Origin of the sequence: Pseudomonas sp. NyZ480 (assembly GCF_029537255.1) — a bacterium.
GTDB lineage: Bacteria > Pseudomonadota > Gammaproteobacteria > Pseudomonadales > Pseudomonadaceae > Aquipseudomonas > Aquipseudomonas taiwanensis.
On the sequence record NZ_CP120626.1, the window covers coordinates 2556973 to 2614643 of the forward strand.

46 protein-coding genes (1 of these 46 running past the window's edge) are annotated in these 57671 nt (G+C 62.2%); 25 read left to right on the forward strand and 21 right to left on the reverse strand.

The features are described 5' to 3' along the window. Positions 1 to 197 precede the first annotated feature (197 nt). Positions 198 to 1073, forward strand: a complete 876-nt coding sequence (locus tag P3R38_RS11725; RefSeq protein WP_277687163.1) for an AEC family transporter — start codon at positions 198 to 200, stop codon at positions 1071 to 1073. 95 nt (positions 1074 to 1168) lie between these two features. Here the strand turns inward: P3R38_RS11725 and P3R38_RS11730 are convergent, their stop codons facing one another. Next, the gene (locus P3R38_RS11730) at positions 1169 to 1801 is read right to left on the reverse strand and encodes a hypothetical protein (protein ID WP_277687164.1); all 633 of its coding nucleotides are present in this window, start codon (positions 1799 to 1801) and stop codon (positions 1169 to 1171) included. 288 nt (positions 1802 to 2089) lie between these two features. Here P3R38_RS11730 and P3R38_RS11735 point away from each other — a divergent pair, with 288 nt between their 5' ends. From P3R38_RS11735 to P3R38_RS11750, 4 genes are all read left to right on the forward strand, one after another. Further along, positions 2090 to 3265, forward strand: coding sequence for a M20 aminoacylase family protein (locus P3R38_RS11735; RefSeq protein ID WP_023380428.1), 1176 nt, complete (start codon positions 2090 to 2092; stop codon positions 3263 to 3265). A gap of 91 nt (positions 3266 to 3356) precedes the next feature. Beyond that, positions 3357 to 4667, forward strand: a complete 1311-nt coding sequence (locus P3R38_RS11740; protein WP_104881819.1) for a citrate-proton symporter — start codon at positions 3357 to 3359, stop codon at positions 4665 to 4667. Then, complete coding sequence (locus P3R38_RS11745) at positions 4664 to 6121, forward strand: amidase (RefSeq protein ID WP_027907778.1); 1458 nt, start codon at positions 4664 to 4666, stop codon at positions 6119 to 6121. Before P3R38_RS11740 ends, P3R38_RS11745 begins: the two co-directional genes overlap by 4 nt. 69 nt (positions 6122 to 6190) lie before the next feature. Next, a complete protein-coding gene (locus P3R38_RS11750) occupies positions 6191 to 6964 on the forward strand; it encodes a helix-turn-helix domain-containing protein (protein ID WP_023380431.1) in 774 nt (257 codons plus the stop codon). A gap of 167 nt (positions 6965 to 7131) precedes the next feature. On the opposite strand, the gene P3R38_RS11755 is transcribed toward P3R38_RS11750, so the two are convergent. Further along, positions 7132 to 8010 carry a helix-turn-helix domain-containing protein gene (locus P3R38_RS11755; RefSeq protein WP_027907780.1) on the reverse strand — a complete coding sequence of 293 codons (879 nt, stop codon included), beginning with the start codon at positions 8008 to 8010 and terminating at the stop codon, positions 7132 to 7134. Positions 8011 to 8188: 178 nt separating this feature from the next. Between P3R38_RS11755 and P3R38_RS11760 the strand changes: the two genes are divergently transcribed. The 4 genes from P3R38_RS11760 to P3R38_RS11775 all read left to right on the forward strand — a co-directional run bounded on the left by P3R38_RS11760 (position 8189) and on the right by P3R38_RS11775 (position 12487). Beyond that, entirely contained in the window at positions 8189 to 9016 is an 828-nt protein-coding gene (locus tag P3R38_RS11760; RefSeq protein ID WP_104881817.1) for an SDR family oxidoreductase, read from the forward strand. After that, complete coding sequence (locus tag P3R38_RS11765; RefSeq protein WP_277687165.1) at positions 9013 to 10734, forward strand: FAD-dependent oxidoreductase; 1722 nt, start codon at positions 9013 to 9015, stop codon at positions 10732 to 10734. The genes P3R38_RS11760 and P3R38_RS11765 overlap by 4 nt, the downstream gene beginning before the upstream one ends. Continuing rightward, positions 10734 to 11066 (forward strand): NIPSNAP family protein, encoded by a 333-nt coding sequence (locus P3R38_RS11770; protein ID WP_023380435.1) that lies wholly within the window; start codon positions 10734 to 10736, stop codon positions 11064 to 11066. Before P3R38_RS11765 ends, P3R38_RS11770 begins: the two co-directional genes overlap by 1 nt. A gap of 71 nt (positions 11067 to 11137) precedes the next feature. Next, positions 11138 to 12487 carry an aromatic acid/H+ symport family MFS transporter gene (locus tag P3R38_RS11775; protein WP_277687166.1) on the forward strand — a complete coding sequence of 450 codons (1350 nt, stop codon included), beginning with the start codon at positions 11138 to 11140 and terminating at the stop codon, positions 12485 to 12487. A gap of 24 nt (positions 12488 to 12511) precedes the next feature. Here P3R38_RS11775 and P3R38_RS11780 read toward each other — a convergent pair whose 3' ends face one another. After that, on the reverse strand, positions 12512 to 12859 hold the full coding sequence (locus P3R38_RS11780; RefSeq protein WP_023380437.1) for a hypothetical protein: 348 nt from the start codon (positions 12857 to 12859) through the stop codon (positions 12512 to 12514). Positions 12860 to 12945: 86 nt separating this feature from the next. Further along, positions 12946 to 15309, reverse strand: a complete 2364-nt coding sequence (gene bamA / locus P3R38_RS11785; RefSeq protein ID WP_277687167.1) for an outer membrane protein assembly factor BamA — start codon at positions 15307 to 15309, stop codon at positions 12946 to 12948. Between the two features lie 191 nt (positions 15310 to 15500). Here bamA and P3R38_RS11790 point away from each other — a divergent pair, with 191 nt between their 5' ends. After that, positions 15501 to 16193, forward strand: a complete 693-nt coding sequence (locus P3R38_RS11790; protein WP_023380439.1) for a response regulator transcription factor — start codon at positions 15501 to 15503, stop codon at positions 16191 to 16193. Beyond that, on the forward strand, positions 16190 to 17491 hold the full coding sequence (locus P3R38_RS11795; protein WP_277687168.1) for an ATP-binding protein: 1302 nt from the start codon (positions 16190 to 16192) through the stop codon (positions 17489 to 17491). Before P3R38_RS11790 ends, P3R38_RS11795 begins: the two co-directional genes overlap by 4 nt. Positions 17492 to 17589: 98 nt before the next feature. Here the strand turns inward: P3R38_RS11795 and P3R38_RS11800 are convergent, their stop codons facing one another. The 5 genes from P3R38_RS11800 to P3R38_RS11820 all read right to left on the reverse strand — a co-directional run bounded on the left by P3R38_RS11800 (position 17590) and on the right by P3R38_RS11820 (position 23558). Beyond that, a complete protein-coding gene (locus P3R38_RS11800) occupies positions 17590 to 18555 on the reverse strand; it encodes a 2-oxoglutarate and iron-dependent oxygenase domain-containing protein (protein ID WP_023380441.1) in 966 nt (321 codons plus the stop codon). Positions 18556 to 18677: 122 nt separating this feature from the next. After that, positions 18678 to 19760 (reverse strand): BMP family ABC transporter substrate-binding protein, encoded by a 1083-nt coding sequence (locus P3R38_RS11805; RefSeq protein ID WP_023380442.1) that lies wholly within the window; start codon positions 19758 to 19760, stop codon positions 18678 to 18680. Between the two features lie 201 nt (positions 19761 to 19961). After that, positions 19962 to 20888 carry an ABC transporter permease gene (locus tag P3R38_RS11810; protein ID WP_023380443.1) on the reverse strand — a complete coding sequence of 309 codons (927 nt, stop codon included), beginning with the start codon at positions 20886 to 20888 and terminating at the stop codon, positions 19962 to 19964. Positions 20889 to 20899: 11 nt separating this feature from the next. Then, entirely contained in the window at positions 20900 to 22003 is a 1104-nt protein-coding gene (locus P3R38_RS11815; protein WP_104883972.1) for an ABC transporter permease, read from the reverse strand. 10 nt (positions 22004 to 22013) lie between these two features. Then, entirely contained in the window at positions 22014 to 23558 is a 1545-nt protein-coding gene (locus P3R38_RS11820; RefSeq protein WP_177429869.1) for an ABC transporter ATP-binding protein, read from the reverse strand. A 333-nt stretch (positions 23559 to 23891) separates the two neighbouring features. On the opposite strand from P3R38_RS11820, the gene P3R38_RS11825 reads away from it, so the two are divergent. After that, entirely contained in the window at positions 23892 to 24407 is a 516-nt protein-coding gene (locus P3R38_RS11825; protein ID WP_023380446.1) for a peroxiredoxin, read from the forward strand. A gap of 22 nt (positions 24408 to 24429) precedes the next feature. On the opposite strand, the gene P3R38_RS11830 is transcribed toward P3R38_RS11825, so the two are convergent. The 5 genes from P3R38_RS11830 to wecB all read right to left on the reverse strand — a co-directional run bounded on the left by P3R38_RS11830 (position 24430) and on the right by wecB (position 32752). After that, positions 24430 to 25521, reverse strand: coding sequence for a GGDEF domain-containing protein (locus P3R38_RS11830; protein WP_023380447.1), 1092 nt, complete (start codon positions 25519 to 25521; stop codon positions 24430 to 24432). A gap of 70 nt (positions 25522 to 25591) precedes the next feature. After that, a complete protein-coding gene (locus P3R38_RS11835; protein ID WP_023380448.1) occupies positions 25592 to 26431 on the reverse strand; it encodes a DUF4434 family protein in 840 nt (279 codons plus the stop codon). After that, positions 26431 to 29430 carry a phage receptor gene (locus tag P3R38_RS11840; protein WP_277687169.1) on the reverse strand — a complete coding sequence of 1000 codons (3000 nt, stop codon included), beginning with the start codon at positions 29428 to 29430 and terminating at the stop codon, positions 26431 to 26433. The genes P3R38_RS11835 and P3R38_RS11840 overlap by 1 nt, the downstream gene beginning before the upstream one ends. Then, positions 29427 to 31601: a cyclic di-3',5'-guanylate-activated glycosyltransferase NrfB gene (gene nrfB / locus P3R38_RS11845; protein WP_023380450.1), complete on the reverse strand. Its 2175-nt coding sequence runs from the start codon at positions 31599 to 31601 to the stop codon at positions 29427 to 29429. The genes P3R38_RS11840 and nrfB overlap by 4 nt, the downstream gene beginning before the upstream one ends. Continuing rightward, entirely contained in the window at positions 31598 to 32752 is a 1155-nt protein-coding gene (wecB, locus tag P3R38_RS11850) for a UDP-N-acetylglucosamine 2-epimerase (non-hydrolyzing) (protein ID WP_023380451.1), read from the reverse strand. Before wecB ends, nrfB begins: the two co-directional genes overlap by 4 nt. A gap of 178 nt (positions 32753 to 32930) precedes the next feature. On the opposite strand from wecB, the gene P3R38_RS11855 reads away from it, so the two are divergent. Both P3R38_RS11855 and ilvA read left to right on the forward strand, forming a co-directional pair. Continuing rightward, on the forward strand, positions 32931 to 33362 hold the full coding sequence (locus tag P3R38_RS11855) for a PACE efflux transporter (protein ID WP_023380452.1): 432 nt from the start codon (positions 32931 to 32933) through the stop codon (positions 33360 to 33362). A gap of 180 nt (positions 33363 to 33542) precedes the next feature. Further along, positions 33543 to 35105: a threonine ammonia-lyase, biosynthetic gene (ilvA, locus tag P3R38_RS11860; protein ID WP_027907586.1), complete on the forward strand. Its 1563-nt coding sequence runs from the start codon at positions 33543 to 33545 to the stop codon at positions 35103 to 35105. 317 nt (positions 35106 to 35422) lie between these two features. Here the strand turns inward: ilvA and P3R38_RS11865 are convergent, their stop codons facing one another. From P3R38_RS11865 to P3R38_RS11875, 3 genes are all read right to left on the reverse strand, one after another. Beyond that, positions 35423 to 36598 (reverse strand): hypothetical protein, encoded by a 1176-nt coding sequence (locus tag P3R38_RS11865; RefSeq protein ID WP_027907585.1) that lies wholly within the window; start codon positions 36596 to 36598, stop codon positions 35423 to 35425. Positions 36599 to 36682: 84 nt separating this feature from the next. Continuing rightward, complete coding sequence (locus P3R38_RS11870; RefSeq protein ID WP_023380455.1) at positions 36683 to 37150, reverse strand: VOC family protein; 468 nt, start codon at positions 37148 to 37150, stop codon at positions 36683 to 36685. 163 nt (positions 37151 to 37313) lie between these two features. Then, on the reverse strand, positions 37314 to 38933 hold the full coding sequence (locus P3R38_RS11875; RefSeq protein WP_104881811.1) for an NADP-dependent glyceraldehyde-3-phosphate dehydrogenase: 1620 nt from the start codon (positions 38931 to 38933) through the stop codon (positions 37314 to 37316). A gap of 140 nt (positions 38934 to 39073) precedes the next feature. On the opposite strand from P3R38_RS11875, the gene P3R38_RS11880 reads away from it, so the two are divergent. Continuing rightward, on the forward strand, positions 39074 to 41317 hold the full coding sequence (locus P3R38_RS11880; protein ID WP_023380457.1) for an EAL domain-containing protein: 2244 nt from the start codon (positions 39074 to 39076) through the stop codon (positions 41315 to 41317). A gap of 29 nt (positions 41318 to 41346) precedes the next feature. On the opposite strand, the gene P3R38_RS11885 is transcribed toward P3R38_RS11880, so the two are convergent. Then, entirely contained in the window at positions 41347 to 41520 is a 174-nt protein-coding gene (locus P3R38_RS11885; RefSeq protein WP_189673033.1) for a hypothetical protein, read from the reverse strand. A gap of 457 nt (positions 41521 to 41977) precedes the next feature. On the opposite strand from P3R38_RS11885, the gene P3R38_RS11890 reads away from it, so the two are divergent. From P3R38_RS11890 to P3R38_RS11920, 7 genes are all read left to right on the forward strand, one after another. Continuing rightward, positions 41978 to 43126: a hypothetical protein gene (locus P3R38_RS11890; RefSeq protein ID WP_277687210.1), complete on the forward strand. Its 1149-nt coding sequence runs from the start codon at positions 41978 to 41980 to the stop codon at positions 43124 to 43126. 69 nt (positions 43127 to 43195) lie between these two features. Further along, positions 43196 to 44305 (forward strand): glycosyltransferase family 61 protein, encoded by a 1110-nt coding sequence (locus tag P3R38_RS11895; protein ID WP_277687170.1) that lies wholly within the window; start codon positions 43196 to 43198, stop codon positions 44303 to 44305. Positions 44306 to 44855: 550 nt separating this feature from the next. Beyond that, entirely contained in the window at positions 44856 to 45032 is a 177-nt protein-coding gene (locus P3R38_RS11900) for a hypothetical protein (RefSeq protein ID WP_023380460.1), read from the forward strand. A gap of 267 nt (positions 45033 to 45299) precedes the next feature. Next, on the forward strand, positions 45300 to 45857 hold the full coding sequence (locus tag P3R38_RS11905) for a polysaccharide biosynthesis/export family protein (protein ID WP_023380461.1): 558 nt from the start codon (positions 45300 to 45302) through the stop codon (positions 45855 to 45857). Positions 45858 to 45883: 26 nt separating this feature from the next. Beyond that, positions 45884 to 46999: a hypothetical protein gene (locus tag P3R38_RS11910; protein ID WP_027907581.1), complete on the forward strand. Its 1116-nt coding sequence runs from the start codon at positions 45884 to 45886 to the stop codon at positions 46997 to 46999. 20 nt (positions 47000 to 47019) lie between these two features. Next, the gene (locus P3R38_RS11915) at positions 47020 to 48582 is read left to right on the forward strand and encodes a Wzz/FepE/Etk N-terminal domain-containing protein (RefSeq protein WP_104881810.1); all 1563 of its coding nucleotides are present in this window, start codon (positions 47020 to 47022) and stop codon (positions 48580 to 48582) included. 12 nt (positions 48583 to 48594) lie between these two features. Continuing rightward, entirely contained in the window at positions 48595 to 49395 is an 801-nt protein-coding gene (locus P3R38_RS11920; protein WP_023380464.1) for a CpsD/CapB family tyrosine-protein kinase, read from the forward strand. A gap of 28 nt (positions 49396 to 49423) precedes the next feature. Here the strand turns inward: P3R38_RS11920 and galE are convergent, their stop codons facing one another. From galE to P3R38_RS11935, 3 genes are all read right to left on the reverse strand, one after another. Then, positions 49424 to 50386: a UDP-glucose 4-epimerase GalE gene (gene galE, locus P3R38_RS11925; RefSeq protein WP_027907579.1), complete on the reverse strand. Its 963-nt coding sequence runs from the start codon at positions 50384 to 50386 to the stop codon at positions 49424 to 49426. A 76-nt stretch (positions 50387 to 50462) separates the two neighbouring features. After that, positions 50463 to 53060 (reverse strand): cellulase family glycosylhydrolase, encoded by a 2598-nt coding sequence (locus P3R38_RS11930; RefSeq protein ID WP_277687171.1) that lies wholly within the window; start codon positions 53058 to 53060, stop codon positions 50463 to 50465. A 5-nt stretch (positions 53061 to 53065) separates the two neighbouring features. Next, the gene (locus P3R38_RS11935; protein ID WP_027907577.1) at positions 53066 to 54592 is read right to left on the reverse strand and encodes an O-antigen ligase family protein; all 1527 of its coding nucleotides are present in this window, start codon (positions 54590 to 54592) and stop codon (positions 53066 to 53068) included. A 429-nt stretch (positions 54593 to 55021) separates the two neighbouring features. Here P3R38_RS11935 and P3R38_RS11940 point away from each other — a divergent pair, with 429 nt between their 5' ends. The 3 genes from P3R38_RS11940 to P3R38_RS11950 form a co-directional block, all read left to right on the forward strand. Beyond that, positions 55022 to 56488, forward strand: coding sequence for a GMC family oxidoreductase (locus P3R38_RS11940; RefSeq protein ID WP_104883965.1), 1467 nt, complete (start codon positions 55022 to 55024; stop codon positions 56486 to 56488). Positions 56489 to 56631: 143 nt separating this feature from the next. Continuing rightward, positions 56632 to 57249, forward strand: a complete 618-nt coding sequence (locus tag P3R38_RS11945; protein WP_027907576.1) for an acyltransferase — start codon at positions 56632 to 56634, stop codon at positions 57247 to 57249. Further along, positions 57242 to 57671, forward strand: the start of a protein-coding gene (locus P3R38_RS11950) for a glycosyltransferase family 2 protein (protein ID WP_023380470.1). The gene runs 527 nt beyond the window's last position; 430 of the gene's 957 nt are visible here — the first part of the coding sequence; it begins with the start codon at positions 57242 to 57244; its stop codon lies beyond the right edge, outside the window. Before P3R38_RS11945 ends, P3R38_RS11950 begins: the two co-directional genes overlap by 8 nt.

Consider the following 57671-nt stretch of genomic DNA (forward strand, 5'->3'; position numbering starts at 1 on the left):
CTGCCGGTTGCCACCGTTCAAGGCGACGGGCGAAAAGGAGGCGCGATTCTAAGGCCTTGGAAGGTTTTGCCCAAGAGCCTGCAGCCTGCGGCATAATGCCGCTTTTTGCCCTTTGGGATGTCGCGCGCCGGGGCTGGATCGGTCAACGCTCGTCACGCCTTCACGTGCACAGGGCAGCTCCATGGAGGGCTTGGTAGATGTTCGCTTCGTTGTTCGCCGTACTGGCGCCGGTGTTTATCGTCGCCGGTATCGGTTACGCCTGGGCCCGCAAGGGCTTGAGCTACCCCACTGAGTTCATTGCCAGCCTGGTGATGACCATTGGCACGCCGTCGTTGGTGTTGTCGACGCTGAGCCGCACCGAACTGAACCCGACGGCTTTCGCCAGCATGGCTCTGGGCTGCCTGCTTTGCCTACTCGGCATGGTCGTGGTCGGCTTGCTGGTATGCCGCATCTTCGACCAGCACTGGCGGGTGCTGCTGCCAGCGTTTCTGTTTCCCAACACGGGCAACATGGGCCTGCCGATCAGTCTGTATGCCTTTGGCGAGCATGGCCTTGCGCTGGCGGTGGCGTTTTTCCTGACGCTGTCGATATTCCAGTTCACCGTCGGCATGGCCATCTCCGGTACCGCGGCGTCACCCAAGGCGCTGTTGCGCAACCCCATCGTCATCAGCCTGGCCGGTGCGATGCCGATCATTTTCCTGGACGTCGAATTGCCCCGCTGGCTGGCCAACACGGTAGACCTGCTGGGCGGCATGACCATTCCGTTGATGTTGTTGACCCTCGGGGTATCGCTGGCCAGCATTCGTCTGCGGCACATTGGCAGCGGCATGCTGCTGGGTGGCCTGCGCATCGTGCTGGGGGCTGCGGTGGGCTGGGCGGTCGGTGCCCTGCTGGGTATGGAAACCCTGGAGCGGGCGGTGCTGATGGTGCAGTCGGCAATGCCGGTGGCGGTGTTCAACTACCTGATGGCGGTACGGGCCAACCGCTCACCAGAGCAGGTAGCGAACCTGGTGATGTGTTCGACGGTGCTGTCCTTTGTCTGGCTACCGGTGGTGTTGGCGTGGTGGTTGTGAACCTGCTCCGGCCTTATCGCCCGCAGACTCCCAAAGGGACCACGCAGATCCTGCAGGAGCCGGCTTGGCGGCGATAGGGCCCGTACAGGCAAACATCACTTATCGAACAACCGCTCGTGTACCCAACCCTGTTCTGTCAGCACCATCAGGCGCTTTTCCCGCACGGGGGCGTCGTGGGTCGCCACCGCCCGATCCAGGTCTTGAATGCTGGACCTGACGTTGTCATTCGCTGCCCAGGCCGGCAATCCGGTGATCTTGTAGGTATAGGTCACGTCGGAAACCGTGTGCCCCATCTTCTCGCCAGGTTCGCTGAACTGTTCAATGGCCATGACCTGTGCCGTGCCGAAGCACAGCCCGCCGCGGGTCTTGCCGTTGACCGTCCGTTGTGCATCGGCCTTGTAGTACTTGCGACCTTCTTCGGTGAGGTCGTAGGCGTAGTAGATATCCGTGCGGGCTGGTTGCCACAGACGTTCGGGAACCTGCGTGCGCGAGATTTCCTTCTCGCTGACCACTCCGACCTGGGCCAGGGCGTGCAGGGCCTTGTTGGTGCCGTTGACGTCGAAGTCCTTGGTTTTGGTCGGGAACGAGCTGACCACGAAACAGTGGGGGTATTGAGTGTCGAGATAGGCTTGGGCGGCCTTGTGAAAACTGGCCTCAGTGGCCTCAGGCGTGTCGGAGCAGCCAGCCAGGGTTGCCAGCAGCGCCAGCGGTACGATCTTCCTGTACATGATGAAGCGTCCTTGGATTGCGAAGATAAAACCGGTGGGTCGGAATTAGAACCCACGCGCTAGAGCGGGTGCAATCATGGCAGGACGGCATCTCGACGGAGGTCTCAAAACTGGCGGGGCGAATGATCGCCCCGGACAGCACCAAGCGTGTTCCACTCCTCGGAACCACATTCGATTGTGCTTGCGCACTACACGCGTTTATCTGTCGCCAAGCACGACCTGCCTTACCTGTCGTGATCTCGAAGCGAACAACAAGAACGGGAACCCACCCGCGCGAGGAGATTTCACATGTCCCGACATCAACACATCCTGGCCTGGCTCGACGATGTGGCCAGTGACCTGCATGCCATCCGCCACGACATCCACGCCCATCCCGAACTGGGTTTCGAAGAAGACCGCACCTCGGCACTGGTCGCCCGGTTGCTCAAGGACTGGGGATACCAGGTACACACCGGCATCGGCAAAACCGGAGTGGTTGGTGTACTGCGCAACGGCAGCAGCGCGCGCACGCTTGGGTTGCGCGCGGACATGGACGCGCTGCCGATCGTCGAGGCCACGGGCGCGGCCTACAGCAGCCGACACCAGGGCTGCATGCACGCCTGCGGTCACGACGGGCACACCGCCATGCTGCTGGGGGCCGCGCGCTACTTGGCAGCGACGCGTCAGTTCGATGGCACCCTGACGCTGATCTTCCAGCCTGCCGAGGAGGGCCAGGGAGGGGCCGAGGCAATGCTGGCCGATGGGCTGCTGGAGCGCTTCCCCTGCGATGCGCTGTTCGGCATGCACAACATGCCCGGGCTGCCCGCAGGGCAATTGGGTTTTCGCGAAGGGCCGATGATGGCGTCGCAGGACCTGCTCACGGTCATCATCGAAGGCGTCGGTGGCCATGGTTCGATGCCGCACCTGACGGTCGACCCACTGGTGGCCGCCGCCAGTGTGGTGATGGCGTTGCAGACAGTGGTGGCACGCAACATCGACGCCCAGGAAGCGGCCGTGGTGACCGTCGGCGCCTTGCAGGCGGGGGAAGCGGCCAATGTGATCCCGCAGCAGGCCCTGCTGCGCCTGAGCCTGCGTGCGCTCGATGCCCAGGTGCGCGCACTGATGCTCGAGCGAGTGCGGGCGATCATCATCAGCCAGGCCGAAAGCTACGGTTGCCGCGTCAGTATCGAGCATCGCCCGGCCTACCCGGTGCTGGTCAACCATGCCGCGGAAAACGCCTTCGCCCAGCAGGTAGGGGTGGAGCTGCTCGGCGCCGAGGCGGTCGATGGCAACACCCGCAAGCTGATGGGCAGCGAGGACTTCGCCTGGATGCTGCAGCGCTGCCCGGGCGCGTACCTGTTCATCGGCAATGGCCTGCAGCGGCCGATGGTGCACAACCCGGCCTACGACTTCAACGACGACATCCTGCTGACTGGCGCAGCCTACTGGGGCGCGCTTGTCGAGCGCTGGCTCGAGCCTGCCTGACCACTTCATTGACGACTGCCGCTGGAACCTGGGCGCGTGCGTCCGGGCTGTTCTGAACCGTTTCTGGCCAACAGATGGATGGAGTGTTCCCATGCAGATTTCCAACACAGGCGCGTCGCGTACCCGGCAGGTGGTCGCGGCTGTCATCGGTAACGCGCTGGAGTGGTATGACTTTATCGTTTACGGCTTTCTGGCGAGCATCATCGCCCGGCAGTTCTTTCCTTCGGACGACGAATACGCCTCGTTGCTGATGGCCCTGGCCACCTTCGGCGTAGGCTTTTTCATGCGCCCTGTCGGTGGCGTGCTGTTGGGGATCTACTCTGACCGCAAGGGGCGCAAGGCGGCGATGCAGTTGATCATCCGCCTGATGACGGTATCCATCGCCATGATCGCCTTTGCCCCCAACTACCTCGCCATCGGCATGGGTGCGCCGCTGCTGATCGTGGTGGCGCGGATGCTCCAGGGCTTCGCTACTGGGGGTGAATACGCCAGCGCCACAGCGTTCCTGGTCGAGAGTGCCCCCGCCCATCGCAAGGGCCTGTACGGCTCGTGGCAGCTGGTAGGGCAATGCCTGGCGGTGTTCTCAGGCGCGGCGATGGTGGCGCTGGTCACCCACCTCTGCACCCCCGAGGCGCTGGACAGCTGGGGCTGGCGGATTCCGTTCGTGCTCGGCTTGCTGATCGGGCCGGTGGGGCTGTGGATTCGCAAGCACATGGAGGAGCCGGAGGAGTTTATCGAGGCACGCAAGCAGGCCAAGGGGCAGGCGCCGAGCCTGTGGCGGGTGCTGCGTGAACACCGTCGCAGCCTGTTGGTGTCCATGGGCCTGGCCAGTGGCGCGACGGTGTCGTTCTACGTGGTGCTGGTGAACATGCCGACCTTCGCTCACAAGAATTTGGGCCTGCCGCTGGACCAGGTGCTGCTGGTGCAGATGCTCGCGGTGGGGCTGATGACCGTGGTCATTCCGTTGTCGGGTGCGCTGTCGGACCGTTTGGGCCGCAGGCCGGTGCTGATGGCCTTCACTTTGGCGTTCTTCGTGATGGTGTACCCGCTGTATGTGTGGGTGGCGGCGGCGCCGTCGATCGAACGGCTGTTACTGATGCAACTGCTGCTGTGCTCTGCCATTGGCGGCTTCTTCGGGCCTGCGCCCACTGCACTGGCCGAGCAGTTTCCGGTGGAGGTGCGCTCCACCGGGGTGTCGGTGGCCTATAACGTCGCGGTGATGGTGTTCGGCGGCTTTGCTCCGCTGATCGTGACGTGGCTGAGCAAGGTGCTGGGTACCCCCGTGGCGCCGTCGTTCTACGTACTGTTTGCCTGCCTGCTGACCCTGCTGGGCACCTATTGCCTGAAGGAAGCACCGCGTGGGGGCAGGTCTGCAGCGTTCAACCTTGGAGTGAAACCGTGATGCCGTTAGCTATCGACCCTATCGTCGCCCTCGATGCCGAAGCCCTGTCCCAGGCGATCCATGGGCGTCGGGTATCGTGCCGTGAGGTGATGCAGGCTTACCTCGGCCACATCGAGCGCTTCAACCCGCACGTGAATGCGCTGGTGTCGCTGCGCCCGGCTGAGGCGGTGCTGGCCGAGGCCGATGCCTGCGACCGCGAATTGGCCAGCGGCCGGTCGCGCGGCTGGATGCACGGCATGCCCCAGGCGATCAAGGATTTGGCAGCCACGGCCGGGCTTCGGACCACAATGGGCTCACCGCTGTTTGCCGAGCAGGTGCCGCAGCAGGATGCGGTCAGCGTAGCGCGGGTAAGGGCCAACGGGGCGATCATCCTCGGCAAGAGCAACGTGCCGGAGTTTGGCCTGGGTTCGCAGACCTACAACACGCTGTTTGGCACCACCACCAACGCCTACGATCCAAGCCGGGTGGCCGGCGGCAGCAGTGGCGGGGCAGCGGCGGCGCTGGCCCTGCGCCTGCTGCCGGTGGCCGACGGTAGCGACATGATGGGGTCGTTGCGCAACCCGGCAGCGTTCAACAACGTCTATGGCCTGCGCCCCTCCCAAGGCCGCGTGCCCCACGGCCCGGCACCAGAGGTCTTCATGCAGCAACTGGCGACCGAAGGGCCGATGGGGCGTAGCGTAACGGACGTAGCGCGGTTGTTGTCGGTACAGGCCGGTTACGACCCTCGAGTGCCGTTGTCGTTGAATGCATCGCCTGGTGAATTCGCCCAGGGTCTGCAGCGCGACTTCAAGGGTGTTCGGGTGGGTTGGCTGGGCGATTACAACGGCTACCTGCCCATGGAGGACGGGGTGATGGGGCTGTGCGAAACGGCATTGGCGGATTTTGCCGAGCTGGGTTGTCACGTCGAGGCATGCCAACCGGACTTCGCCTTGGAACGTTTATGGCAATGCTGGCTCACCCATCGCCATTTCCTGGTGCACGGCAACCTCGGCGCTGCCTATGCCGACCCCGGCAAGCGGGCACTGCTCAAACCCGAGGCGCAGTGGGAAGTGGAGGGTGGGCTGCACTTGAGCGGGGCACGGATATACCAGGCTTCGGTCGACCGCAGCGCGTGGTATCACGCCATGGGCCGCCTGTTCGAACGTTACGACTTCTTGCTGTTGCCCGCGGCGCAAGTGTTTCCATTCGAGGCCCGCGAGGCTTGGCCTAAGGTGGTCGGCGGGCGGACGATGGACACCTATCACCGGTGGATGGAGGTGGTGATCGGCCCGACCCTGGCGGGCCTTCCCAGCATCAGCGTGCCGGTCGGCTTCAATCCCCAAGGTTTGCCGATGGGCTTGCAGATCATCGGCCCGGCGCAGGCCGACCATGCCGTGCTGCAACTGGCCCACGCCCATGAGCAACTCACCCATTGGGTCGAACGGTGTCCGCCGCCATCACTGCTGGCACCGTGACAGCCCTTGGCAGGCCCGTATCTTGCTGGGCATTCTGACCATCCACGCACAGACAGGGAGGTCATACCCATGGGCAGCACGGCAGACACCGGTGGCGTACGTTCGGTGGAGCGTGCGCTGGCGATCGTCGAATTGCTTGGCGAGCACCAGGCGCTTGGGCTGGAGGAGCTGCATTACCTGACGACGCTGCCCAAGGCGACGGTGTCGCGGATGCTGTCGACCTTGCAGGAGCAGGGATGGGTGTATCGAGGCCTGAGCGACCGGCGTTACCGGCTGTGTGCCCGGCGCCTGTTCGGCGACCGCCAGCTGCGTTTCAAGCGCCAGTTGGTCGAGCGTGCGGCGCCCTTGTTGCAGGAACTGAGCGAGCGCACCGGGTTGGTGGTCGACCTGTCCTGTTTCGATGGCCAGCGCCTGGAGGTCATGGAAAGCGCGATACCCCAGGTGCTGCGCAAGCGTTACCCGAACAACTGCCAGATCGTCGGGCACTACGCCAGCCTGTTCCATTCGGCGATGGGTCGGGCATGCCTGGGCGAACTTGGGCGTGAAGAGGTCCAGCGCCTGGCGGCCGATGAGCGGCTGGGGGATGAAGCGGTCATGCGTAACCTGGAAGAAGATGCCCATAACGGTTTTGGGCAACGTACCGAAGGATTCTGGGAGTACCCGGTGCGATTGCCGTTCCTGATCCGCGCGATTGCCTTGCCAGTGCATGCCGATGGGCGGCTGGCGGGCAGCATCGCCTTGCACTGGCCGCTGGACCAGGCCCCGGTGGAGCGTGTGCTGAGCCTGCACCTGAACAGCCTGGCGAGCACCGTTGGCGAGGTGCAGCAGGCGCTGGCGGTGTGAACGCAGTCTCCAACAGTCTCCAACGCCTAGCCAGATCGGTGTGGGGGCGGCCTTGTGTCGCGATAGGGCCGCGCAGCGGCCCTTGCCGTCTGTTCACAGCCAAACAGCTGTCCCTCCACAAACGCCCTGGCATCTTGAACACGCGCGCAAACCCGAGACAGACGCAATTACGTGGCCTTGTTGGCCCGAAAGGTACTCGGGCTCACTCCGCACTGTTTGCGAAAGAACCGACTGAAATAGCCCACATCGGCGAAGCCCAGTTCATGGGCGATCTCCTTCACGCAGGCGTCCGAGTGGCTCAATGCACGTTTGGCCTCCAGCACTAGCCGCGCATTGACTACGTTCATTGGCGTCATGCCCAAGTGCTCCTGGCACAGCCGCCCAAGGGTCGCCAGGGTCATGCCCAGTTCGCCGGCATAGAAGGCCAGTGGCGGGTGCGCACGGTAATGCATGTCCACCAGTTCACGGAACCCGGTCAACTGCTGGCTACGCCTTGAAGGTGGGCGGCGTGCTTCGTCGGGTGCGTGATGGGCGTGTCGCAGCGCCTGGATCAGCAACGCCAACAGCAATGACATGCTACTTGCCACATGTTCGCGGGCGCGGTTGTGGTACTCCTCGCTCAAGGCCCGGCACAGCGGTAGCAGCGGGTCTTCCTCCCCGCGCCATAGCGGCAGGGCGAGCACCTGCGGTTTACGTATCTGTGCCAGCAAGGTGGGCGCCAGCAGCTGGGCAATGCTCTCCAGGGGATGCTGCGCGGCAGTGATGACCTGGCCCTCGACCTGGCCGGCCCAATGGAAACCATGCACCACCTGCGCCGGCACATAGACCACGCACGGCGCGTGCACCTGCACGAGTTCACTGTCGAACAGCACCTCGCCACTGCCGCTTTGCAGGTAGAGCAATTGCAGGAGCCCGTCGTGACGGTGCGCGGCTATTTCCCAGTTGTGCGCGCCGGAACGCTTGGAGATCGACTCCACATGCAGGGACTCATGCCACACCGGCTGTGCGGTCTCGCCGTAGAGGGCGTAATTCGGGATCTTGTTCATGGTTGTTGTAATTGTTCTGGTCGTTACTCGATCACTCTGCCACAGCCGCACGCGAGCTTCAGGGGGCATGGACAAAATTGTCGGGAATGTGGGGTTGCTTGCAGGTTTTGTCCATTCTGCCGGGCGGGGCCTCGGCCCTAGGCTGACGACCAGATCAAGTAACACTCTGGAGAGCGGCATGCATAACAACAAGATTTCCTCCCACTGGTTGGGTCTGGACGGGGCCGTCTGCGTGGTCACCGGCGCGGCCGGAGGCATCGGTGCGGCGCTGGCTGGCGCCCTGGTCGAGCAGCAGGCCCATGTGGTACTGCTCGACCGCGATCGAGACAAGTGCCGGGCGCTGGCCGCAACCTTGGGTGAGCACAGCGTGGGTGAAGTGAGCGCCTTGGCATGCGACATTGCCGACCCGGCCAGCGTCGAGCAGGCCGCGGCCCAGGTGCAAGCCATGCACGGGCGCTGCGATGTGTTGGTCAACAACGCCAGTGTGCTGCGGCCTGGCGCGCTGCAGACCCTGACCCTGGAGCAATGGAACCAGGTGTTGGCGGTGAATCTCAGCGGTTATCTGCTGTGCGCGCAGGCCTTCGGCCAGGCGATGCTTGCCCGCAGGCAGGGGCGCATCGTGCACGTGGCGTCGATTGCCGCCCATTTTCCGCAGCCCAACAGCGGTGCCTACAGTGCGGCCAAGGCCGGGGTCAGCATGCTCTCGCGGCAGATCGCCGTGGAATGGGGACCGTGTGGCGTGCGCAGCAACACCGTATGCCCTGGGTTGATCCGCACGCCGCTGTCGGCGGCGTTCTATGCCGACCCGCAAATCGAACGCCAGCGCAGCGCGATGACCGCCAACCAACGCATCGGCGAGCCGCAGGACATCGTCGAAGCCGTGCTGTTTCTGGCAAGCCCGCGAGCCGACTACATCAATGGTGCCGAACTGACCGTTGACGGCGGGCTGGAGAGCATGCCCATGGCGCTCATCCCGCGCCCAGGCTTCGAGGGGGTACGTCCATGAACACGCTCACATGTGATGTGCTGGTCATCGGTGCAGGTGCTGGCGGCCTGGCCACGGCCATCACTGCCAAGCAGCATGGGCTGGACGTACTGGTGATCGAGAAAGACGACTGCTTTGGTGGCACCACGGCCTTTTCCGGCGGGGTGCTGTGGATACCGGGCAACCCATTGACCGGCAAGCGCGATAGTCATGACGCGGCGCTGAGCTACCTGCGAAACGAAGCCGGAGCCTGCTTCGAGCGGGCCGAAGTCGAAGCTTTCCTGCGTTACGGATCGCAAATGGTGGAGTTTTTCGAACGCGAGACCGCGGTCAAGTTCGTCCCGACGTTGTACCCCGACTACCACCCGCTGGTCGAAGGCGGAGTCGATGTGGGCCGCTCGATACTTGCCGCACCCTATGACATCCGCGAGCTGGGTGCCGACATGGCACGACTGCGCCCGCCACTCAAGACCATTACCTTCATCGGCATGATGTTCAATTCGTCGAACGCCGACCTCAAGCATTTCTTCAACGTTACCCGTTCGCTGAACTCGTTCTTCTATGTGGCCAAACGGCTGTTGACCCACCTCAAGGAGCTGGCGCTGTACCGCCGTGGCACCCAGGTGACCAGTGGCAACGCCCTGGCGGCGCGTTTGGTGAAGTCAGCGCTTGACTTGGGTATTCCGATCCTCACGGGCAGCCCGGCCAGGCAGTTGCTGCGCGAAGGCGGGCGGGTCAGCGGGGCCTTGGCCCGTCAGGGGGCGGGCGAGTTGCGCATCGAGGCCCGGCGTGGCGTGGTGCTTGCGTGTGGCGGTTTTTCCCACGACCTGCAACGCATCGGCCAGGCATATCCCCACGTGCGCCGGGGCGGCGAGCACTTTTCGCCTGTGCCAGCGGGCAATACCGGCGATGGCGCGCGCATGGCCGAGGCGCTGGGCGCCCGGGTGGATATGCGCTTGCAAGCAGCGGCTGCCTGGATGCCGGTATCGAAAGTCCCGATGGGCGCCGGACGCCATGTTGCTTTCCCGCACCTGCTTGACCGTTACAAGCCGGGGGTGATTGGTGTCTTGCGTTCTGGCCAGCGCTTCACCAACGAGTCCAATTCCTACCACGATGTGGGCGCGGCCTTGATCGAGGCATGCGCCGACCAGGCCGAAACCGCCATGTGGCTGGTCTGTGACCGCCGTACGCTGGCCAAGTACGGACTCGGTTACGCCAAACCCGCCCCCATGCCGCTGGGCCCCTTGTTGCGCAATGGCTACTTGCTCAAGGGCAACAGCCTTGCCGAGCTGGCGTGCAAGGCTGGTATCGATGCACGGGGGTTGGAGCGCACGGTTCGCGAGTACAACCTTGGCGCCGTACACGGTGAGGACCGCCAGTTCGGCCGGGGCAGCACCAGTTTCAACCGCTACTTGGCCGATCCGCAGCAGCAGCCCAATCCTTGTGTCGCACCCGTCGGCGACGGGCCCTACTTTGCGGTGAAAGTGGTGATGGGCGACCTCGGCACCTTCGATGGCCTGCGCACCAGTGTGGTCGGCGAAGTACTCGGTGCCGACCAGCGCGCCATAGCCGGGCTGTATGCGGTGGGTAACGACCGAGCCAGCATCATGGGCGGCAACTACCCCGGCGCTGGCATCACCCTGGGGCCGATCATGACCTTTGGTTACATCACCGGCCGCCACCTGGCGGGTATCGACCAAGGACTGGCCGCGGCTGGCCCGGCACAGGAGGTGGCGTGATGGACAAGGCGATTGTCGACCACCGCATCTACACCATCCGGCCTCGGTGCATGCCTGCTTTCCTGGCGGCATTCGACCAGTTGGCGATGCCGATTCTGCTGCGTCACCTGGGCCCGCCGCTGGCGTTCTATGTGAGCAGCATCGGCACATTGAACCAGGTCGTCCACCTGTGGGGCTACGACAGCCTCGATGACCTCGAACGCCGCAGCGCGGCCCGCGACGCCGATCCGGACTTCGCCGCGTATCTGCATGCCACCCGCGACCTCGTGATGGCCCAGGAGACGCGAATCATCAAGCCCGTGCAATTCAAGGCCCTGGCAAGTCGCCTGTAGGAACCGGCCCGGCGCCGCCGAAAAAAACCTATGGCCCAATGCCCTCGATAACAACAAAAAGAGGTAAGGCAATGCGAACTCCCGACCCTATCGATATTCGCCAGTTGATCGACCAGCAACCCATCGGCCGCTACCAGAAATGGGTGGTCTTCCTCGGCTTCCTGATCATCGCTCTGGACGGACTGGACGTCGCCATAATCGGCTTCATCGCCCCGCAACTGAAAAGCGAATGGCAGCTGGGCCCTCAAGCCCTCGGCCCGGTGCTCAGCGCAGCACTGATCGGCCTGGCCCTTGGCGCTCTGGTGGCCGGCCCGCTGGCCGACCGTTACGGGCGCAAGGCTGTGCTCTTGGGCAGTGTCCTGCTCTTTGGCCTGTGGACCCTTGCCTCGGCCTTTTCCCCCAACTTGGAAACCCTGGTAGCCCTGCGTTTCCTGACTGGCCTGGGCCTAGGCGCGGCGATGCCCAATGCCAGCACATTGGTCAGCGAGTACGCACCGGCGCGCAGTCGCTCGTTGCTGATTACCCTGGCATTCTGCGGCTTCTCTCTCGGTGCGGCCATGGGCGGCTTCGTCAGTGCCTGGATGATTCCCAATCTAGGCTGGCGCAGCGTACTGGCGCTGGGCGGCGTGTTACCGCTGCTGGTGCTGCCTTTGCTGTGGCTGCGTCTTCCGGAATCCGTGACCTTCCTGGTCAGCAAAGGGGGCGACCCACAACGAATCCGCGCCATTGTCAGGCGCCTGGCACCTGGACACTGCGGCCCCGACAGCAGCTTCGTACTGCCCGCATGCGCATCCGTCAAGGGTGGGGCCATAGGCACCATCCTGTCCTCTCGCTACCGCTTCGGTACGATGATGCTGTGGGTGGGTTACGTGCTGGCTCTGTTTCTGGTCTACCTGTTCAGCGGTTGGTTGCCGACGCTGGTGAAGGAGGGAGGGGGTTTTTCGGTGTCCGAAGCGGCCATCGTCACCGCTTGCTTCCAGATCGGCGGCCCGCTGGGCGCCATCACGGTGGGCTGGGCGATGGATCGCTGGCATCCGCAGCGAGTGCTGATGCTGACGTTCCTGTTCAGCGGCGCGGTGATCTTCGCCATCGGCCAGGTGGCCGGGCATTTCGCCTGGCTGTGCGCCATTGCCTGGGCCGTGGGCTTTGGCCTGAACGGCGCCAGTGTAGGCATGAATGCGTTGGCCGCGGGCTTCTACCCGACCGAGGCGCGGGCCACTGGGGCCAGCTGGATGAGTGGTATCGGCCGGTTGGGGGCGATTCTCAGCGCCTTCGCCGGTGCGCAGATGTTGGCCGTGGGTTGGAGCTTCAGCCAGGTCTTCGCCGCCTTGCTGATACCGGCTGGGTTGGCAGCCTTGGCAGTGTCGCTGCAGGGCTGGCACGCCAGATTGCGAGGTTCGCAGCGGCTACAGGCGATTTAAGGTTGCCGGAGGGAAGACATGCGCTCAGGCGTCGTCGCTGATCCAGGTCAGTGGCCGCGCCGGGTCGTCACTGAGCATGCGTTCGAATGCGGGGGACTCGATCATCGCGCGGGTTCGCTGGCCCAGCGTCAGCAGTTGCTCGATGAAACCAGGTTCGACGACGCCGCTGTGCTCCAGTGAAACGCCGCTGCGACCGTGTTGGATGGCCAGATGGTAGTGGCTGATTCCCCCACCTTCACCGCTGCCACACAGCACCACCGTGTAGTGCGGCCCGACCATCTCGGCCAGTCGCCGTTGCACCAGGTCGAGCACGGCGATTGGCGCTTCGCTGTGCAGCGCTGTGGCCAGCGCGCAGACGTTGAATGGAGTCATGGGTTGACCTGCTTGGCGTGAAGGGTTTCCAGCATAGGCAAGGTCACTGTCAACTTGGGTTAAGCGGGGGTAAAACCGAGTAATCATCAGAATGTCTGCCCCAAGGAGAATTGGAACATTTCGGTTTGCGCCCCCTCTGGCTTCTTGATCGGTGCGGCCAGGCTGAAGCTCAGCGGGCCCAGGGGGCTATACCAAGTGAAGCCCAGCCCCACCGACAGCGCCATCTGATCGAGACTCACGCCCCCGCAGCCCTGGGTGGTTGACAGATAACAGGTGTCGGCAAACACGTTGCCTGCATCGACGAACACCGAGCTGCGCAACTGCCGCTGGTCCTTGACGAAGGGCAGGGGAAAGAGCACTTCGGCGCCTCCGGTAATGAGGATGTTGCCGCCCAGGGCATCGGTGTCGCGGTCGGAGTAGTACGCCTGACCGGCGCTGGCGTAGTTGCCGGTCGCGGGCGTGTTGCGCGGGCCGAGGGTGCCGCTCTTGAATCCGCGTACCGAATTCAGGCCTCCGGCGGTGTAATTCTCATAGAAGGGCAGGCTGTCGGTCGAGCCGTAGCCGTTGCCGTAGCCCAGGTTGGTGTGCAGGCGAAGCGATGTGCTCTGGGTCATGGGCAGGTAAGTCTGACCGTCGTATTCGAGTTTGTAGAACGACAGGTCGCTGCCGGGGGTGGTGGCCATGAACGTCAGACCCTGGGAGTGACCGCGAGTCGCCAGCACGCCTTTGTTCAGGGTCGACTCGGACCAGCCGACCGATGCCTTGAGGTTATTGAAACTGTCGCCTTCGCGCTGGATGAAGTCGTAGATCTCGTCGGCGCTGTAGGTGCCTGGGTTGATATCGTCGTGTTGCAGGGTCAGGCCGAAGGTCAGGCGTGATGTCTCATTGATCGGGTAGCCGAAACTGACGCCAGCACCATAGCTGTTGATGGCGTAGTACGACACGCCATCGTCGTAGTAATCGCTGTAGTCGGTGGTGCTGTAGAAGACGTTGTAACCCAGGCTGACACCGTCCTTGGTGAAATAGGGGTCGGTGAAGGCGAAGTTGTACTTGGTCTGGTATTCCGAACGGGTCAGGCCGATGGACACCTTGTTACCGGTACCCAGGAAGTTGGTCTGGCTGCTCGAGCCTCCCAGGATCAGGCCGGCGCTCTGGGCGAAACCAACGCTGGCGGTGATCGAGCCGGAGGCCTGTTCCTCGACGCTGTAGTTGACGTCGACCTGGTCATCGGTGCCCGGCACCGGTGGGGTCTCGACGTTGACTTCCTTGAAGAAGCCCAGACGTTCCAGGCGGGTCTTGGACTGGTCGATCAGGTAGGTCGACGCCCAGCCACCTTCCATTTGGCGCATCTCGCGACGCAGCACTTCGTCTTCGGTCTTGGTGTTGCCGCGGTAGTTGATGCGGTTGACGTAGGCACGCTTGCCCGGGTCGACCACGAACATGATGTCCACGGTGTGGTCTTCGTCGTGCGGCTGAGGCACGCCGTTGACGTTGGCGAAAGTGTAGCCCTCGTTACCCAGGCGGCGGGTGATCAGGTCGGAGGTGGTGGTCATGACCTTGCGCGAGAACACCTGGCCCGGCTGCACCAGCAGCAGCGACTTGACCTGGTCTTCCGGCACCTTCAGGTCACCCGACAGCTTCACGTCACGGACGGTGTACTTCTCGCCCTCGTTGACGTTGACCGTGATGTAGACGTGCTTCTTGTCCGGGGTGATGGACACCTGGGTGGAGGCGATGTCCATGTTGATGTAGCCGCGGTCCAGGTAGTAGGAACGCAGGCGTTCCAAGTCACCGGAGAGCTTCTCGCGGGCATACTTGTCGTCGTTCTTGAAGAACGACAGCCAGTGGGTGGTCTTGAGCTCGAACAGCTGCGCCAGCGCTTCATCGTCGAACACGGTGTTGCCGACGATGTTGATGTGCTGGATGGCCGCCACGGTGCCTTCGTTGATCTTGATCTTCAACGCCACACGGTTGCGCGGCTGCGGCACCACCTCGGCGTCGACCTCGGCCGAGTAGCGGCCCTGGGCCACGTACTGGCGCTGCAGTTCGTTACGCACGCCTTCGAGGGTGGCTCGCTGGAAGATCTCGCCTTCGGCCAGGCCCGACTGCTTCAGGCCCTTCATCAGGTCTTCGGTGCTGATCGCCTTGTTGCCTTCGATCTCGATGCTCGACACCGAGGGGCGCTCGACCACGTTGATGATCAGGACATTGCCGTCGCGGTTCAGCTGGATGTCCTGGAAGAAACCGGTCTTGAACAGCGAGCGGGTGGATTCCACCAGGCGTCGGTCATCGGCCTGATCGCCCACGTTCAGGGGCAAGGCGCCAAAGACGCTGCCGGCGGACACCCGCTGCAGGCCGTTGACGCGGATGTCAGCGATCTTGAAGGCTTGCGCTTGGGCCAGGGAGGCGTGGAGCAGCAGGATCGACAACATCAGGCGCGGGTAATTCATGGGTGGGTTCCACACAGGCGTATTCAAAGGGCGGGGCCAGCCAGGCCAGCGGGCGATGAGCATACGGGTGGGGTGTGTTCGGCGCGGTTAACCAAGGGTAAAGATGTGTAAAGTTTGCTGGCCTGGCGGTGACAGTAAGCGCCCGTGCAGGGATCATGGCGCCCAGTAGAACCTGCCGAAGCGTAACCTTGATGATCCCCGTGCTGTTGGTCGATGACGACCGTGAATTGACCGATATGCTTGCTCAGTACCTGGCCCGCGAGGGGTTTTGCGCCACCTGCAGTGCCACCGGCGCGGAGGGTGAGGCACTGGCCCTGAGCGGGCGTTTTCATATGGTGGTGCTCGATGTGATGCTGCCGGACTTCTCGGGCATCGAGGTACTGCGCCGCATCCGTGCACGCAGCCAGGTTCCGGTGTTGTTGCTCACCGCTCGTGGTGACAACATCGACCGCATTGCCGGGCTGGAACTGGGCGCCGATGACTACGTGCCCAAGCCCAGCTCGCCGGGCGAGTTGGTGGCGCGGCTGCGGGCGATCCTGCGCCGGGTGCAGCCACAGTTGATTGGCGATAACGCTATTCCCGATGCCATCAGCAGCGGCGCCTTGACCCTCTGGCCGAGTCGTCGGCAGGCGCTGTGGGAGGGGCGTAACCTTGAGCTGACCGGCACCGAGTTCAGCCTTCTGGAGGTGCTGACGCGCCAGGCTGGTCAGTTGGTCAGCAAGCAGAACCTGTCGCTGGATGCCCTGGGCCGCCCGTTGACCCGGTATGACCGGCGTATCGACGTACACGTCAGCAGTATCCGCCACAAACTGGGCCCGCGGCCTGACGGCAGCAGCTGGATTCGTAGCGTGCGGGGCATGGGCTACATGCTGATCGCCGAATGATGCGTCGGCGTCTGTTCTGGAAGCTGTTTCTGGCGTTCTGGCTGGCCAACTGCCTGACTTTCCTGGTCGGTGCAGGCGCCTTCATGCTCGACGAGCTGCGCGGCGACAACCCAGCGCTGAGAACATTGCTTGGCACCGAACTGCACTTGCTGCAGCGATTTGGCGAGCAGGCTGGGCGCCAACTGCTGGAGGTTTCGCCACAGCCGCCTGACGTACAGATTGGCCTGTACGATGCCCAGGGCCGATTGCTGGCTGGCAAGCCGGTGCAGGTGGTGCGGTTCGAGCAGTCGGTGCTTGACCGTGATGGTCGCTTGCTGCTGTTGCGCGCCTCGGTGCCCAGTGTCTCCGGCCAAGGGCCACCGCCACGCGGGCTGGGCCCTTTGGTCACCGGGACCCTGATGAGTGCCCTGTTCGCCCTGCTGTGCAGCTTGTACCTGACCCGGCCGTTGGCTTGGCTGCGCGAAGCGATGGGGCAGGTCGCCCAAGGCCGCTTCGAAGTGCGGGTTCGGCCGCGCCTCGGGCGACGCCGCGACGAGATCGTCGATCTGGCCGAAGACTGCGACCGCATGGCCGGCCAACTGAAGACGCTGGTGGAAGCGCAACAGCACCTGCTGCACGATATTTCCCATGAACTTCGCTCACCGCTCACGCGCCTGAATGCGGCCATCGGCCTGATGCGCCAACAACCGGACCGGCGCGAGATGATTGCACGCATCGAGCGCGAGTCACGGCGAATGGACGACCTGATCGAGCAGCTGTTGACCCTGGCGCGTGCCCAGTCCCCCCACGACAGCGGCATTTACGAGGCGCTGGACGCAGTGGAGCTGCTGGCGCAGATCGTAGAGGACGCGCGTTTCGAGGCGGGTATCAAGCAGTGCCAGGTGCTGCTGGTGGCACCGCAACCATTTATCACGGTCGGACATGAAGAGCTGTTGTACCGGGCCTTCGAAAACGTTATCCGCAATGCGGTGCGGTACACGGCACCAGGCACCGAGGTGCGGGTAGAGGCAAGCCTGTTGGCCGACGGTGAACGGCTACAGGTCAGCATCAGTGATCATGGGCCAGGGGTTGCCCCAACACGACTGGAGAGCATCTTCCAGCCGTTCGACCCGGGGGCTGACAACGGCGGTGACGGCTTTGGTCTGGGCTTGGCCATTGCGCGCCGGGCCATCGAACTGCACCACGGCAGTATCAGTGCCCAGGCAGCCGATGACAGGGGGTTGATGGTGCGCATCGAGCTGCCCCAGTTGCAGGGGCTGCGAGCGCGTTCGCGTGGCGACGAGCACAACCTTTGGTGAGGATCATCCCGTGCCCCGGAGCCATGCTCGGAACGGTGCTCTGCGATTCCTAGGTGGACGTCAGGGGTGCCTAAGCGTTGGCCTGGGCACCCTGGGTTTCAGGCCTCGGTCGGTTCGCGGCGATAGGCGTAGGTTTCGGCAAAGCGCGAAAGCATGTAGTCGCTACAGGAAATCGGCGGGTACTTGGCAGGGTTGTGCTCACTTTGGCAGCCGGGCAGGCAACTGATCTCGGTGTCCGGGTGCGGCTCTGCGAAAAACGGCATGGCGTAACGATCCACGCCCACGGGGCTGATCACCCGGTGGGGCGTTGATTTGTAACGGTCATTGCTCCAGCGCGCCATCATGTCGCCGATGTTGACCACATAGGTGCCTTCGATCGGCGGTGCGTCGACCCACTGGCCACGCACATCCTGCACCTGCAGGCCGCCAATGTCGTCCTGATACAGCAGGGTCACGCAGCCGTAGTCGGTATGCGCGCCGGCACCTTGTTGTTCGGCACGGGTAGCGGCCTGGCGCGGAGGGTAGTGGATCATGCGGAACACGCTGATCGGGTCGGCGAAGCGTCGGTCGAAGAAATCGTCCTCGATGCCCAAGGCCAGGGCCATGGCACGCAACAGGGTCAGCGACAGCGCATGCATATCCTGGTAGTGGCATTGCACCAGGGCTTCCCAGCCCGGGATGTCCGGGTGGCGATTGGGCCCACGCAGCGGTTTGCCCGCTAGCACGTCGGGGTGGTCGGCGGGCAGGTGCAAGCCCATGTCGAAGGTTTCCTTGAGGTCGCTGGGCTTGGTGGGGTCCAGCTGCTCGGTGGCGATGGCGCCGTAACCACGGTGGTGGGTGGACCGGGTGATGTCGATTTGCAGTTTTTGCTCATCGGGACGGGCGAAGAAGTCGACTGCAGCGGCCTTTAGCTCGGCGATGCGCGAAGGTGCAATGGGGTGGCCCTTGATGTAGTAAAAGCCCCACGCTCGGCAGGCGTGGTCGATCTGCCGGGCAACGTCCATCCAGGCGTTGCGGTCATTGCTGTACAGCGGGGCGATGTCGATGATGGGCAGCGTGTTCATGGTGGCTCCGGGGGTTAGGTGCTGCGAGTCTTCTCGTACCCAGGGCAGCGGAAAGGGCGCCGCTTGGGCGCCCTGGTGCGCGGTTCTTTCACGATGGAAAGGGACGGCGCGTGTTGCGTCGGTCACTGCGGCAGGTTGGCGGTGATGCCCTTGACGTAGTAGTTCATGCCCGCCAACTCGGCATTGCTGGCCACTGCGCCAGCGGGAATCCGTACCTCGCCTTTCTGGTCCATGATCGGGCCGGTGAAGGGGTGGAAGGCGCCGCTCTTGATACCGGCGATGATCTGCTCGGCTTCTGCTCTCACATCGGCAGGCACCAGGTCGCTGATCGGCAACTCGATGGTGCCTTCGGCCAGGCCGCCCCAGTAGTCCTCGGGCTTCCAGTCGCCATCCATCACTGCCTGGGTGCTGCGGATATAGTGCGGGCCCCAGTTGTTGACGATGGAGGTCAGCACCGCCTTCGGCCCGAAGTGGGCCATGTCCGAGGCGTAGCCAATCGAGTAAACGCCACGGCGTTCGGCGGTCTGGATCGGTGCTGGGCTGTCGGTGTGCTGGAACACCACGTCAACGCCTTGGTCGATCAGGGCGTTCGCGGCATCGGCTTCTTTGCCTGGGTCGAACCACGAGTTGACCCAGACCACCTTGATCTCGGTACCGGGGTTGTACTTGTCCAGGGCCAACTGGATCGCGTTGATGTCGCGAATGACTTCAGGAATCGGGAACGAGGCGATATAGCCGATCTTCCTGGTCTTGGTCATCTTGGCGGCGAGGAAACCGGCGACGTAGCGACCCTGGTACGACGTCGAGAGGTAAGTGCCGACGTTCTTGTCCTGCTTGTAGCCGGTGGCGTGCTCGAACGTGACCTTGGGGAATTGCTTGGCGACCTTGATGGTGGGGTTCATGTAGCCGAACGAGGTGGTGAACACCAGGTTGTAGCCGCCCTTGGCCATGTTGCGGATCACCCGCTCCGCGTCGGCGCCCTCGGCTACGTTCTCGACATAGCTGGTCTGCACCTTGTCGCCGAACTGCTTAATCAGTGCCTGGCGGCCTTGTTCGTGCTGGTAGGTCCAGCCGTGGTCGCCAATGGGGCCGATGTAGACGAAACCGACCTTGAGCGGGTCGGCAGCCTGGGCGCCGAGAGTAGCGGCCAGGCCAAGGGCGGCAGCGACACCGCGTACCAGGCTTTTCAGGGAAGGGATGGACATAGGGTTGGGGCTCCGTGTCTGTCGTATTGTTCTATTGGGCCGAAGTTGGCATTCGGCGTGTTGCAAAAAATTGACCAAGAGGACAACAAGCCGAGAACTTTCCGCGTCCCCGCGCGAATCGCAGGGGCGCGTCGGGCAGAAAGCTGTCGGCAAGGTCAAAAAAGGTGCATGACGAGTCTGCGCCGCCTGAAACGGGTGCGCTCAGTGCCCCGCACGCCAGGGCTGGCCGAGCGACACTGGCGCGTACAGTCGGGTACGTCGTGCATCACGCGACAGCAGCACCAGCACCACGATGGTCGCCACATAAGGCAGCATCGCCAGCAGGTTCGAAGGCACACTGATGCCGACGCCTTGGGCCACCAGATGAAGGATGCTGGCCAGGCCGAACAGGTACGCCCCAAGCAGCACTCGCCAGACCCGCCAGCTGGCGAATACCACCAGGGCCAGGGCGATCCAGCCGCGGCCGGCACTCATGTTCTCTGCCCACATGGGCGTGTAGGCCAGCGACAGGTAGGCACCGGCCATGCCGGCCATGGCACCGCCGAACAGCACCGCCAGGGTGCGCACCCGCAACACCGGCAAGCCCATGGCACTGGCGGCGTTCGGGTTCTCGCCGACAGCTTGCAGAATCAGGCCCAGCCGGGTGTTGAGCAGCACCCAGGCGATAACCCCGAACAGCGTGAACGACAGGTACACCAGCACATCCTGATTGAACACCATGTGACCAATCAGGGGGATAGCGCTGAGCACAGGGATGGCCACCGGCTCGAAGCCCGTCAGCGGCTTGCCGACCCAAGCCGAACCGACGAACGCGGAAAGGCCAATGCCGAAGATGGTCAATGCAAGGCCGGTGGCTACCTGGTTGGCCTGGCAGCCCAGGGCCACCAGCGCGAACAGCGCGGCCAGCAGCATACCGGCCAGGCAGGCCAGCAGTACGCCCAGCCACAGGCTGCCGGTGGAAAAGGCGACGATGAAGCCGATCACCGCGCCGAACAGCATCATGCCCTCCTGTCCGAGGTTGAGTACGCCGGTTTTCTCGCACACCAGCTCGCCAAGGGCTACCAGCAGCAGCGGGGTGCCGCAGCGCACCATGGCATAAAGGATGTTACTGACAAGGTCGAGATCCATGGTCACTCCGATCAGGCGGTGGCTTGCGCGGTGTTGTTCGAGGCTACCGGCCGCAGCCAGCGGCCCAGGCGCACGCGGTAGAGAATCAGCAGGTCGCAGGCCAGCAGGAAGAACAGCATCATTCCCTGGAACAGCTCGGTCAGCGATTGCGGCAGGTTCAGGGCCATCTGGGCGTTTTCGCCGCCAAGGTAGAGAAGGGCCATGAGCAGGCCCGCGATCACGATGCCCAGCGGGTTGAGGCGGCCAAGGAAGGCCACGGTGATTGCCGCGTAGCCATAGCCTGGCGAAACTTGCGGTACCAGTTGGCCGATGGGGCCGGTCACCTCGCAGACCCCGGCCAGGCCTGCGAGCGCGCCGCTGATCAGCAGGGCCAGCCAGACCAGGCGCTTTTCGCGAAAGCCCATCAGCCCGGCGGCCCGGCTGTCCAGCCCCAGAACCCGTACCTGAAAGCCCATGAAACTGCGTGATAGCAGCACCCACACCGCGACGGCGGCCAGCAGTACCAGGTAGACCCCGGCGTGCAGGCGCACATCCTCGAACAGCGTCGGCAGCCGACTGGCCTCGCCGAACATGGCCGACTGCGGGAAGCTGTAGCCGTCGGGGTCCTTCAGTGGGCCGTGCACGAAGTACAACAGCAGGTTCAAGGCTATGTAGTTCAGCATGATGGTGGTGAGGATCTCGTTGGCGTTGAAGTGCGTACGCAGCCATGCAGCCATTGCGGCCCAGGCTGCCCCAGCCAGCACGCCGGTCGTGATCACCAGCGCCAATGCCCACGGCGAGGTCCAGTCGATGATGTTCACTGCCAGTGCACTGCCGGCCAGGGCGCCGATCAGTAGCTGGCCTTCGGCGCCGATGTTCCAGATGCGCGCCTGATAGGCCACCGACAGGCCCAGGGCGCACAACAGGATGGGGATGGCCTTGATCAGCAGCTCGCTCAAGCCATACAGGTCCTGCACCGGTTCGATGAGCAAGGTGTGGAAGGCCGCCAGTGGGTCGTGGCCGAGAGCGGCGAACAACAGGGCGCCGCTGAGCAGTGTCAGCAGGCCGGCCAGCAGCGGTGAGAGCAGCAGGTGGCGACGCGATTGCTGCAGACGAGGTTCGAGGGTCAATAGCATGGGTTTCTCTTCAGGCTGCAGCTGGGTTATCGAATTGTCCGGCCATCCAGCGGCCGACTTCGGTCAGGGTGGTCTGCGCGGTAGCCTTGAGCGGCGACAGGCGGCCACCGCACAAGGCACCGAGACGGTCGCTGATCTGGAACAGCTCGTCGAGGTCTTCGGAGATCACCAGAATCGACGCACCGGCATCGCGCAGGGCGATCAGCTCGCGGTGAATGGTGGCCGCCGCGCCGACGTCCACGCCCCAGGTAGGGTGTGCCGCGACCAGTAGCTTGGGTTGCTGCAGCACTTCACGGCCGAGGATGAACTTCTGCAGGTTGCCGCCGGACAGGCTGCGTGCAGGGGTATGGATGTCCGGGGTCTTGACCCCGAAGCGCTGGACGATGCGCTGGGCCAAGGCCTGCACGCGGTTGCGGCGGACCATGCCGTGCTCTACCAGCTCTTGGTGGAAGGAGGACAGCAAGGCGTTGTCGGCAAGGCTCATGTCAGGCACCGCGCCGTGGCCCAGGCGCTCGGCTGGGACAATGGCCATGCCCAGGCGGCGACGTTCGTCCGGATGCAGGTGAGCCATTGGCTGTTGGTCGAGGGTGAGGCGTTCGCGTTCGCTGCGCGGCAGACGGGCTTCGCCGGACAACAGCGCCAGCAGTTCATCCTGCCCGTTGCCGGCGACCCCCGCGATGCCGACGATTTCACCGCTACGCACTTCCAGCCGCACTTGGCTTAGCGAGGTGCCGAACGGATCGGCGTTGCGCCAACTGAGGTCGTCCACGCGCAAACGGACAGGTCCGCCATCCACTTTTGGGTAGCTGGCTTCCAGGCCTTCGGCATCGCCGACCATCAACCGCGCCAGTTGCAAGTCGCTGCACTGGCGTGGCACACAGGCCCCGGCAACTCGCCCACCGCGCAAGACCGTCGCGGTGTCGCAGAGTGCGCGGACTTCATTCAGTTTGTGGCTGATGAACAGAATGCTGCACCCTTCGGCCGCCAGGGCGCGCAGGGTGATGAACAGCTCATCGACCTCTTGGGGCGTGAGCACCGAGGTGGGCTCGTCGAGAATCAACAGGCGAATGTCCTGCATCAGGCAACGCACGATTTCCACCCGCTGACGCTCGCCAATCGACAGGCTATGCACCAGACGCTCCGGCGCCAGACCCATGCCGTAGCGCTGTGACACCTCGCGAATGCGCGGCTCCAACTGCTTCGGCGTACCGGCTTCACGACCGAGGGCCAGGGCGATGTTCTCGGCCACGCTCAGGGTTTCGAACAACGAGAAATGCTGGAACACCATGCCAATGCCCAGTGCGCGGGCTTGCGCCGGATCGCGCACCCGTACGGGCTGGCCTTGCCACAGGACTTCGCCGCTGTCTGGCGCGGTGACGCCGTAGATGATCTTCATCAAGGTGCTTTTGCCCGCGCCGTTTTCACCCAGCAAGGCATGGATTTCGCCTGGCTTGATGGTGAGGTCGACACGGTCGTTGGCCAGCGTGCCGGGGTAGCGCTTGGTGATAGCGCGCAACTCGAGACGCAAAGGTGCAGTGGCGGTGGGCATGGGCAACTCGCTGTTGGTGTGCGGTGGCAGGTCTGCTGGGTAAAGCAAAAACATGGCCAACTGGTCAGGTTGTGGCGCAAGGGCGGATGTAGAGGGGATCGAGCGCTGGCGGGGAGGGTGCGAATGGCGTACTTGCAATCGGTTGGTGCGCGTGACTGCTCCGCAATGGTGCGCATGGCGTGGTGTTTGAGCGTGCCTCAGATTGAACGCCGACTACAGGGTGGTGCGACCTTGCGAGGCTAGCGCAGGTGGGAGGCGTTATGCTGGCACCCTGGGCGGAGGCTTGCGACACTACGCCCGACGCGAAGCATTCCACATGTTCAGCCTTTGGAGCCCCCCATGATCAAAACCGGTGATCTGCTGCCTGAAGCGACCCTCCATGAGTACAGCGAGGGGCACAATGCCTGTCCAATAGGCCCGCAGGCGTTTTCGCTGCACGCGCGCTGCGCAGGCAAACGGGTGGTGATCTTCGGCTTGCCTGGTGCGTTCACTCCAACCTGTTCGCAGCGCCATGTGCCCGGATACCTGGCGGCAGCCCCGGAGCTGTTTGCCCAGGGCGTGGACGAAATCCTCTGTGTGGCGGTGAACGATGCCTTCGTGATGAACGCCTGGGGCAAGACCTTCCCGGTGCAAGGCGAGGTGGCCATGATCGCGGACGGCAACTGCGCCTTCACCGATGCCTTGGGGCTCGCCCAGGACAGCTCGGCCCGGGGAATGGGCCGCCGTTCGCAGCGCTATGCCTTGCTGGCCGATAACCTGGTGGTTCGACGCATCGAGGTTGATGCACCGGGCAAGCTGGACGTCAGCGACGCGCAGCGCATGTTGGATTTCCTACGCGAACACGACGGGGCCTGACTACCGCGCCATGGTTTGAACCTCACACCGGCCCCGCCAGCCGCTCGGTCCATAACACGAAGCGGTCCTTGCCGGTGTGCTTGGCTTCGTACAACGCCTGGTCCGCTTTGATCAGGGCCCTGGTCAAGGTGTCGCCGTCCATCACTTGGGCGAGCCCTATGCTGATGGTGACCGGGTGCGCGCCGAGATCTTCTCGCACCCTCTGGCAGAGCTTGTCGACCTGCTGCTCGGCGCCATGTTGGTCCAGGCCCTGGAAGAAAATGGCGAACTCTTCGCCGCCGAGCCTGGCGTACTCGAAGGGACCCATCGAGCTCTTGATATGGGTGGCCACGCGCTTGAGTACCTCGTCGCCGATGTCATGGCCGTACAGATCGTTCACCTTCTTGAAGTTGTCGATGTCGATCATCGCCAGGTACTGGCCGGGCTTGGCCGATTGCAGTTGCCGTTGCGCCTTGGCCATGAACGAGCGGCGGTTTGGGATGTCGGTGAGCACATCGATGTAAGCCTGGTCGAGCAGCACTTTGGACATGTAGAAGTTGTGCAGCTTGGCCTGGCGGATGCGCAGGTAGCTGTAGATCACCAGGCCACTGAGAAACACCGCATAGCTCAGCAGCATCGCGGCTTCCAGGTCGTCGAGGTCGATGTTGGTGCCATAGAAGGGGTTGAGCATTGCCCAGGTGATCGCCATGGCGCAGAAGAATGACCAGCGCCGTACCGGCAGTACCGAGGCGCTGTACAGCACGGTGGATGTACCCAGTACCAGCCATACCGGGCGCAGGGCGATCGGGATGCCATCGATGACCAGGCGCATGCCAAGGGTGATGACTGCGATGAACAGCAGGTTGAGCACATCGAAGTGGTGGCTTTTACGGGTGAAGCCAAGGATCACCGTCAGGCTGCCCATCACGGCGAGGAACAACCCGGATAGCCAGGTGAAGTCCTGATTGCCCAGGTAGCTGACAATCAGGTCGAAGATCAGCCAGATGGCAATGCTGACGCAGAAGATCAGCTGGCAGAAGCGGCGCATGGCCTCGTATTCGTGTTGGCGGAATTCGGCGCGTATGGCGGCGGGCGCGACCTGTTTGCGCACATGTTCTTCGATGGTTCTCAGCATCAACTAATCCTTTGAGGACTGCTCTGGTCAGCACCGGCTTATCGTCGGCGATAAGGCCGCAGCCAACGACTCAATTCTGTGGCAAGACACCCCGTGCCCAAGGTCGGTAACGCAACGCGAACACCGCTTCGGCATGGCAACCGGCGGTCAGCCCAGGCTGCATCGGCTCGGCGCGGAACGTCTGTCCCGCAGCGCTGACCTGACGGAACGCTTCACGCACCACGCCCACCCGGCACGGCAGCGCCTGTTCATAGCCCTGGCGCACCAGTGCAGGCAACCGTGCGGTGCCAGCGCCATCCTGCCACCAGACCTTCAAGCCTAGCCCGGCCAGTTGATCCAGCCACGCGGCGTTGACCCTTGGTGCAAGCGTGCCGGCGCTGAAGGCGCTGATGTGCAGCGGCTTGTCTAGCTTGCGATTGAATGCTTGCAGCTGGCTGTACAGCGCCTCGCGCCGGGCGGCATCACGAAAGTGGTGGTCATCGAGTTCCATGGGCAGGTACCAGCCCGCCACCGGCAGGTCCCAGTGCTGGCGAAGGGTGTTGTATTGACTCAGCGAGCGACCTAGCTGCGCTTTCCAGTAGCTGCCCAGCCCCTCGCCATCGAGCGCGTCCAGACGCTGGTAGTAGGCCGGGTCCATGTACAGGCCCAGTACCAGTTCCAGACCTTGGGCATGGGCTTCGCGCAGGCTGCCAGCCAGCCAGCCCTGGGCGCCGCCAAACTCGCTGGTGCCGTAGGCGCTCCATTGCACGATCAGTGTCTTGCCGCCTTGCGCAACGGTGGCGTGCCACAGCTGCCGCCATTGCTCAGGGGACACAGCGGCATCGCGGTCCAGCGGTTGGTAGAACAGGCGCTGGTCGGCCGCCACGGGCAGGCACAGTGCGAGCAGGCAGACTGCCAGGATCGTTCGCATCAGAAAGTCATCTCCGCACCAAGCAGCACGCCGTTGGCGCGCTCGTACAGGTTGCCGCCCAACGACTGCTGGTACTCGGCGCGCACCTTCAGCGAGCCGCGGTAAGCGTTGTAGCGGTCGTCGTCGAACCACCACTGCCAGCGCACGCCGACGCCGGTACGCAAGTCCTGACGCCAGTCGTTGCTTGGGTCCTGGCTGGAAAACTCAAGGAAGCCGTAGGGCATGATCGTCTGCGGGGACGTGCCCGGCAGTTTCCAGGCGTGGCCCTGCTGAAAACGTGATAACCAGGCATGGTCGCCCGCGCGGGTCCACCAGGCGGCATCGAGGTAAAGGAAGCGCTCGTTCCAGTCGTCCTCGTCCACCCGCCAATCGTTGCGCCAGTCGCCTTGGTCGAGGAACGAGGCTGTAGCGCGCAACAACAGGTCGTTACTGGATTCGGCGTGGCTGCGCAAGTCGCCCCAGTTGCTGCCGACCTTGCTGGGGCTGAGCAGCTCGCCCAGGCTCAGGCCGCGGTAGTGGTCGTCATCGATCTGGCGCTGATGGTACAGCTCGGCATAGAGGTTGAGGTTGGCCCGGCCAAAGGGTTTGTAGCGCAGGCCGATGCCGGTGCCCATGCTCTGGGCATACTCATTGCGACTCTGGCCACCGAACAGCACTCGACCATAGACCGACAACGTACTGCCATTGCGGCTGGGTTCTTCACCTAGCGCGTGGTCCCACATGGCCAGTTGCACGTTCTGCGACTGGGCCTTGCGCGAGGTGCCGCTACGTACGCCGTTGTCCAGGAAGCGGTCGTTGGTCGAGGTACCGGCTGGCGACCAGGTGCTGGCCAGGGTGATGGTGTCGCGCCGTGACAGGGTTTCATGGGCGCGGCGCTGGCGGTACATGCGCGCTTCAAGGCTACCGTACGCATCATCGCCGTCGACCAGATTCTGCTCCACGTCGATGACGCGGCGCAGCTCGCGCCGCGCGGAGGCACTGTCCTCCACCTCGTCATAGCGTAGCGCCAGGGTTTCGCCAAGGCGGTAGTCCTCGGGAAAATCGCGGGTCGCCTGCTCCAGGTAGGGGATGGACTGACGCCGTTGAGCCTTGTCGCTGGCGCTGGCCAAGCGCATGCCATAGTCGGCCCGGTAGCGAGGTTGGGCAGGATCCAGGCGCACGGCTTCGGCAAGCCATGCCGTGCTCTGCGCGGTGTCACCGGCGCGTTGCGCGGTATTGGAGGCCGCATAGTAGTGGTCGGCCCGTGGGCTGTGCGCCAGTGCCTGACGCTGGAAGTCCAGGGCTGTCTGGAGGTCGCCCTGTCGCTGGGCGATGGCGGCGCCCAGGGCCCAGTCGTCGGCGCTGGTGTGGGCGGCGGCGTCCCAGTAGCGTCGGGCGGTCTCGGCATCTCCGGCGTTGAGCGCACCTTGCGCGGCGGTGAGGCGGGCGTTGTCGCTCCAGGCATCGCTTGGCAGGCTGCGCCAGATCGGCAAGGCAGACTCGGAGTCGCCAGCGGCTTCCAGGGCATAGGCCAGCGGCAGGCGGCTGGAGCCGGGATCCAGGCGTTCGGCGGCCTGGTAGTAGACCACGGCTTCGCCAGGTTGGTCAGGCATGGCACAGCGCCCCAGCGCGCGGTACTGGCCTGCTTCGCTGGGGTTGGCGGGAATGGCTTGGCGCACTGCATCGCACTGGCCGGCTTCGGCCAATCTACTCAGCAGTTGAGCGCGGGTATGGCTGTCGACCCTCGGGACCAGGGCAAGTACGCGCTGGGTATCGAGCGGGGCGTCGCTGCGTGCATAGAGGTTGCCCAGGCGCTGCAGCAGGGAAGGTGTCAGTCGGCCTTGGCGGCGGTCGAAGGCCTGCTCGATCAGTTGGCGGGCGCGTGAATGCTGGCCTTGCTCCATCAGCAAGAAAGTGACTTGTTCGAGCGCGGCAAGATCGCCGCTTTGCCGGTAGCGACTTTCCCATTCGCCAGCGGTGCGTGGCTGCGGCGGTTGAGGAGGGTCGCCATACAGGCGCTGCTTGAGCACGGCGTAGGCGCGGGCGTCGGTGCTCGGGGTGCAGTCCTTGAACTGTTCACGGGCAAGGTCCGGGTCGCGGCGCGACAGCCAGTCGACCGTATCCAGGCAGGGGCGTTGCAGTTCGTTGCTCAAGCGCCGAACCAGCGCGGCATCGTCGCCACCACGTGCCAGTTCCCACAGTTGTTGGCGCTGCTGTGGTTGTTGCAGTTGTTCGGTGGGCAAGCTCTGCAGCCAACGTTGAGCCTGTTCGTTATGGCCCACGGCAATGGCCCGGTTGGCCATGGCCAGGCGGGCCTGATTGGCGGCTTGCGGCGATGGGGCGCTATCCAGCAACCGCGTCAGGCCTTTTTCATCCAGTTGCTGCACGTAGGCATTGGCCAGCCGTTGCCAGTCCTTGGCCGGCAGTTTGCCTTGTTCGGCCAGCGGCTCCAGTTGTTCGATGGTCTCTTTCCAGTTGCGCAGCTGCTCGGCGAAGTTGGCGCGCACCAGGCGCATGACCTGGCCGTCCTCTTTTGGCGGCAGTTGGTTCAGCCAGTCCAAGGCCCGGGCCGCACCGCCGAACTTGGCCAGGCTCAAGCTGTAGGCCTGCCACAAACGCACGCGTTGATTGCCGTCGGTGGTGGCCAGCCAACGTTCTACCTGGCTCGCCGGTGGCGGGTCTTGCTCGATCCAGGTCAGGCGAAGCTCCATCACAGCGTCGGCGAACTCGGGGCTGTCGCTCAGCGTCTGGGCAAGGGATTCGGCTTCCTTGTAGCGGCGCTGGTGGGCCAAGGCCTCCACCAGCAGGGCGCGAGCCTCGTCATTGTTGGGTACACGCTTGAGCACATGCCGGGTCAGGCGTTCCACTTCGGCCCAATTGTCCTTCTTCGCTTCGCGGTAGCTGCGCTCCATGAAGGGGTAGCTGGTAAAACGCTGGAACTCGGTCATGGGCGCGGCCAGGACGGGCACGGCGGTGGTGCACAGTAACAGGCCGATAGAGAGGGTAACGCGCGGCTTCATGCCACCTCCCGCGTCAGGTCAAAGGCGGCCTGCTGTTCGCTGGCCTGTTCGGCGAGGGCCTGTTGCAGCACCTCCTCGGTGATGATGCCGCGGGCGATCAAGTGCTCGCCGAGGCTTTGCATCTGTGGGTCGAAGTCGATCAACGCCTGGTTGAACAGGGTGACCGGGACCATGCCACGCACCTGCAGCAGTGTGCCCAGCATCACCTGGTGCTGACTGACCCGCTCTAGCAGGTCGGTATCGTCCTGGTGGCGCTCCAGCACCTGCAGCATCTCGTGGACCTCGGGCTCTTGCCAGCGGCTTGGGTAGTGATAGCGAAGGCCCAAGGTAACCCGGCCCTGTGGGGCCAGGCGGCATTTGACTGGACGCTTGAGTTGGCGACTGATGACGCCGAGCGATACCTGGCTGACCGGGCTTTCGCTGGCCAGGATCAGGGTGTCGCCGTCTTCGGCTACTGGCAGGACACCATAGTGCGTTGCCAGCTTGCGGGGCAGCTTGGCGATCAGTTGCCGATCGAGCTTGAACGGGTTCAGCGGTGCCCAGGGCAGGTCCAGCTGCTCGGCCAGGGCTTCGACCAGTTGTTCGCTGTTGATCCAGCCGCGCAGCAGCAGCTCGCGGCCAAGGCGGCGACGTACCGGGCTGGTGATGGCTTGTTGCAGTTGTTCCTCGCTGATCAGCCCTTTGGCTACCAGGCGCTGACCCAATGGAGTACGTGCCGGCGAGGTGAGGGCGGGGAACTCATGGGTGGTCTTGTCCCAGGCGACGCGCCGCGAGTCACCCATTTCCATGACCTGGCGCAACGCGCGCAGGTTGGCAAAGAAGTTGACGAAGTTGCTCCACATCATCCGGGGCGCTGACAGCAGCCCCTCGCCGATGCCGTAGTAACGGGTGACGAACCAGCCACGCTGGAACAAGCGGTTGAGCAGCATGAACCCGTTGAGCCAGAGCAGTGTCGAGAGCAGCCAGCTGTCTCCCAGAATCGACATGAAACGCCAGGAATCGGGGGCGATCACCGTCACCAGCCACATCGCCAGCAGCACCAGGAACAGTAAGTTGACCAGGAAGCTGAGCAGGTAGGCGAACAGCCCGCGGCGGTCGCGCCAGAGGAAGTAGTTAAGCGCGCCCTTGCGGCTCCAGCCCAGGTTGCTGGTGCCCTGGAACACGATACCGACGATCCACCGAGATTTCTGGCGGATGGCATGCTGCCAGTCACGAGGAAAGTGCTCGCGCACGCAGATGACCTGGGAAAACTCGCGGCTCATGCCCACGCGCCAGTCGTGTTTGAGCGCAAGCGCCGGGTCGGTGATCGAGTAGCGGGCGAAGATGCACTTCATGCCCTTTTGCTTCAGGCGAAAGCCGATGTCGTAGTCTTCGGTGAGGCTCTGCACGTCGAAGGCGATGCCGTCACCGTCTTCGAGCAGGGCGCTGATGGCCCGGCGGCTGAAACAGGTCCCGACCCCGGCACTGGGCACCTGGCCGGTCAGTGCCTCGCGCACGATCACATCCTTGCCATGGTTCTCGGCGAACTCGTCCACATAGTGCCCGGCGGTGAAGCCTTTCCACTCCGGTGCGTAGGGGTACACCGGGATCTGGATCATGTCCTTGTTCGGCAGCAGGTAGTTGAACAGGCGCAGTTCCATGGGCGAGATCACGTCCTCGGCATCATGCAGGATGAAGCCGGCGAACTCGATGCGTGCATCGTCCTGGAACCTGAGGATGGCGTCGATGATGTTGTTCAGGCAGTCAGCCTTGCTGGTCGGGCCGGGGCGGGCACAGACCACCTTGTGGACGTTGGGATAGTGCAGGCAAACGGCATCGACATCGGCCTGGGTCTGCGGGTCGTTGGGGTAGGTGCCGACGAAGATCTGGTAGTTCTCGTAGTCGATGGTCGAGGCGGCCAGGCGGGCCATTTCACCCACCACACCGACTTCGTTCCAGGCCGGGACCATGATCGCCAGCGGTTTTTCCGGCACTTCGTACAGGCGTTTTTCGTCGGCTTTTTCGTATTTGTCATAGATCCGGAAGCGGCGGATCAGTTTTCGGCACCAATAGCAGAGGTCGATGAACAAGTCGTCCAGGCCCAGCAGAAACATCAGTGTCGCCAGGATGATGGCGAGGATTTTCAGGCCGAACAGCACATAAGTGAGGAAGTCGATGAAAGCCAGGCTCATGCGTCATCTCGTTTAACGGCGGTGGCGTCCAGCCAGTCGCTCAGGCGATCGGCGATCTTCTCGCTGGCGTGACCATCACCAAAGGGGGTGAAGACCCTGGCCATCTTGCTGTACGCCTCAGGGTCGTCGAGCAGTTGGCTGGTCTCCTTGACGATGCGTTCGGTCAGGGTACCGACCAGCTTGACCGTGCCGCCTTCGAGCACCGAGGGTCGCTCGGTCACCTTGCGCAGCACCAGCACCGGCTTGCCCAGCGCGGGCGCCTCTTCCTGCACGCCCCCGGAGTCGGTGAGGATCAGGTAGGCACGGTTCATCAGCCAGACGAAGTGCTGGTAGTCCTGGGGGGCGACCAGGTGAACGTTCTCGCGGCCCGACAGCACGCCATACACGGCTTTTTGCACCTGTGGGTTGAGGTGCACCGGGTAGACGAATTGCACGTCCGGGTAACGCAGCGCCAGTTCGGCCAGGGCCAGGCAAATACGCTCGAAGCCCGCGCCGAAGTTTTCACGGCGGTGGCCGGTGACAAGGACCATGCGCTGATCGTCGCGCAACTTGCCGAGCGGCGAGTCGGCAGCAGGGCGCCAGTGGCTGCGCGTCAGGTGTTCGCGCATCCAGAGCAGGGCGTCGATGACCGTGTTGCCGGTCACCTCGATGTGCTCCAACGGCACACCCTCGTGCAGCAGGTTGTCACGAGCCTTGGTGGTGGGTGCGAAATGCAGGTCGGCGATCACCCCGGTCAAACGTCGGTTGGCTTCCTCCGGCCAGGGTTGCTGGAGGTTGCCGGTGCGCAGCCCGGCTTCGACATGACCGATGGGGATGTGCCGGTGGAACGCTGCCAGGGCGGCGATGAAACTGGTGGTGGTGTCGCCATGGACCAGCACGATCTTGGGTTGTACCTGCTCGTAGGCTTTGTCGATCTTGTCGAGCAGATCGCGTGCCAGCCCGTTGAGGGTCTGGTTCTGGGTCATGACCTTGAGGTCCTGGTCGACGGTCAGACCGAAGGCGGTGAGCACCTGTTCAAGCATTTCCCGGTGCTGGCCGGTGGAGCAGATGTGCAGGTCGAGCGCCGGGCAATCGCGCAGTACGCGTGCCAACGGTGCCATTTTGATCGCTTCAGGGCGGGTACCGAATACCATCATGACGGTTTTGGACATCGTCGTGCTCCTCGTCCGATTCCATGTCCGAAGTTGTACGATTGCGTCGCGCTTGCAGGATTTAGATACAAGCAGGGGAACCAGAGCTTGTCCAATCCGGCAGGCGCGCTGAATGTGCACGTTGAACATGCCCGTCAACCGGCGTACCGTTCGCTTTCGCGTGACTCAGGAGCCCCACATGCAAGGCAAGGCCCGCAAGGTCGTTCAGGCCATCCTTTACGAAATCATCGCCGTGGCGTGCGTGGCGCCGGCGTTGTCGTTGATGTTCGATGCAGGCATGGCCCATTCGACGGTGCTTTCAGTGCTGATGTCGGGCATCGCCATGAGCTGGAACATGGGCTTCAACTGGGCCTTCGAGCGTTGGGAGGCGCGTCAGCGCCAGCGCACCCGCACGTTGTGGCGGCGGTTCCTGCATGCGCTGGGCTTCGAGGGCGGACTGGTGTTGATACTGTTGCCACTGGTGGCGTACTGGATGGACATCAGCTTGTGGGCGGCGTTGCTCACCAACCTGGCACTGTTCGTGTTCTTCTTCGTGTACGCGTTCGTGTTCCAGTGGGGCTTCGACAAAGTGTTCGATGTGCCGGTCTCGGCGCAAGAAGCAAAGTGTTGACTTCCTGCTTAGCGGCGGGATAACTTCCCTACCCATGAACACATTCCCGCACGCCAACGCCATTATTATTACCGCCATTATCAGTTTGGCGGGCTAGCGCGTACGTGCACCGAACCCGCCCTGGAGGCGGGTTTTTTCTCTCTGACTCCTGGGCAACGTGAAAACAACCAGGAGTCATCGATGACCAACCTCAGTGTCAGCCCGCGTCCCCTCGTCACCCCCCAGCAACTGCTGTCGGAACAGGTTCGGCGCATTCTCGCCGCGCCGGTGTACGACCTGGCGATCGAGACTCCCTTGCAAGTCGCTCCGGCGTTGTCGGCAAGCCTGGGCAACCAGGTGCTGCTCAAGCGCGAAGACCTGCAACCGACGTTCTCGTTCAAGATCCGCGGTGCCTACACCCGCCTGTCACGCTTGAGCACGGCGCAGCGTGAGCGCGGGGTGATCACTGCATCGGCTGGCAACCACGCCCAGGGTGTCGCGTTGGCGGCGGCGCACCTGGGGATCAAAGCGACCATCGTCATGCCCACTACCACCCCGTCGCTGAAGGTCGAAGGCGTGCGCTCCCGTGGCGGCCATGTGGTGTTGCACGGCGAGAGCTTCCCCCACGCGTTGGCCCATGCCCTGAAGCTGGCGGACGATGAGGGGGCGACCTTCGTGCCTCCGTTCGACGACCCGGATGTCATTTCCGGGCAGGGCACCGTTGCGATGGAGATCCTGCGCCAGCACCCAGGTGCGCTGCACGCGATCTTCGTGCCGGTTGGCGGCGGCGGACTGGTGGCGGGCATTGCCGCATACGTGAAGTACCTGCGCCCCGAGGTCAAGGTCATCGGTGTCGAACCGGAGGATTCCAATTGCCTGCAGGCTGCCATGGCCGCCGGTGAACGGGTGATTCTGCCCCAGGTCGGTACTTTCGCCGACGGCGTGGCGGTGGCGCAGATCGGCGCGCATTGCTTCGAGTTGTGCCGTCACTTCGTCGATGAGGTGGTCACCGTCAGCAGCGACGAGCTGTGCGCGGCGATCAAGGACATCTACGACGACACCCGTTCGATCACCGAGCCTTCCGGCGCCCTGGCCGTGGCGGGCATCAAGAAATACGTAGCCCGTGAAGGCGTGCAGGGTAAGGCTCTGGTTGCCATCGACTCGGGCGCCAACGTCAATTTCGACCGCCTGCGCCATGTCGCCGAGCGCGCCGAACTGGGCGAGCAGCGCGAGGCGATCATCGCCGTGACCATCCCTGAGCAGCCAGGCAGCTTCCGCGCCTTCTGCCAGGCGCTGGGCAAGCGGCAGATCACCGAGTTCAACTACCGCTATTATCCAGGCAAGGAAGCGCGGCTGTTCGTGGGCGTTCAGACGCACCCGCTGCATGATCCGCGCGAGCAACTGCTGAACCATTTGCGCGAACAGGGCTACAACGTACTCGACCTGACCGACAACGAACTGGCCAAGTTGCACGTTCGTCACACCGTCGGCGGCCACGCGGCACCAGGCGCCAATGAGCGGGTGCTGCGCTTCGAGTTCCCCGAGCGGCCGGGGGCCTTGCTGGGCTTCCTGGAGCGTCTGGGCAAGCGCTGGAACATCAGTTTGTTCCATTACCGCAACCACGGAGCAGCCGAGGCCCGGGTGTTTGCGGCGTTGGAAGTGCCGGACGACGAGCAGGGCAGCTTGCCGCAGGCGTTGGACGAGATGGGCTATCGGTATTGGGACGAGACGGATAACCCGGCGTATCGGTTGTTCCTTGGGTGATTCCGGGGAGGTAGGGGCGGTGAAGTGGCGGTCTTGTGTTAGGAGGTGATGCGTAGATCGAGCGCCGCCCGCGCGGCGCATCGCGAGCAAGGCTCGCTCCTACGTCGGTTTCGGGCCAATGAATCTGTGGGATATGCGCGCGAACGCTTTAGAGCACGGCGCAATATGGGGTCGTACAAACCAGGCGGACGCGCGCGCCTGTCACTGACGTTACTGGCCCGCAACAAACGTAGGAGCGAGCCTTGCTCGCGATGCGCCGCGCGGGCGGCGCTCGATCTCACCAGCGCCGCCAAGCATCCACCCCCCAAAAAAGCACTTCAGCGCTCCCGCATGAAGAACCCCGCCACATACTTGCGGAAGGTCTCCAAGCTCTTGAAGTCGGCGTAGCGTTTGAAATGTTCGGTCTCAGGCTCTGGCCCCAGCGGCTTCTCCAGCAACGATACCGACAACACGCGATCCTGGTCCGACGTGAGCACCAACTCGTCCATCACCTGGCCACCAATCACCGGTCTGCGCATCTGCACCTTCACGCCCTTGCTGGCCATCCAGTCGATCAACGACACCAGCGCCTTGAGCGGCTCGCGCTCTTCGTCACGGTACACCGGGAACAGGTGAACTCGCGACAGCACCGGCACGCTGGCCACGTGAATCAGCTCATAGAAATGGCTGCCGGCCGTGGTCGGCGAGTAGAGCGCCAACGCCAGCAACGGCCCGGATGCGCGGCTGCCGCCCCAGTACAGGTGGTGGCCCTGGAAGTCGAAGCCGTCCTCGTTGCGGTTGTTGAATAGCTTGCGCCCCTTGATCTGGTCGACGCAGTCGAGTATCAGCCCATGGCGGCGGTGGTTGCCGAACACCGTCGCTTCGCGCAGCCTGGCCTTGAGCATCATCATGTGCTTCATGTCCAGGCGGGTTTCCAGGTAATTGCTGGCTGGCACCCGCGCCAGCAATGGGTAGCGACTGGCCACGCCACGCAGCTCGGCGAACTGCCCGGTAAGGTCCTTCTTCAGGTGCGAGGCATACAGATTGAGGCCGCTGGTCTCCATCCAGGTCAGCAGCAGCGACAGCAAGCGCTGCTGTTCGCGTCGCTCGCTGGTTTCAACGCCGTCGCCAGCCTTTTGGAAGTCACCGATCAGACGCAGTGGTGTATCAGGCGCAAGCCAGGCAACCGGCGAACTGGGCGCTTGCTCGTCCTCACTGTCTTCGCGCTCATCCTTGCTGAATGGGCAGCCTGGAGCATGTTCCGCAGTGCCGGGGTTGTTCTTTAGAAACAGCGTGCCAGTGTTGCCGTTTAGCGTGACATTGAGCACGGGCAGGGCGTCCTTGCGGCAGTCGCATGCCAGCCACTGGTTGGCGCTGCGCACTTTCATCAGCCACTGGTTAGCCTGCAGTAGGCGTGGGCCGGCGAGTGTGCCGTTGGCGAAGCCGACCAGCAGCTCCTCTTCAGCGGGCGTGAGGCTGCGCACCAGCGCGGCGGTCTTGTCGATGATTCGCATTGAGCAGCTCCAAGCTACGAGCCCCAAGCTTCAAGCAAAGCCGCGCGGGTTTCAACTTCAAGCGTGAGGCAAGCTGCCTGGCGCTCAGTTGCCGCCGAACATTTTCGCGGCGCGTGCGCGTATCTCCTCGACGCTGAGGTCTTCCTTGTGGGTTGAGATGAACCAGAGGTTGCCGAACGGGTCTTTCAAGGTGCCGCTGCGGTCGCCATAGAACTGGTCTTGTAGCGGATGCAGTTGGGTGGCGCCAGCGGCGATTGCTTGGGCATAGACGCTGTCGCAGTCCGCGACGTACAGGTGCAGGCCAACGGCGGGTGCACTGATGGTTTGGCTGGCCTTGAGGCTGCCTTCCATGTCGCAAGGGTCGGCGAGCATCAACGACGAGTCGCCGATCTTCAGCTCGGCATGGCCGACACGGCCATCCGGGCCATCGAGGCGAAACATCTCGATGGCGCCGAAGGCTTTCTTGTAAAACTCGATGGCCTTGCTCGCATCCTTGATACCCAGATAGGGGGTGATGCTGTGCTGGCCTTCGGGGATGGGTTTGACTGTCATTTTTCATCGCTCCTTTGACGTGGATGCCGGAAGACCCGGCGAGCGAGCCTCCCAACGTTACCTACTGCATAGAGTCGTTTGCGCGCTTGAAAAATCGACAGGGTGGTTAGAACAAATTCCTATAAACGTTATACCGCCAGCCTGAACTGGCGGTTGCAAGACATCAGAAGATGTAGTCAGTGGTCAGGAAACTCGACTGACGGTTACGGATGATCTCGCTGATCAATGCTTTGTTGGCCTCCTGGAACTTGGTCGCCACCAGGGTCCGAATCGAGAACACCCTCAGGGCATCGTGTACGGACAACGTGCCCTCGGCGCTGTTCTTGCGGCCATTGAACGGATACGTGTCAGGCCCTCGCTGGCACTGTGCATTGATGTTGATGCGGCCTACCTGGTTGGCGAAGGTGTCGACCAGGTTGCCAATGGTCTGCGGGTCGTTGCCGAATAGACTCAGTTGCTGGCCGTAGTCGGAGTCGAGCACATAGTCGACCACCGTCTGCAGGTCGCGGTAGGGCACCACCGGCACCAGCGGGCCGAACTGCTCCTCATGGTAGACACGCATGCTCGGTGCCACCGGGTAGAGCAGGGCGGGGTAGAAGAACGAGCCTCGGCTTTGCCCACCCCCTTCGTTGAGCACCCGCGCGCCTTTGGCAATGGCATCGGCTACCAGGCCGTCGAGGTAGTCGACCTTGCCCTGCTCGGGCAGCGGGGTCAGCGCTACGCCCGGCGCCCATGGCATGCCCGGCTTGAGGGTAGCGAGCTTGCGTTGGAACTTGTCGAGGAAGGCATCGACCACATCCTCGTGCACGAACAGGATCTTCAGCGCCGTGCAGCGCTGACCATTGAACGACAGGGCGCCGGTGACGGCTTCTTCCACCGCGTTGTCCAGGTCAACCTCGGGCAACACGATGCCGGGGTTCTTGGCGTCCAGGCCCAGGGCGGCACGCAGGCGGTGCGGGCGCGGGTGAAGCTTCTTCAAGTCACTCGCCGCCTTGTGGGTGCCGATGAAGGCGAACACGTCGATGTCGCCACTGGCCATCAGGGCACTGACGGTCTCGCGGCCACGGCCATAGATGACGTTGATGACACCTGGCGGGAAACTGTCGCGGAAGGCTTCGAGCAACGGACGAATCAACAGAACGCCGAACTTGGCCGGTTTGAACACCACGGTGTTGCCCATGATCAGTGCCGGGATCAACGTGGTGAAGGTTTCATTGAGTGGGTAGTTGTATGGCCCCATGCACAGTGCCACGCCCAGCGGCGCTCGGCGGATCTGGCCAAGGGTGCCCTGTTCCAGCTCGAAACGGCTGGAGCGGCGGTCGAGGTCCTTGAGGGCGTTGATGGTGTCGACGATGTAGTCGCAGGTGCGGTCGAACTCTTTTTCCGAGTCCTTGAGATTCTTGCCGATTTCCCACATCAGTAGCTTGACCACTGCCTGGCGTTGCTCAAGCATGCGGGCCAGGAAGGTTTCAACGTGCTGGATGCGCTCTGCTACGCGCATCGTCGGCCAGGCACCGCGGCCCTTGTCGTAGGCCTGCACCGCGGCATCGAGGGCGGTGAGTGCGGTATCGGCATCGAGCAGCGGCGCACTGCCGAGGATGACTTGGCGCTCTGTATCGCTTTCCTTGATCCAGACCGGGCTGCGGACGGTGGCCAGGGGGCCGTCCCAGCGCTTCAACTCGCCATTGACGAGGTATTCGCGCTGTTCCAGCGGCGCTCCCAGGCGCCACGCTTCGGGGATGTCATCGGCAGTGGGAAACAGCGAATCGAGCAGACGGTCCATGGGTACTGCACCTCACATATTTGGCAGGGTGAAACGCTTCAGCACCTGAGCATGCACCCGCCGGAAGAAAAACACCAGTCTGGCTCAACATTGCCCGGTTTGCGCCGATACACAGTCAATCGACCTCCAGCATCGGGACCATGAGCATTTTTTACCCATCTCCAGACGAGCCGGCCCCGACGTCAGAGGCCATTCGCCGTCATGCCAGCCGTTTGTTGCCCATCGGTTTCGCCCTGGTCGGTATCGGCTTGTCGGTGTTGCTTGGCCGGCTCGATGTCCAGCGTGAACGCAGCGACCAGGTCAGCACCTTGAGCGCGCAGTTGTCGGGAGTGCGCGCAGCGCTGGAGGCGCAGTTACGCGCGGCGTTCGGCGAGACCGAAGGCATCGCGCAATTAATTGCCGCCGATGGTGGTATCAGCCCTGAGCATTTTCGTGTCATGGCACGCGAGGCATTGGCGTCGGTGCCTTACATGCGCCATGTGGCGCTGGCCCCCAACGACGTGATCCGCGATATCTATCCGCGCAAGGGTAACCAGGCGGTCATTGGCCTGGATTATCGCAGTCTGCCGGACCAGTATCCGGTGTTGCAGGCGGCCAGGGAGCGGCATCAGCCGATACTGGCCGGCCCGGTGCACCTGTACCAGGGGGGCACGGCGCTGATCTATCGGCGGCCGGTGTTCATGGCTGACGAGGGGAGCGCCAAGCGTTATTGGGGCAGCGTGTCGGTGGTGACCGATGTGGAGCGGCTGCTGGTTTCGGCCGGTTTGCGGCCTGACCTGAACATTGCCATCGCCTTGCGCGGTGTCGATGGCAAAGGCGGTGAGGGCGCCATGATCTGGGGGGATGCACGGTTGTTCGAAAGGCCGCTGCTCAGTCTGCCGGTGGAGGTGCCGGGTGGGCACTGGCAGCTGGTGGCCGCGCCGCTTCACGGCTGGCCGTTGTTTCCAGGGCTGCTGGCTTCCCCCTGGTTCCTGTTCTCGCTGGGTTGTACCGGGCTGCTTACCCTGTGCATCTCGCAACTGAGCCGCAAGCAGCGTCTGTTGCACCTGCGGAACGTGGAACTCAGCGAATCCCAGGCCAAGCTTGAGCGCTCCGCTCATTACGACACCATCACCGGGCTGCCCAATCGTGTGCTGTTCCAGCAGCAACTGACCCAGGCTATCACCCAGGGACGTGGCCTGGCGGTGTTGATGCTCGACATCGACGGTTTCAAGCAGGTAAACGACAGCCTCGGCCATGCCATGGGCGACTTGCTGCTGCAGCAAGCTACCGCCCGTTTTCTCCAGGAGCTCGACAGTGCCGACCGCGTGTGTCGCCTGGGGGGGGACGAGTTCGTGTTCATGCTCCAGGGTAGCCAGGGTCAGGTGAACCAGCAGGTGCGCGCACTGTTGCGCTGCTTGCAACGGCCATTCGACCTCAACGGCAATGCTGGCCTGGTCACAGGCAGTATCGGTCTGGCCTGGTGCCCGCAGCATGGTGCGGACGCCGACAGCCTGTTACGACATGCCGACACCGCGATGTACGCAGCCAAGGAGGGCGGACGCAATGCCTGGCAGCCTTACCAGCCTGAGATGACCGAACGCTTGCAACAACGCCTGGAACTGGAGCGCAATCTGCGCCGGGCGCTGCAGAACAATGAATTCGAGCTGTGGTACCAGCCTAAGCTCGACCTGTTCAGCGGTCGGTTGGAAGGGGTGGAGGCGTTATTGCGCTGGCGAGACCCGGAGCATGGCCTGGTTTCCCCCGGTGAATTCATCCCGCTGGCCGAGCGTACAGGTTTGATCATTCCCCTGGGCGAACTGGTGCTGGAGCTGGCCTGCGCGCAGATGGCAGCCTGGAGGGACCACGACTGCCTGCCCGGGCCATTGGCGATCAACGTGGCGGCACTGCAGATCGAACGTAGCGATTATGTCAGCACCTTGGCACTGGCCCTGGAGCGGCACGGCTTGTCGCCCAGCCTGCTGGAGGTGGAAATCACCGAGAGCCTGTTGATGGAAAGCCAGCAGCAGGCCTGCGCGGTACTGGCCCAGCTGCAGGCGATGGGTGTCGCAACGGCCGTGGACGACTTTGGTACTGGGTATTCATCCTTGGCCTATTTGCGCGCCTTGCCCATCGACCATCTGAAAATTGACCGTGCCTTCATCAAGGACTTGCCCGAAGACGATGATGCGGTGGCGGTGGCCCGGGCCATCGTCGACCTGGGGCACGCCCTGGGTTATCGCATCACCGCGGAGGGGATCGAAACCCAGGCGCAATACGACTTCCTGCGCAACACAGGCTGCGACCAGGGGCAGGGCTATTTGCTGGGGCGGCCGATGCCCGCTGCCGAGTTCCAGCGTTGGTTGCACCAACATCCACAACGCCAGCGATCGACGGGCGCCTGACAGGCGCCGGCGGTGCGTCGTCCGAGCGATTACAGGGCGGCCAGGCAGGGCTGGTCCAGGTAGCGCTCCTGAACCTCGACATTGCAGGGGGGCTGCGTCAATTCCAAGGCGCTGATCTCGAAGCCCCCGACGACCACTGGCTGCCGCAATGGCGGCTCTGCGGTGTGTTCTGCCAACCCTTTGGCCATTTTGGCGTGGTTCATAGCAATTTCACTAAGCGTTGACACGTTACATCTCCGGTGACTGACCAGGCGCCATTGCACGCGTGGGTAGGCAATAAAAGTTGGCCGTTGCTGCGTCGGAATGTCGTCTTGCTTGGCGGCGAAAACCGATGTTGCAAACGACACGCCAAGCCATTGGGCAAAAGAATAGCTGGGGTGTTGAAAACGACGAGTGGTTTAAAACGGCGCAATACGCGATAAACCGAGGTACTCAAAGAGAACTTCAGTCAAAGAAATATTGACGCCATAAAACAGCACTCGATGGTGTCAAAGTGCCGCTTGCAAAGGGGTAGCCTTGCATCTTTAATTATCGCTGAATAGGCGCGCATTATTTTCTGATTAAGTCATGCGTATCAAGTGTTTAAATACACGTTTCGCGATGTATCCAGATCTTTTTCCGACCTGCCCACAGACAACATCACAGGACGTCGAAGAAGCAATGAAAAAGACCTTGGCGGCGGTTGCTCGCACATTCATCTCTCCCTCCACGCGTTACGAGATCAAGACTGCTTCGCACAAGATACGTGAGCTGATGGGGCGGGCATGTGTCTGGCGTTGGGAGGTGGCTCGCTTCCGGCTGGGTCAGGAGAGTCCGTACGAGGTGCTGTACATCGGCAGAAAGCAACAGCGCGAGCTGGCTCAGGTACTGATTTCCGGCAAGGAGCAAGGGGAGGCGGGCGAGGGGCACTCGACGCCGGTTGCATCGGGGCATGTGGTGGTAGTCAGCGAAATGCCCACCTCAGGCGCCTTGACGGTTCCCCATTATCTGAGCGCCGTGGTGCCGCTTGGTCGGTCGCTGGAGGATATCACCGCACGCTACGACAGCGAGTTGAGGCGCAGCATCCGTAAGAACCGGCCGCTTTACAGCATGCGTCAGGCGTTGTCCGATGAGGACATCGCAATGGCCGATACGCAGTTGCTTCGCCCCTATGCCACCGCCCGGCAAGGCGGCAGGGCGGTGCAGATCCCCAGTGAAGAGGTGCTGCGCCTGGCCAAGGGCTTTGGCCGCCTCGACCTGATCACCCTGGGCGACGAAATCGTGGCCTGTCATCTGGGATGCGAAGTCGTTCGAGGTGGCAAGCGCTACTGGAGTACGGTGCGCTTCGGCTATTGCGAGGCTGTGTTTTCGGACGCCAGAAAACTGCGCGAGGTCAATTCGATCACCACGTTCATGGCCCTTGAGTGGGCGCTGGCCAACGGCTTCGACTATTACGACATCGGCATGTGCCTGGCGCGGCCCGATGACGGGCTGCTGAAATGGAAACGACGGCGCGGTGGCGATGTCGACCCCTTCGGCAACTACGGCTACCTGTTCGTTCGTTTACCCAAGACCGGCATTGCCCGGTTTTTGTGGGACACCCCCTTGTTTGCCGTCGAAGGCAACAAGTTGACACTTCACCTGGGCCTGCCTGAGGGGCCGAGCGAAGAAGAGATTGCCAGCCGTTACCGTGAAATGGTGTTCGGCGGCCTGCACAAGATTTATCTCTATGGCGCACGGACGGCTGCCGAGCAATTCGTCGAAACCTTGCGCAGTCGTTATGCCGACGTTCAGTCCCCGCCCAAGATGGAAAGGGTGTTGTCCAATTGATCCGCATTAAGGAAGAACACGGATCAGCTGATTTTTTGGCGATTAGCCGCGCAGCCTTGGGAGCTCACTATGGGAAGCGATGTCACGCCCTTCAGTGCCACACCTGCTAAGGGTCGAAAAAAATTGACGCTGGCCGCCTACAAATACATCGCCCGCAAACGGTTCTCCCGACAGGCAGAGATCGACCTTAAAAGCATTGCCGAGAAAAGTTGGGAGATTGCCCCGAGTGAGACCACTGTGTCGCCACGCGCTATCTTCCTGCCCAACCAGCTGGAGCGTGTAACCGGTTGGGAATTTCATCCCTTCGAGCACCCGCGCCGGACGATGGAAGGCGGCTTGACCGTCGACCATGGCGCCACGCGAGGCTACCTGATCAAGGATGTATGGTTGATCGACGGTGCCCTGTACAAGGACGATGCCTGCCACTGGCTGTCCTTGCGCCCTACGCATTTTCCCGGAATTGTCGTAGAGCATGAAATCGAGCGTGCGGCGGCCTATTGCACGCTGCACGGCAACTCCTGGTTCGGCACCTGGTTGATGGAGGATTGCGCGACGTATCCGTTGGCTTGTAATGAGGGCGTACCGATTACTACAGCGCCTTCGGCGAAATTCCCCTTGTTCGCCCAGGCCCCTGCATATGAAGACTGGTTGGGCATGCGGCCGCTGCGTTTGCGTAATGCCTTCATTCGCGAACTGGTGTTGTTCGACGACCAGAGCAATAACCGCAACAGGCACCTGCGTTACCGGGGCATGGGGGAGAAGTTGCTGTCCCATGTCGAGCATGCGCCCCATCCTGGTGTTTTCCTGTTGCGCGGTGGCGATGGCGAACTACGGCTGTTGCGCAACGAGCTTGAGATTGCCGAGCACCTGCGCAAGCACCGAGGCTTTCGCATCATCAATCCCCTCAAAACCGATGTGCCGAGCATCGTGGCGGCCTGTGCAGGTGCTAGAACGGTGATAGGTGTTGAAGGCAGCCAGTTGGCGCACGGCGTGAATGTACTTCAGGACGGAGGCTCGGTGCTGGCGCTACAACCGCCTAACCGGTTCGTCAGCTACTACAAGTTCATGACCGATCGTGATCACCAGCATTTCGGTTTTGTGGTCGGGACACCGGACGGCGAGGGTTTCAAGATCGATATCGACGAGGTTGAGCGCACACTGGATCTACTGCCGTCATAAACCGGTTGCCTGTACCGCGTCCCCCCTCTCACCGGCACGCGGGGCCTAAGCTCTGTACGCAAAGCCTTGCTACCCGGTGATGCTGCGTTGAGAACAGCCTCGGAAGGCTCATTTACAACCCGTAAACGCCGCTTCCTCGGCTGTTTTCCCCTTGTCTGACCTTCGTCTCAAGACTGTTCACGCAGAGCCTGGAATGCGTCAAATCTGGGTTGGACTTACAACGATTAGCATTTGGGTTATCACCCGTGAAACACATCGGCCGTTTCAACGCAGTGACAACCCGCGCGGTGAGCCCGGGTAGGGCACGGCGTATGTTCAGACTCGTCGCGTAAGGGTTTTGCAATGGAATCAACGTCTTCGGTCAATGGGGCGTAACGCGCAAAAGCCTACAAATTTAACCTGGCAACTTTTTGACGATATTGGGCCTGCCTCATTGAGATATATTATGGTGTCGGATCGTTGACGTAATATCATTGTGCCCATAAGCTCCAATCAGCAGCTAATAAGACACTTCCTTCCCCGTGTTTATCCTCTTTGTCAGGAGGGGATCATGCGCTCGACACTGTTCATTAAATCTATATTTTTATTGATACTTTTGAGTGGCGCTGCGCGCGCTGCCGACTCCTACATCAACCAGGCGAGTGTAATTCCGTTGGCGACGGCTGGCTGGCTCTTCGCAGTCGCTGTCATCGGCTTCGTCGTCGTGGCTAACCGAAGAAAAGTTTGATTTTTACAAGGAGAGTCAACGACTTGGGTGCCCTGTCGGGCATTTGACGCGAGGTCGTTGGCATCAGGGGTCGCAGCTTGTCAATTCGCGAGCCGTTGCTATATTCCACTTGCCGACAACCTGAAGGTTGCCTGGTTGCAGTGAGTGGTTTGTGGTGTCGCGGTCAACTGTCGCAACAGGTGGTTTGACCGGTGTGGAGCGAGAAGCTGTTTTTTGTTGTTCTCACATAGTGCTCTTTACATGGCTACTTGCCTGGAGGGATCCCCCATGGTGCGTTTGATGTGTTCTGTGCTCTGCGTGCTGCTGGTTGGGGTGGGTACCAGCCATGCCGAAGATCAGAGTCCGGTTTACCAGCTCAGTGCCGGCGATAAATTGATGATTTCCGTGTGGCAGGAAGAAAGCCTGCGCCAGGAAACCACGGTCCTGCCCGATGGCAGTATCACCTTCCCCCTTGCCGGGCGCGTCGATGTCGCCGGTCTTGATGTCACGACCGTCGCGCAGAAAATCAAAGTTAAACTCGAACCCTTCCTGGCCGATCCGCATGTAAGCGTCGTGGTCACCAGTACGGCTGGCAATCTCGTCTACGTGCAAGGTAAAGTGATCAAGCCTGGGCCGGTTGAAATGTATGGACCCACGGCAGTGTTGCAGGCGCTGAGCATGTCAGGCGGCCTGGACAAGTTTGCGGACGAAAGCGAAATAAAAGTTGTTCGCCAAAACGGCGACTCACAAAAAGTACTGCCAGTACGCTACAAGGATTTGGTGTCTGGGCGCGACATGTCCACCAATTTCCAACTGCGCGCTGGTGACACATTGATCGTACCTTGATCTTGCCATGTGCAGTAAGGCTCAGAATGCCGCTTCTCAGAAATACGGGTGTTGCCACAGCACTCTTGATTTTGCCGTACTCGGGGATGGTTCATGCCGCTATCTGGCACAGTTCGGTTGCCGTACCGACGACGGTCGAGTATGACAGCAACCCCTTGCTGTTGACGTCTGACGAAAAGGCAGTGACGCGCACGATCATTGCGCCTGACTTTGGCCTGGTCGGCACGCTCGGCCGCGACGAGTTCAGTTTTGGTTTGGGCGTGCAAGTGCTGCGCTCGTCCGACACGGCCATTATCAAGGACCGTGAAGACCCCAACGTCAGCCTTGGCTGGCAGCGGGAAACGGAGCGGGGCCGCTTCGGCCTGAGGGCGAACTACAACGAAAGTTCGACGTTGTCGGCGCTGGTCCAGGACACCGGCGTGGTGACAACCGACGGCACGCAGAAGCTCTCGACGGTGACCGCCAACTGGAGTGATGCCATTACCGAACGCAGTACGTTGGCCAACGAAACCACGTACTCCCACGCCCGATACGACATCACCACGCTGACCGGTTATGACGAGCTGGCGAACGTGCTGACCTGGACTTACAACTGGAGCGAGCGCACCGACCTCTATACCAGCTTCATCGCACGGCGTTACGAGCCGCAGGACGACACCACGGCGTTCGCCTCCAACAGCTACACGCCTACGGTGGGGTTGAAGTACCAGTTCTCCGAACGTTTCACCGGGGATGTGCATGTAGGGGTAAACCAGGTGTCCGGCTCCGAAGGGGGCAGGCGCGGGGAGGGAGGGGTCTCGCTGCGCTACATCGGGGAACGAGCCGATGCGATTTTCAGTGCCGAGCGAAGCACCATTGCCAGCGCATCCGGGGGCTTTGCCGAACTCGATGCAGTACGTGGCAGCTGGAGTTATGCGCTTACCGAGCTCACTCGTGTGGGGCTGGATGCCTCCTGGCAAGACGCCAAAGGCACCACACCCAATACTTTGCAAAGCTACAGCGCGTGGGCGAGTCGTGAACTCTCGCCTTTTTGGGATCTGCGCCTATCGTTGATGTACAAGGAACGCCAGCAAGACAACTTGCCGGATGCAACAGGCACCATCATTGGAATGACCTTGACGTATAGATTACCCGACCTCTGAATTTCAGCGCGGTGGCCTCTATGAAGTCTGAATACGAACTGTCCCTCAAAGATTACCTGGCAATCATCAAGGAAAGAGCCCTGCTGTTGGGGGTCAGTATCGTGGTCATTCTTGCACTCACCGTGGCAGTCGCTGTCACGGTCCCTCCCATCTACCAGTCGACCGGCACCATTCTGGTGGAGTCACAGCAAATCTCGCCAGAGCTGGTGTCGGCAAACAACAACAGTTTTGCCGATGAACGCATCGAAGTGATTCGCCAGCGGGTGATGACCCGCGAGAACCTGTTGCGCATCATCGACAAGTACGGCCTGTTCGCCGACAAGGGCAAGCAATTCAGCGAGTCGGACAAGATCGAGAAGATGCGCAACTCCATCGTGGTCGCCACCGTCAGTACCTTCGTGAAGGGACGCGGCGAGGCAACGGTGGCTTTCAATGTGTCCTACGAGGACAAGCGTCCAGAAGTGGCCAAGGAAGTGGCCAACGAACTGGTCACGCTGTTTCTCAACGAGAACGTCAAGCAGCGCACCGAGCGGGCCAGCGAGACCACCGAGTTCCTGACCCAGGAAGCGAACAAGTTGGGTGCCGAACTGGCGAGCCTGGAGAACCAGCTGGCCGACTTCAAGCAGGCCCACGCCAATGCCTTGCCGGAGCATCAGGAGCTGCGCATGAGCATGCTGTCGCGCTCCGAGCTTGAGTTCAGGGAAGTCGACCGTGACTACAAGGCCGCGCAGGAAGAGCTGCGTTACCTGGAGCTGGAACTGTCCGCTGCCAAGGCCGGGTTGACCGTCAAGCCGGACAACGGCAGGAGCGTGGCAGATCAACCGCAGGACCTGGCCAGCCTCAAGGCAGAGTACGCCAGGCTGCTTGGCAGGTATAAAGATGCCCACCCTGACGTACAGGCGGTCAAGCGCAAGATCCAGGCACTTGAAACCGCCGGCGGCAATGGTATGGCAGTAGCTGAGACGAATCTGGATGCAGCCCGGGTGCGCACGCGCATCGAGGCTGCGCAATCACGCATCGCCTCGCTTGCCGAGCAAAAGCGTCAGCTGACCAAGAAGATCGAAGGCTACGAGGCGGAGATTCTTGAAGCGCCTCAAGTCGAGCGTGGCCTGGTGACGTTGATGCGCGATCACGATAACGCGCGCAAGAAGTACGAAGAAATTCGCGCCAAGGAGATGGGCGCGAAAATCACCGAAAGCCTGGAAGAGGAAAACAAGGCGGAACGTTTCGTGCTACTGGAACCGCCGCTGATGCCGGAAAAACCCGTCAAGCCCAACCGCAAGAAAATCGTTGCCTTGGGGGTATTGCTGGCCCCGGCCGGTGGCGGTGCACTGGTGATGTTGCTGGAAATGCTCAATCAGCGCGTACGCGGTGTGGGTGCCCTGGAAAGCGTGGTGGGCAAGCGTGTGCTGGTTGCAGTGCCGTTTATCTCCACCCAGGCCGAGCTGGCCCAGCGCAAACGCTCGCGAACCCTGATGGTGGTCGCCGGGTTGTTGTTGGTTGCTATCATATTAGCGATGGTCCATTTCTTGTACATGCCGTTGGACCTTCTGCTTTTCAAAGCTATGGCTCGGTTTGAATAGGGAACAGCAGCGATGGACAGAATTACGCCGGCTATTGGAAAACCCCTGCACCAGGTATCGCCCAACGCTTCGGACACGCCGCTACCTGCGGTCGAGCAAACCGAAGTACTTGGCCCATTCGACTATGTACAAACCACCGTTGTGCCGCTGCGGGCCGAGCACCTCGAGCGACACCGAATCGTGGCGTACAACAAGAACTCGAACATGAGCTGGGCCTTCGACCTCCTGCGTACCCAGGTGCTGCAGGCCATGGAGGAAAATGGCTGGCGCACCTTGGCCATCACCTCGCCGACACCCGAGGCAGGCAAGACGGTGCTGGCAATCAACCTGGCGATGAGTATCGCCCATCACACTACCAAGACCGCACTGCTGGTGGACTTCGATCTGCGCCGTCCAAGGGTGGGTGCCAGCCTTGGGTTGCCGATGGGCAAGGCCATGAACGAACTGTTGTCTGGCAAGGCCGGACTGGAAGAGGTGCTGGTCAACCCAACGTTGCCGCGCTTCGTGGTGCTGCCGACCCGTGAGCCGATACCGCTGTCCACCGAGGTGTTGTCTTCGCCTAGGGTGACCAACCTGATCGGCGATCTGCGCGATCGCTACGACTCGCGCATCTGTATCTTCGATCTGCCACCGCTGCTCAGTTCCGACGACGCCATCACCGTGCTGCCGAAGTTCGACTGCGTGCTGTTGGTGGTGGCCAATGGTCAGAATAGCAAGAAAGAGATCGAAGACTGCCTGTACCACTTGGGTACTGCCAACCTGATCGGCGCGGTACTGAACAAGGCAGAGCCGCAGACTCGCTCCTACTATTGATTGAAGGCGACCGGCATACCCTTGGCAGTCAGTGCCAGGGGTACTGCTGCTCCCAACTCCAGGCGTGCGAGACGATTTGCTCCAACGCGGTGAATTGCGGTTTCCATCCCAGCACGGTTTCCGCCTTGCCGGCATCGGCGACCAGCGTCGGTGGGTCGCCGGCGCGGCGCGGCGCCTTGTTGACGTTGATCGGCCGACCAGTCACCGCGCGGGCAGTGTCGATCACCTGCTGGACGGAAAAGCCTTGGCCGTTGCCCAGGTTGAAGACCGTGCTGGTGCCGCCCTTCAACAGATAATCCACGGCCAGCGCGTGCGCCGAGGCCAGATCGTTGACATGGATATAGTCACGGATGCAGGTGCCATCGGGGGTATCGTAGTCATGGCCGAACACGGTAATCGCCTCGCGTCGTCCTGACGCGGCCTGCAAGATCAACGGGATCAAGTGGGTTTCCGGTTCATGGCACTCGCCGATCTGACCGCCTGGGTCTGCGCCGGCGGCGTTGAAGTAACGCAGGCATACCGATTTCAGTCCATAGGCCCGGTCGAAGTCCTCCAGAATCTGCTCCACCATCCATTTGCTGCGCCCATAAGGGTTGATCGGCAGCTTGGGGTGTTGCTCGTCGATGGGGGTGTACTGCGGGTCGCCATAGACGGCAGCGGTGGAGGAGAAGATCAGGTGCTTGATGTTCGCCCGTACCATGGCATGCAGCAGGGTCAGGGTGGCTGCCACGTTGTTCTGGTAGTACTTGGCAGGGTCGGTGACCGACTCACCCACCTGGATGTGGGAGGCGAAGTGGAAGACCGCATCGAAAGGGGATTCGGCGAACAAGGTGTCCAGTGCGTGCTTGTCGGCGACATCCAGCCCGACCCACTTGATGTCAGGGCGTGCTTGCGCGATATCCGCCACGACCACCTCGTGACCTGCGTCCGCCAGGTACTTGACCATGTGCGAACCTATATAGCCTGCGCCTCCGACAACCAAGTACTTCATCCAATCCTCCTGGAACAGATTCAGTGTTGAGGGCCTGCCAATACAGGTCTTTTCAGAGCGTAGAAGGCCGAATGGCCTATTTCAAGAACAGCCAATTGGCCATGTGCTGGCCGTCGAAGTTCAGGGTGTAGCGGCCATTTTCGTAACGGGCTGGAAGCACTGTTTCTTGTCCCGAGGCACTGCGGGCATAGGCCTTCAGGCCCGGCGGTGCGGCGATACTCAAGGCGCCGACCAGGGGCTCGACATAGAACGGGGTGCTTTTGTCTTCCTTGGGCACGGCCCGCGTGCCGAGCGAGACCAGCAGGCTGTGCGACTGGCCGAGCGGCTGGTTGTCCAGGCTCTGCACGGCCACGCTGGCATAGGGCGTCTTCAGTTGCACCTGAAGGTTCGACAAGCGGGTCGAGCGGCCGCCGAGCCAGCCGCTGGCGACCTGGGTCTTGGGCGTATCGATGGTGTAGAGGCCTTGCTGCCAATTGCGCGTGATCTCACCGGTATCCGTGGTGGCCTGGGTGGCATTGTTGTCGAGCAGCGACTGCTCAGGGTCATGCAGCAACTGGGCGTTGGCCGGGATGTCGCTTTGGGCGAGCCATGGCAATTGCGGCGTTTGCGGCAGGGCGATCTGCAACATGCCTTTTTCCATGGCGGTACGCAGCAGCACCGAATCACTCGGTGAGATCGAGCGGTTGAACAAGGTTTCGACCGACGGGGCGAAGACGTAGCGGGTCTGCGCCTGCTGCACATCGCCGCGTCGATACAGCAAGGCCGCCGCCGGGAGGGTGGCGATCAGGGCAGGGTCGTTGTAGGCATGCCAGTTGTCCGCCGTTTGCCTGCCATCGCCAAGCCCCTCCTGGCTATAGGCATATTGCATCAATGCGTCCCAGCCCTGATGGCTGGCGGTACCCGCCACGATCAAGGGCAGTGAGTGGCGATCGGGGAGCGGGAAGGGCTCGTTGTTCCACTCCGTGACGGTCAATGGCTTGCCCACTACCTGGGCGGCTGCCAGCCAGTCGACCAGCCCATCGCTGGTCAGCGGGTTTTTTTCCAGCTGGCCGATGCCGCCGTAGCTGTGAACGTCGATCAGATCGCCCGTGGTGAGCGCCGGCAGCGAACTCAAGCCATTGCCGCCCCAGCTACTGGTAGTGGCGATGGGCACTTTCACGCCGATCTTGCGCAGGTGTTCGATCATCTCGACATCGAAGCGATGCTCCAGGTCGTTGAGGAACAGCTTGGCCGGGCCATGCTCCCAGGCGCGCCAGGTGGCGTCCTCCGGCAGGTCATGGCGACTGGCAAACGCCTTGGCCTCATCCATGTAGAGCCGGCTGTGTCTGGGCACATTCTTGTCGGGCAACAGCGCGTTGCCGAAGTGATGGGTGATGTCGTTCTCGTTGGTGATCAGCACCGCCGCGATGGCGGGGTCGTCCTTGTAGGCCAATTGGGTATAGGCATTCACATGGTTCAGGTACTGCTCGGCGAACTGCTTCATGCGTTGTTGAATGGTGACGTTCACATAGGCGTAGCCTTTGAATTCGGCTCGCCCGTATTGTTTGGGCAGTTCATCGAAGCCATAGATGCCGTCGCTGTCCATCAGCGAGCGCTGTACGTGCAGGTCGAGCCACACATAGATGCCTTCCTCCTTGAGGCATTTGATCCACAGATCGAGTTTTCTCAGCGACTCGGCATCGAGTTGCTGGGTGTTCTTGATCGTCCTGCCATCGCCGAAGATGTTGGGCAGCACCCAGAGTGAGTCATGGTGGTGCAGGCGCACGAGGTTGAAGCCCAGTGCCGATAGGCGCTTGGCTTGTTGCTTGATGTATTGGTCCGGGGTGTCGAACAGGGCAGAGGCCGACAGGTTGGTGCCCCAGAAACGCACGGGCGTGTTGTCGGCGAACACCAGTCGTTCACCGTCAGCCTTGACGAAGCCGTGCTTGCCAGCTGGTTTTTCTGCTGCGTTGAGAAACGACAGGTCGACCGGCGAGGTTTTCCAGTCCAGCTGGTCTTGTGGCCAGCTTTTCGGGTCGCTCAGGCCAAACCGTTCGGACTGGGTCTGGCCGATGGCGATGTCGCCCGTCACGCTCAGCACCGCGTTGATCTGTTGGCGGCCTGGGGTTATCTGGCGGTCATAGAAGAATGCGCGCACCTCATCCGGGTTGCCACGCTCGAAGTACACCTTCGCCAACGGTGGTTCGAAGCGCATCTCGACACGGCGTTTACCTTCCGTACCCCAGGCCCAGCCTCGATTGCCGGGGAGCAATTGCGGTGCACCCATTTCGCCGGCGAACAGCGACGGGTCGAAATTGAACACCATGCCGCCGCCCATGACATCGTCGTGCCGTTGCTCGGTCTGCAGGTCGAATGCCCAGGTCAATGATTGCGGGGTATCCTTGCGGATGTCTGCGACGAGCTTGAAGTTCAAGTCCTTGTTTTCACCGGCGAGGGTGTACTGCTGCGGGGCTTTGACCGTGAAGGTGGGGTAATAGCCGGTCCAGTTCCACTGTTGTGCGAAGAAACTGAACTTGCCGATCATCGCCGGTCCGCCACCCCGGGTGATGTTGGGCAAACCGTTGCGCTCTTCGATGTTGACGGCCCAATCGGACGACCACGTTGCCATGGGCAACGAAACCAGGCCAAGCAGAGCCGTGGCCCGGATGAGGGAATGCAGGGGGCTTCGTGTCATCGAGTTTACCTGGCTTGAAGGCGGGCATGGGGCAACTCGGCGGCCTGCTCTTGCCGGAGCTTGCGCACCATATGGATGTAGGCCACACCCAGCCCGCCAACGGACCAGTAGATCACCGGAATCACGGTGATGCTGCTGACGGTAAAGATAATGACCATGATGCCCAGCAGCGTGGCCAGCAGCGCCCTTCCTAGAAGGCGTTGTTTATCGTCTTTGTCGGGGAATGCACGCATCGATCTGCGGATGCCCATCAGGATGACCACGAAGAAGGCGATGAACAGCGCAAGCCCCACCATGCCGACCCGCAACGCCAGGCTGACATAAGTGTTGACGATATCGATGATGCCTTGGCCCTGGATCATCGACTGCATCTCGGGGGTGCTGCGGAAGTCGAACGAGCCGAACCAGGGGTTGCGCTGGATCACGATCCAGGAGTTGTCGATCAGGCGCTGGCGGTAGGTGATGTTCTCGGTTTCGATGTTGCCAATGAAGGGCAGCAGGTTCAGCACTTTTTCTCCGCCCGGTATCACGGTGAGCAGGGGCACGCACAGCACACCGGCCAGGCCGAGCAGGATGAAGCGCCTGACCGCGCCCCGGCCTGTGGCGATGAAGGCCGCGACGATGACCCCAGCGCCGATCCAGGGGCCGCGCGACAGGGGCGCGAACAACCCGGCCGCCAGCAGCAGGGCGCCCAGGTAGCGATGGATGGGTTTGCGAACATAGGCCTGCACGAACAGGAACAAGCCAATCGCCACGCTGATCACGTAGCCCAGCACGATGGCCTGGCCGGTGGTGGCGCTCGCGCGCAGCGAGCCGCCACGGCTCAGGTAGCTGCTCATGCTCCAGGGCACGCCCATGGCGTCGGTCAGTGCGTTGTACAGCAGCCAGTGACGTGCGTACTCGGCCACGCCGATGATCGACAGTAGGAACGAGGCCAGCACGAAGGCCAGCAGGGCATCCTTGAAGTCTTCCAGGTCCTTCAGCGCGCGGCTGGCGACGTAGTAGGGCAGGAACATGTCCACATACAGGTACAGCGCCTGACGCAGCGTGTCGGTGACGGTGGTTTCGCGCAGCGACAGTACGCACATCAGCAGCATGCTCGCCGCCAGCAACTTGTCGGGCCAACTGCGACCGAAGGGTTGGGTGTCGCCTTGCTTGCTCAGTGCCCATGCCGCGGGCAGTAGCACGCAGAGGGTGAGCAGGCGCACATGGGTGAGGTCGACCAGGTAATTGATCAAGCCAAAGCCGGGTATCGGTACAGCGGCCGGTGGAATCAGGAACAACAACATGAAGAACAACGCCATCGGGTTGCGTTCGCGACGCCCGGCCAGGCTCATGATGACCGCACCCGCCAGGGCATAAAGCCAGAAACTATGGGAAAAGAACGCCAGCAGTGTCAGGCCGAACCATAGGTTACGGCGACGTTTGAAGTCCCGCTCCGGGATCAGGTCTGTCGCTGGTCGGCGCGCCAGCACGAATACGACGCACGCCAGGAACAGAATGACGATCAGGGCACGTAAATGTTCAGGCATTGGCTGAGGGCACCTATCCCTTGGTGGAGGTCGGCTAGCATCATGGCTGATTGAAACTATAGTGAACTGTAGCGCTATCGGTTGGAGATTGAAGCCGTGCCGGCGATTCATCTGCTGGCATTGGCGAACCTGCAGCAAGCCGGTCAGGGCTCGGCATAGAAACGGGCACCGAGGCAGGATTCGCGCTTTCCAATGGCTGGGACGCCTCTCGATAACACTTGGCATAGGTCCGGGGATCATGGGGAAGCTTCAGTTTTGTGCGCCATTTCTGGGTCGTAGGCGGTTTCTACGCAATTGCGTCCTGCTGGGCATTGGGGGCGCGGTATTCGGCACCGTTTCGCGGGCGACGCCAAAGCCGCAGGCCAAGTCCGAGTTCGTCGTCATCAATGGATGGGTATTGCCATCTCAGTACTTCCGGGACGGGCAGGCATGATCAAGGACTATCAAACGCAAAAAGAACTGCGTGACGCCTATGATTTCTGCGTTGTCGGTGCAGGCCCGGCCGGTATAACCCTGGCGATACGCCTGGCCAAGGCCGGTTGGCTCGTGGCGCTGCTGGAAGGCGGCGGAGTCGAACACTCGGAACGCTCCCATGCGCTCTACACGTGTACGTCCACAGGCCTTGAGTTGTACCCGGCCGAGACACGTCTGCGTTTTCTGGGGGGTACGTCCAACCATTGGGCGGGCCGCTGCCGTCCTTTCACACCCTCCGATTTCGCCGTTGCGCCCCCCGGCGACTTGCCGGGTTGGCCCATCCCCTATTCGGAGGTGGAGCGCTACCTGCCAGCGGCGATGGACATTGTCGACCTGCCTAAAGGGGCCGACTTTCGCCCGATAAATACCGGCCTCAAAGGCGGTGATTTCGAGGCTGACGTGTTTCTGCTCAGCCCCCCGACGCGCTTTGCACAAAAATACGAAGCGGAACTCAAGCAGACCGATGGCCTGGATGTGTTCATCAACTGCAACTGTGTCGACCTGGAGTTCGACAGCGCCTCGGGCAGCGTGACAGCCGTGGTGGTGTCGGACTACGACCGTCAACGCGAGCGTCTGAAGGCCAAGCACTTCATCCTGGCCACGGGCGCCATCGAGAACGCCAGGCAGTTGCTAAACAGCAAGTCCCTTCAGCAGGCGGGTATCGCCAACAAGGAAGGTTGGGTCGGGCGTTGCTTCATGGAGCATCTGAATGTCGACCTAGGTTCTTTCATCCTGAAGGAGGGGCAAGCCACCGACCGCCGCCAGTACTACACCACCGATGCTTTCGTCGCCGAGTATCACGCTGGCAAGGGCAATGTTTCGGCGACCGTGGTGGAGGAGGTGCAGACCTACGGGCGGACCGCCGAAGTCAAGAACTTCCTCGAGAACCTGGCATGCGATTGGGGCGTGGCCAGCAAGATCGAATGGATTGCACAGTTCAGTTGTCCAGGTGACGGCGTAATCGGGACGATGATCGAGCAGTTCCCCAACGCGCAGAGCCGGATCTCGCTGCTGGATGAAAAAGACGCCCTGGGCATGGCCAAGGTGAATGTCAATTGGGTGCTCAGCCCTACCGATCGACACACCATCAAGTGCATTGGCAGTGAGCTCGCCAAGCAGTTCGCCGAAGCACAACTTGGCTTCGTCAAGCTCAACCCATTCGTCTACGACACCTCCATACCCCTGAAAATGTCGCCGCACGCCCATCACATGGGCACAACGCGCATGGCTGCATCGGCGCAGCACGGGGTCGTGGATACCGACTGCAAGGTTTTTGGGACCGAGAATCTCTACGTGGCAGGGAGCAGCATCTTTGCCACCGGCGGGGCTTCGAACCCGACCATGCCACTGCTGCAATTCGCGCTGCGGCTGGTGGATCACCTCAATGACAAGATGCGCACGACGAGCCGAACGGTTGTCTGAAGGAGGGCAATGGCGCCAGTGGGGCGCGACAGCGACAGCGCGGTTGATAACGGGTTGAGTGCGAGGCGGTCAGTACCAACAAGAACGAGACCGAAGTCGCCTCAGGGACAGTCCATGATCGCATTACGTGCGAGGCCAGCAACATGATCGGATGGATACGCAGCGCTTTGAAGCATTACGCACTCTCAACAGGACGTGGCGGTTCGCTTTACAAAAAGATTTGCCACCCCAATGCCAGGGATTGGGGAGAGTACCTGACACGCTGGGGCAAGTTCTACTCGGTTGGGGGCAACCTGCATGTGAACGTGGGCTGCAACGTGACGGACCCTGTGCTGGTGCGTCTGGGCACCAACGTGGGGCTGTCGGACTGTACCCTTTTGGGCCACGATGGCGTCGCCGCCTTGATTGGCGTGTGCTATGGCAAGCATCTGGATTCGGTGGGCTATATCGACATTCGCGACAACTGCTTCATCGGCCACGGGGTCATCGTCATGCCCCGGGTGACCATCGGGCCCGACTCGGTCGTTGCCGCAGGTGCCGTGGTCACCAAGGACGTCCCGCCCGGAACGGTGGTGGGCGGCAACCCGGCCAAATTCATCTGCACCACCGAAGAACTGATCGAGCGAGTAGAGCGGCGCTGTGAGGCATACCCGTGGGCCGACCTGATCAAGCAGCGCAAAAGTGGCTATGACCCGGTAATGGAGCCGAAGCTGGCGGCCATGCGGCGCGAGTATTTCTTCGGGGAGGGCAACAATGGATAGAAAGCCCGTCGATGTGATGGTGGTGAACTTCAACACGGCATCCTTGCTGCAGCCGATGTTCGATGCCCTGCGCAAGGCCAGGGGCGAACAGCTGGCAAGTTACCTGGTGGTGGACAACGCCTCGGTCGACGACTCGGTGGCGCGCATGGCCCAGGTCTGCCCCCAGGCATTGTTGGTCAGCAACAAGCACAATGTCGGTTTTGGGCGGGCCAATAACCAACTGCTGGAACACCTGCAGGGTAAGTACGCGCTGTTGCTCAATACCGATGCATTCGTGGCAAGCGACACCCTGGACAAGACTCTCGAATACATGGAGGCCCATCCGGAGTGCGGTGTGCTGGGCGTACGCCTGGTGGGGCGTGACGGTGATCTGCAGCCTTGTTGCCGATACTTTCCGACCCCTTTGAACATCTTCGTCTCCC

Excerpts from the sequence above, each read along its gene's own strand:
- P3R38_RS11725 (WP_277687163.1), top strand. The coding sequence starts at position 198 with ATGTTCGCTTCGTTGTTCGCCGTACTGGCGCCGGTGTTTATCGTCGCC.
- P3R38_RS11730 (WP_277687164.1), bottom strand. The coding sequence starts at position 1,801 with ATGTACAGGAAGATCGTACCGCTGGCGCTGCTGGCAACCCTGGCTGGC.
- P3R38_RS11735 (WP_023380428.1), top strand. The coding sequence starts at position 2,090 with ATGTCCCGACATCAACACATCCTGGCCTGGCTCGACGATGTGGCCAGT.
- P3R38_RS11740 (WP_104881819.1), top strand. The coding sequence starts at position 3,357 with ATGCAGATTTCCAACACAGGCGCGTCGCGTACCCGGCAGGTGGTCGCG.
- P3R38_RS11750 (WP_023380431.1), top strand. The coding sequence starts at position 6,191 with ATGGGCAGCACGGCAGACACCGGTGGCGTACGTTCGGTGGAGCGTGCG.
- P3R38_RS11755 (WP_027907780.1), bottom strand. The coding sequence starts at position 8,010 with ATGAACAAGATCCCGAATTACGCCCTCTACGGCGAGACCGCACAGCCG.
- P3R38_RS11760 (WP_104881817.1), top strand. The coding sequence starts at position 8,189 with ATGCATAACAACAAGATTTCCTCCCACTGGTTGGGTCTGGACGGGGCC.
- P3R38_RS11765 (WP_277687165.1), top strand. The coding sequence starts at position 9,013 with ATGAACACGCTCACATGTGATGTGCTGGTCATCGGTGCAGGTGCTGGC.
- P3R38_RS11770 (WP_023380435.1), top strand. The coding sequence starts at position 10,734 with ATGGACAAGGCGATTGTCGACCACCGCATCTACACCATCCGGCCTCGG.
- P3R38_RS11775 (WP_277687166.1), top strand. The coding sequence starts at position 11,138 with ATGCGAACTCCCGACCCTATCGATATTCGCCAGTTGATCGACCAGCAA.
- P3R38_RS11780 (WP_023380437.1), bottom strand. The coding sequence starts at position 12,859 with ATGACTCCATTCAACGTCTGCGCGCTGGCCACAGCGCTGCACAGCGAA.
- bamA (WP_277687167.1), bottom strand. The coding sequence starts at position 15,309 with ATGAATTACCCGCGCCTGATGTTGTCGATCCTGCTGCTCCACGCCTCC.
- P3R38_RS11790 (WP_023380439.1), top strand. The coding sequence starts at position 15,501 with ATGATCCCCGTGCTGTTGGTCGATGACGACCGTGAATTGACCGATATG.
- P3R38_RS11795 (WP_277687168.1), top strand. The coding sequence starts at position 16,190 with ATGATGCGTCGGCGTCTGTTCTGGAAGCTGTTTCTGGCGTTCTGGCTG.
- P3R38_RS11800 (WP_023380441.1), bottom strand. The coding sequence starts at position 18,555 with ATGAACACGCTGCCCATCATCGACATCGCCCCGCTGTACAGCAATGAC.
- P3R38_RS11805 (WP_023380442.1), bottom strand. The coding sequence starts at position 19,760 with ATGTCCATCCCTTCCCTGAAAAGCCTGGTACGCGGTGTCGCTGCCGCC.
- P3R38_RS11810 (WP_023380443.1), bottom strand. The coding sequence starts at position 20,888 with ATGGATCTCGACCTTGTCAGTAACATCCTTTATGCCATGGTGCGCTGC.
- P3R38_RS11815 (WP_104883972.1), bottom strand. The coding sequence starts at position 22,003 with ATGCTATTGACCCTCGAACCTCGTCTGCAGCAATCGCGTCGCCACCTG.
- P3R38_RS11825 (WP_023380446.1), top strand. The coding sequence starts at position 23,892 with ATGATCAAAACCGGTGATCTGCTGCCTGAAGCGACCCTCCATGAGTAC.
- P3R38_RS11830 (WP_023380447.1), bottom strand. The coding sequence starts at position 25,521 with ATGCTGAGAACCATCGAAGAACATGTGCGCAAACAGGTCGCGCCCGCC.
- P3R38_RS11835 (WP_023380448.1), bottom strand. The coding sequence starts at position 26,431 with ATGCGAACGATCCTGGCAGTCTGCCTGCTCGCACTGTGCCTGCCCGTG.
- P3R38_RS11840 (WP_277687169.1), bottom strand. The coding sequence starts at position 29,430 with ATGAAGCCGCGCGTTACCCTCTCTATCGGCCTGTTACTGTGCACCACC.
- nrfB (WP_023380450.1), bottom strand. The coding sequence starts at position 31,601 with ATGAGCCTGGCTTTCATCGACTTCCTCACTTATGTGCTGTTCGGCCTG.
- wecB (WP_023380451.1), bottom strand. The coding sequence starts at position 32,752 with ATGTCCAAAACCGTCATGATGGTATTCGGTACCCGCCCTGAAGCGATC.
- P3R38_RS11855 (WP_023380452.1), top strand. The coding sequence starts at position 32,931 with ATGCAAGGCAAGGCCCGCAAGGTCGTTCAGGCCATCCTTTACGAAATC.
- ilvA (WP_027907586.1), top strand. The coding sequence starts at position 33,543 with ATGACCAACCTCAGTGTCAGCCCGCGTCCCCTCGTCACCCCCCAGCAA.
- P3R38_RS11865 (WP_027907585.1), bottom strand. The coding sequence starts at position 36,598 with ATGCGAATCATCGACAAGACCGCCGCGCTGGTGCGCAGCCTCACGCCC.
- P3R38_RS11870 (WP_023380455.1), bottom strand. The coding sequence starts at position 37,150 with ATGACAGTCAAACCCATCCCCGAAGGCCAGCACAGCATCACCCCCTAT.
- P3R38_RS11875 (WP_104881811.1), bottom strand. The coding sequence starts at position 38,933 with ATGGACCGTCTGCTCGATTCGCTGTTTCCCACTGCCGATGACATCCCC.
- P3R38_RS11880 (WP_023380457.1), top strand. The coding sequence starts at position 39,074 with ATGAGCATTTTTTACCCATCTCCAGACGAGCCGGCCCCGACGTCAGAG.
- P3R38_RS11885 (WP_189673033.1), bottom strand. The coding sequence starts at position 41,520 with ATGAACCACGCCAAAATGGCCAAAGGGTTGGCAGAACACACCGCAGAG.
- P3R38_RS11890 (WP_277687210.1), top strand. The coding sequence starts at position 41,978 with ATGAAAAAGACCTTGGCGGCGGTTGCTCGCACATTCATCTCTCCCTCC.
- P3R38_RS11895 (WP_277687170.1), top strand. The coding sequence starts at position 43,196 with ATGGGAAGCGATGTCACGCCCTTCAGTGCCACACCTGCTAAGGGTCGA.
- P3R38_RS11900 (WP_023380460.1), top strand. The coding sequence starts at position 44,856 with ATGCGCTCGACACTGTTCATTAAATCTATATTTTTATTGATACTTTTG.
- P3R38_RS11905 (WP_023380461.1), top strand. The coding sequence starts at position 45,300 with ATGGTGCGTTTGATGTGTTCTGTGCTCTGCGTGCTGCTGGTTGGGGTG.
- P3R38_RS11910 (WP_027907581.1), top strand. The coding sequence starts at position 45,884 with ATGCCGCTTCTCAGAAATACGGGTGTTGCCACAGCACTCTTGATTTTG.
- P3R38_RS11915 (WP_104881810.1), top strand. The coding sequence starts at position 47,020 with ATGAAGTCTGAATACGAACTGTCCCTCAAAGATTACCTGGCAATCATC.
- P3R38_RS11920 (WP_023380464.1), top strand. The coding sequence starts at position 48,595 with ATGGACAGAATTACGCCGGCTATTGGAAAACCCCTGCACCAGGTATCG.
- galE (WP_027907579.1), bottom strand. The coding sequence starts at position 50,386 with ATGAAGTACTTGGTTGTCGGAGGCGCAGGCTATATAGGTTCGCACATG.
- P3R38_RS11930 (WP_277687171.1), bottom strand. The coding sequence starts at position 53,060 with ATGACACGAAGCCCCCTGCATTCCCTCATCCGGGCCACGGCTCTGCTT.
- P3R38_RS11935 (WP_027907577.1), bottom strand. The coding sequence starts at position 54,592 with ATGCCTGAACATTTACGTGCCCTGATCGTCATTCTGTTCCTGGCGTGC.
- P3R38_RS11940 (WP_104883965.1), top strand. The coding sequence starts at position 55,022 with ATGATCAAGGACTATCAAACGCAAAAAGAACTGCGTGACGCCTATGAT.
- P3R38_RS11945 (WP_027907576.1), top strand. The coding sequence starts at position 56,632 with ATGATCGGATGGATACGCAGCGCTTTGAAGCATTACGCACTCTCAACA.